The 57,671-nt window shown below is 58.7% G+C and carries 47 protein-coding genes, 1 tRNA gene and 1 riboswitch (2 of these 49 only partly in view); of the genes, 18 read left to right on the top strand and 30 right to left on the bottom strand.

Translation table 11 applies throughout. The features are described 5' to 3' along the window. On the bottom strand, nt 1-263 hold the 5' end (the start) of the coding sequence (gene aroC, locus ACR0LF_RS11980; RefSeq protein ID WP_480579639.1) for a chorismate synthase. It extends 838 nt beyond the left edge of the window; the window shows 263 of its 1,101 coding nt (coding positions 1-263); its start codon is at nt 261-263; the stop codon falls past the left edge of the window. 125 nt (nt 264-388) lie between these two features. Next, on the bottom strand, nt 389-829 hold the full coding sequence (locus ACR0LF_RS11975) for a 6,7-dimethyl-8-ribityllumazine synthase (RefSeq protein WP_480579641.1): 441 nt from the start codon (nt 827-829) through the stop codon (nt 389-391). Nucleotides 830-957: 128 nt separating this feature from the next. Then, nucleotides 958-1,108, bottom strand: a riboswitch (FMN riboswitch). Between the two features lie 54 nt (nt 1,109-1,162). On the opposite strand from ACR0LF_RS11975, the gene ACR0LF_RS11970 reads away from it, so the two are divergent. After that, complete coding sequence (locus ACR0LF_RS11970) at nt 1,163-1,774, top strand: FMN-binding negative transcriptional regulator (RefSeq protein ID WP_480579643.1); 612 nt, start codon at nt 1,163-1,165, stop codon at nt 1,772-1,774. A 19-nt stretch (nt 1,775-1,793) separates the two neighbouring features. Here the strand turns inward: ACR0LF_RS11970 and ACR0LF_RS11965 are convergent, their stop codons facing one another. Beyond that, nucleotides 1,794-2,240, bottom strand: a complete 447-nt coding sequence (locus ACR0LF_RS11965; RefSeq protein WP_480579645.1) for a c-type cytochrome — start codon at nt 2,238-2,240, stop codon at nt 1,794-1,796. Between the two features lie 462 nt (nt 2,241-2,702). Here ACR0LF_RS11965 and petA point away from each other — a divergent pair, with 462 nt between their 5' ends. The 3 genes from petA to ACR0LF_RS11950 are packed head-to-tail and all read left to right on the top strand — an operon-like array spanning nt 2,703 to nt 5,443. Beyond that, nucleotides 2,703-3,287, top strand: a complete 585-nt coding sequence (gene petA / locus ACR0LF_RS11960) for a ubiquinol-cytochrome c reductase iron-sulfur subunit (protein WP_152459513.1) — start codon at nt 2,703-2,705, stop codon at nt 3,285-3,287. Between the two features lie 15 nt (nt 3,288-3,302). Then, nucleotides 3,303-4,634, top strand: a complete 1,332-nt coding sequence (gene petB / locus ACR0LF_RS11955; RefSeq protein WP_480579647.1) for a cytochrome b — start codon at nt 3,303-3,305, stop codon at nt 4,632-4,634. Nucleotides 4,635-4,651: 17 nt separating this feature from the next. Further along, nucleotides 4,652-5,443: a cytochrome c1 gene (locus ACR0LF_RS11950; RefSeq protein WP_480579649.1), complete on the top strand. Its 792-nt coding sequence runs from the start codon at nt 4,652-4,654 to the stop codon at nt 5,441-5,443. A gap of 143 nt (nt 5,444-5,586) precedes the next feature. On the opposite strand, the gene mtaB is transcribed toward ACR0LF_RS11950, so the two are convergent. Both mtaB and dapF read right to left on the bottom strand, forming a co-directional pair. Beyond that, the gene (gene mtaB / locus ACR0LF_RS11945) at nt 5,587-6,843 is read right to left on the bottom strand and encodes a tRNA (N(6)-L-threonylcarbamoyladenosine(37)-C(2))-methylthiotransferase MtaB (RefSeq protein WP_480579651.1); all 1,257 of its coding nucleotides are present in this window, start codon (nt 6,841-6,843) and stop codon (nt 5,587-5,589) included. After that, nucleotides 6,840-7,682, bottom strand: coding sequence for a diaminopimelate epimerase (gene dapF / locus ACR0LF_RS11940; protein WP_480579653.1), 843 nt, complete (start codon nt 7,680-7,682; stop codon nt 6,840-6,842). Before dapF ends, mtaB begins: the two co-directional genes overlap by 4 nt. Nucleotides 7,683-7,893: 211 nt before the next feature. Between dapF and ACR0LF_RS11935 the strand changes: the two genes are divergently transcribed. Continuing rightward, a tRNA-Lys gene (locus ACR0LF_RS11935) sits at nt 7,894-7,969 on the top strand. Nucleotides 7,970-8,345: 376 nt separating this feature from the next. Here the strand turns inward: ACR0LF_RS11935 and ACR0LF_RS11930 are convergent. From ACR0LF_RS11930 to ACR0LF_RS11905, 6 genes are all read right to left on the bottom strand, one after another. Further along, nucleotides 8,346-9,941: an adenylate/guanylate cyclase domain-containing protein gene (locus tag ACR0LF_RS11930; RefSeq protein ID WP_480579655.1), complete on the bottom strand. Its 1,596-nt coding sequence runs from the start codon at nt 9,939-9,941 to the stop codon at nt 8,346-8,348. 395 nt (nt 9,942-10,336) lie between these two features. Further along, nucleotides 10,337-11,707: a sensor histidine kinase gene (locus ACR0LF_RS11925; RefSeq protein ID WP_480856346.1), complete on the bottom strand. Its 1,371-nt coding sequence runs from the start codon at nt 11,705-11,707 to the stop codon at nt 10,337-10,339. Nucleotides 11,708-11,878: 171 nt separating this feature from the next. After that, nucleotides 11,879-12,262 (bottom strand): response regulator, encoded by a 384-nt coding sequence (locus ACR0LF_RS11920; RefSeq protein ID WP_480579659.1) that lies wholly within the window; start codon nt 12,260-12,262, stop codon nt 11,879-11,881. Nucleotides 12,263-12,278: 16 nt separating this feature from the next. Beyond that, complete coding sequence (locus ACR0LF_RS11915) at nt 12,279-14,342, bottom strand: ATP-binding protein (RefSeq protein ID WP_480579661.1); 2,064 nt, start codon at nt 14,340-14,342, stop codon at nt 12,279-12,281. Nucleotides 14,343-14,426: 84 nt separating this feature from the next. Continuing rightward, nucleotides 14,427-14,726 carry an Hpt domain-containing protein gene (locus tag ACR0LF_RS11910; protein WP_480579663.1) on the bottom strand — a complete coding sequence of 100 codons (300 nt, stop codon included), beginning with the start codon at nt 14,724-14,726 and terminating at the stop codon, nt 14,427-14,429. 54 nt (nt 14,727-14,780) lie between these two features. After that, nucleotides 14,781-15,740: a response regulator gene (locus tag ACR0LF_RS11905; RefSeq protein WP_480579665.1), complete on the bottom strand. Its 960-nt coding sequence runs from the start codon at nt 15,738-15,740 to the stop codon at nt 14,781-14,783. A gap of 378 nt (nt 15,741-16,118) precedes the next feature. Here ACR0LF_RS11905 and ACR0LF_RS11900 point away from each other — a divergent pair, with 378 nt between their 5' ends. Then, entirely contained in the window at nt 16,119-16,292 is a 174-nt protein-coding gene (locus tag ACR0LF_RS11900) for a hypothetical protein (protein ID WP_480579667.1), read from the top strand. A gap of 29 nt (nt 16,293-16,321) precedes the next feature. Here ACR0LF_RS11900 and ACR0LF_RS11895 read toward each other — a convergent pair whose 3' ends face one another. Genes ACR0LF_RS11895 through ACR0LF_RS11875 form a run of 5 tightly spaced genes read right to left on the bottom strand, consistent with a single transcriptional unit; the run spans nt 16,322 to nt 20,528 of the window. Further along, nucleotides 16,322-16,864, bottom strand: a complete 543-nt coding sequence (locus ACR0LF_RS11895) for a DUF3833 family protein (RefSeq protein WP_480579669.1) — start codon at nt 16,862-16,864, stop codon at nt 16,322-16,324. Beyond that, the gene (locus tag ACR0LF_RS11890) at nt 16,861-17,478 is read right to left on the bottom strand and encodes a DUF3833 domain-containing protein (protein ID WP_480579671.1); all 618 of its coding nucleotides are present in this window, start codon (nt 17,476-17,478) and stop codon (nt 16,861-16,863) included. Before ACR0LF_RS11890 ends, ACR0LF_RS11895 begins: the two co-directional genes overlap by 4 nt. Next, entirely contained in the window at nt 17,475-18,698 is a 1,224-nt protein-coding gene (locus ACR0LF_RS11885) for an MFS transporter (RefSeq protein WP_480579672.1), read from the bottom strand. Before ACR0LF_RS11885 ends, ACR0LF_RS11890 begins: the two co-directional genes overlap by 4 nt. Continuing rightward, on the bottom strand, nt 18,698-19,243 hold the full coding sequence (locus ACR0LF_RS11880; RefSeq protein WP_480579674.1) for a hypothetical protein: 546 nt from the start codon (nt 19,241-19,243) through the stop codon (nt 18,698-18,700). Before ACR0LF_RS11880 ends, ACR0LF_RS11885 begins: the two co-directional genes overlap by 1 nt. Continuing rightward, nucleotides 19,197-20,528: an NAD(P)/FAD-dependent oxidoreductase gene (locus ACR0LF_RS11875; protein ID WP_480579675.1), complete on the bottom strand. Its 1,332-nt coding sequence runs from the start codon at nt 20,526-20,528 to the stop codon at nt 19,197-19,199. The genes ACR0LF_RS11880 and ACR0LF_RS11875 overlap by 47 nt, the downstream gene beginning before the upstream one ends. Nucleotides 20,529-20,721: 193 nt before the next feature. Between ACR0LF_RS11875 and ACR0LF_RS11870 the strand changes: the two genes are divergently transcribed. Beyond that, nucleotides 20,722-21,447, top strand: a complete 726-nt coding sequence (locus ACR0LF_RS11870; RefSeq protein ID WP_480579677.1) for an SDR family NAD(P)-dependent oxidoreductase — start codon at nt 20,722-20,724, stop codon at nt 21,445-21,447. A 3-nt stretch (nt 21,448-21,450) separates the two neighbouring features. On the opposite strand, the gene ACR0LF_RS11865 is transcribed toward ACR0LF_RS11870, so the two are convergent. Next, on the bottom strand, nt 21,451-23,103 hold the full coding sequence (locus tag ACR0LF_RS11865) for a DUF6504 family protein (RefSeq protein ID WP_480579679.1): 1,653 nt from the start codon (nt 23,101-23,103) through the stop codon (nt 21,451-21,453). A gap of 66 nt (nt 23,104-23,169) precedes the next feature. Beyond that, nucleotides 23,170-23,457, bottom strand: coding sequence for an I78 family peptidase inhibitor (locus ACR0LF_RS11860; protein WP_480579681.1), 288 nt, complete (start codon nt 23,455-23,457; stop codon nt 23,170-23,172). Between the two features lie 130 nt (nt 23,458-23,587). On the opposite strand from ACR0LF_RS11860, the gene ACR0LF_RS11855 reads away from it, so the two are divergent. Next, nucleotides 23,588-24,700, top strand: coding sequence for an S-(hydroxymethyl)glutathione dehydrogenase/class III alcohol dehydrogenase (locus ACR0LF_RS11855; protein WP_480579683.1), 1,113 nt, complete (start codon nt 23,588-23,590; stop codon nt 24,698-24,700). A 52-nt stretch (nt 24,701-24,752) separates the two neighbouring features. On the opposite strand, the gene ACR0LF_RS11850 is transcribed toward ACR0LF_RS11855, so the two are convergent. From ACR0LF_RS11850 to ACR0LF_RS11840, 3 genes are all read right to left on the bottom strand, one after another. After that, the gene (locus tag ACR0LF_RS11850; protein WP_480579685.1) at nt 24,753-25,691 is read right to left on the bottom strand and encodes a DMT family transporter; all 939 of its coding nucleotides are present in this window, start codon (nt 25,689-25,691) and stop codon (nt 24,753-24,755) included. Nucleotides 25,692-25,835: 144 nt separating this feature from the next. After that, entirely contained in the window at nt 25,836-26,249 is a 414-nt protein-coding gene (locus ACR0LF_RS11845; RefSeq protein ID WP_480579687.1) for a group III truncated hemoglobin, read from the bottom strand. A 48-nt stretch (nt 26,250-26,297) separates the two neighbouring features. Further along, nucleotides 26,298-29,216 carry an error-prone DNA polymerase gene (locus tag ACR0LF_RS11840; RefSeq protein ID WP_480579689.1) on the bottom strand — a complete coding sequence of 973 codons (2,919 nt, stop codon included), beginning with the start codon at nt 29,214-29,216 and terminating at the stop codon, nt 26,298-26,300. Between the two features lie 110 nt (nt 29,217-29,326). On the opposite strand from ACR0LF_RS11840, the gene ACR0LF_RS11835 reads away from it, so the two are divergent. Beyond that, nucleotides 29,327-29,791, top strand: a complete 465-nt coding sequence (locus tag ACR0LF_RS11835; RefSeq protein WP_480579691.1) for a DUF1203 domain-containing protein — start codon at nt 29,327-29,329, stop codon at nt 29,789-29,791. Here the strand turns inward: ACR0LF_RS11835 and ACR0LF_RS11830 are convergent. Beyond that, nucleotides 29,788-30,780, bottom strand: coding sequence for an ABC transporter ATP-binding protein (locus ACR0LF_RS11830; protein WP_480579952.1), 993 nt, complete (start codon nt 30,778-30,780; stop codon nt 29,788-29,790). The genes ACR0LF_RS11835 and ACR0LF_RS11830 overlap by 4 nt on opposite strands. 87 nt (nt 30,781-30,867) lie before the next feature. On the opposite strand from ACR0LF_RS11830, the gene ACR0LF_RS11825 reads away from it, so the two are divergent. Next, the gene (locus ACR0LF_RS11825) at nt 30,868-31,047 is read left to right on the top strand and encodes a zinc-finger domain-containing protein (RefSeq protein WP_480579693.1); all 180 of its coding nucleotides are present in this window, start codon (nt 30,868-30,870) and stop codon (nt 31,045-31,047) included. Nucleotides 31,048-31,174: 127 nt separating this feature from the next. After that, complete coding sequence (gene polA, locus ACR0LF_RS11820; RefSeq protein ID WP_480579695.1) at nt 31,175-33,976, top strand: DNA polymerase I; 2,802 nt, start codon at nt 31,175-31,177, stop codon at nt 33,974-33,976. 41 nt (nt 33,977-34,017) lie between these two features. Here polA and ACR0LF_RS11815 read toward each other — a convergent pair whose 3' ends face one another. Next, a complete protein-coding gene (locus tag ACR0LF_RS11815) occupies nt 34,018-34,248 on the bottom strand; it encodes a DUF2798 domain-containing protein (protein WP_480579697.1) in 231 nt (76 codons plus the stop codon). Nucleotides 34,249-34,310: 62 nt separating this feature from the next. Then, nucleotides 34,311-35,066, bottom strand: coding sequence for a hydroxypyruvate isomerase family protein (locus ACR0LF_RS11810; RefSeq protein WP_480579699.1), 756 nt, complete (start codon nt 35,064-35,066; stop codon nt 34,311-34,313). A gap of 177 nt (nt 35,067-35,243) precedes the next feature. On the opposite strand from ACR0LF_RS11810, the gene ACR0LF_RS11805 reads away from it, so the two are divergent. Beyond that, a complete protein-coding gene (locus tag ACR0LF_RS11805; RefSeq protein ID WP_480627504.1) occupies nt 35,244-36,188 on the top strand; it encodes a DMT family transporter in 945 nt (314 codons plus the stop codon). Here the strand turns inward: ACR0LF_RS11805 and ACR0LF_RS11800 are convergent. Then, entirely contained in the window at nt 36,185-36,763 is a 579-nt protein-coding gene (locus tag ACR0LF_RS11800) for a DUF1285 domain-containing protein (protein WP_480579703.1), read from the bottom strand. The genes ACR0LF_RS11805 and ACR0LF_RS11800 overlap by 4 nt on opposite strands. A 64-nt stretch (nt 36,764-36,827) precedes the next feature. Here ACR0LF_RS11800 and ACR0LF_RS11795 point away from each other — a divergent pair, with 64 nt between their 5' ends. The 4 genes from ACR0LF_RS11795 to ACR0LF_RS11780 are packed head-to-tail and all read left to right on the top strand — an operon-like array spanning nt 36,828 to nt 43,505. Then, on the top strand, nt 36,828-37,835 hold the full coding sequence (locus ACR0LF_RS11795; RefSeq protein WP_480579705.1) for an AAA family ATPase: 1,008 nt from the start codon (nt 36,828-36,830) through the stop codon (nt 37,833-37,835). Further along, a complete protein-coding gene (locus ACR0LF_RS11790) occupies nt 37,832-38,707 on the top strand; it encodes a DUF58 domain-containing protein (RefSeq protein ID WP_480579707.1) in 876 nt (291 codons plus the stop codon). Before ACR0LF_RS11795 ends, ACR0LF_RS11790 begins: the two co-directional genes overlap by 4 nt. Further along, nucleotides 38,704-41,466 carry a DUF4159 domain-containing protein gene (locus ACR0LF_RS11785; protein WP_480579709.1) on the top strand — a complete coding sequence of 921 codons (2,763 nt, stop codon included), beginning with the start codon at nt 38,704-38,706 and terminating at the stop codon, nt 41,464-41,466. Before ACR0LF_RS11790 ends, ACR0LF_RS11785 begins: the two co-directional genes overlap by 4 nt. Continuing rightward, nucleotides 41,463-43,505: a hypothetical protein gene (locus ACR0LF_RS11780; protein ID WP_480579711.1), complete on the top strand. Its 2,043-nt coding sequence runs from the start codon at nt 41,463-41,465 to the stop codon at nt 43,503-43,505. Before ACR0LF_RS11785 ends, ACR0LF_RS11780 begins: the two co-directional genes overlap by 4 nt. Here ACR0LF_RS11780 and pbpC read toward each other — a convergent pair. Both pbpC and ACR0LF_RS11770 read right to left on the bottom strand, forming a co-directional pair. Beyond that, nucleotides 43,502-45,538: a penicillin-binding protein 1C gene (gene pbpC, locus ACR0LF_RS11775; RefSeq protein WP_480579712.1), complete on the bottom strand. Its 2,037-nt coding sequence runs from the start codon at nt 45,536-45,538 to the stop codon at nt 43,502-43,504. The two genes, ACR0LF_RS11780 and pbpC, sit on opposite strands and share 4 nt — an antisense overlap. A 36-nt stretch (nt 45,539-45,574) precedes the next feature. After that, nucleotides 45,575-51,001, bottom strand: coding sequence for an alpha-2-macroglobulin family protein (locus ACR0LF_RS11770; protein ID WP_480579714.1), 5,427 nt, complete (start codon nt 50,999-51,001; stop codon nt 45,575-45,577). Between the two features lie 116 nt (nt 51,002-51,117). Here ACR0LF_RS11770 and ACR0LF_RS11765 point away from each other — a divergent pair, with 116 nt between their 5' ends. Beyond that, entirely contained in the window at nt 51,118-53,346 is a 2,229-nt protein-coding gene (locus tag ACR0LF_RS11765) for a response regulator (RefSeq protein WP_480579716.1), read from the top strand. Nucleotides 53,347-53,439: 93 nt separating this feature from the next. Here ACR0LF_RS11765 and yaaA read toward each other — a convergent pair whose 3' ends face one another. From yaaA to ACR0LF_RS11750, 3 genes are all read right to left on the bottom strand, one after another. Then, nucleotides 53,440-54,210 carry a peroxide stress protein YaaA gene (yaaA, locus tag ACR0LF_RS11760; protein WP_480579718.1) on the bottom strand — a complete coding sequence of 257 codons (771 nt, stop codon included), beginning with the start codon at nt 54,208-54,210 and terminating at the stop codon, nt 53,440-53,442. A 133-nt stretch (nt 54,211-54,343) separates the two neighbouring features. Beyond that, complete coding sequence (gene recQ / locus ACR0LF_RS11755; protein WP_480579720.1) at nt 54,344-56,383, bottom strand: DNA helicase RecQ; 2,040 nt, start codon at nt 56,381-56,383, stop codon at nt 54,344-54,346. A 78-nt stretch (nt 56,384-56,461) separates the two neighbouring features. Continuing rightward, entirely contained in the window at nt 56,462-56,749 is a 288-nt protein-coding gene (locus ACR0LF_RS11750; RefSeq protein ID WP_480471526.1) for a YggT family protein, read from the bottom strand. 128 nt (nt 56,750-56,877) lie between these two features. Between ACR0LF_RS11750 and ACR0LF_RS11745 the strand changes: the two genes are divergently transcribed. Next, nucleotides 56,878-57,671: the 5' portion of an MFS transporter gene (locus tag ACR0LF_RS11745; protein ID WP_480579722.1), read on the top strand. It continues 574 nt past the right edge of the window; only the first 794 of its 1,368 coding nucleotides appear in the window; the start codon lies at nt 56,878-56,880; the stop codon falls past the right edge of the window.

Below are 57,671 nucleotides of genomic sequence, written 5' to 3'. Positions count from 1 at the left end.
GTGTTTTCGATCATCAGCTGGACCGGGGTGCCGGTGGTCTGGCCCTCGAACACGCCCGAGAGTATTTTCACCTGATCCGGCTCTCGACGCTGGGTGGTGAACTTGTTCTGCCCCGGTTTGCGTTTGTCCAGCCAGTGCTGGATCATCGCCTCGTCGATTGCAACACCCGGCGGGCAGCCATCGACCGTAGCACCCAAGGCGGGACCGTGGCTTTCACCCCAGGTGGTGACGCGGAAAAGGTGTCCAAAGCTGTTCATCGACATGGGGTATGCTCCTTTGCCGGTTGTGATTAGCGGGCAAGGCCCCCGGCCTCAAGCGGATTTGGATGTTGATGGCGCGAACGCCGCCCGGTGGGCGGCGCATTTGAGTATTTTTGAAAAGATGAAGTTCAGGCAGCCTGCGCGACTTTCGCGCGGGTGTCCGTGATCATCAGCGCGGCTTGAGCCGCTTCGCGGCCTTTTTGAACGAAGTGATCGCGATAGATGGCGTTGTGGTGGTCGGTCTCCTGATATTGATGCGGCGTCAGCGAGACGGACAGGACCGGTACGCCTGTGTCCATTCCGGCGCGCATCAGGCCATCGACAACGGCTTGGGCGACAAAGTCGTGCCGGTAAATGCCGCCATCGACGACAAAAGCGGCACAGGCGACGGCGGCGTATTTGCTGGTTTGGGCCAGATCGCGGGCCAGCAGGGGCATTTCGAACGCGCCGGGGACGTTGAAGACATCGACTTGCTCGGTGGGGATGAGCTCCAAGAACCCATCCAACGCGCGGTCAACGATATCGGAATGCCAGTTGGCCTTGATAAAAGCATAGCGGGTGTGTGTCATCGTGATCTCCTTTCAGTTTGGTGGCCTGCTGGCGGTTGCGAAAACCGATTTCCACTTTTCGCTGCCAGCACGGCATGACACGTCACCCAAGGCGATCACGGGCAGGCACGCCGTATCACCGACGCGCTGCACGTTCTCTTTCATCCGGACTGTAACCGTCGGCCCTGGCCTCTCACCAGATCTGCTTGTCACCCCAATAGGCTTGGGGCCGCTCGCGGGCTTACGGGTCATAGCCCGCATACCGCCGGTGGGGAATTCCACCCCGCCCTGAGAACGAGGCGGACCTTGCCAAGAACCGGTTCCCACTGCAAGAGATTCGAAAGGAGGATCGCCATGCACCCGAATCCCGCTTTTCGTGCCGAGGACCGCGCGCGCCATGTTGAATTCGCCCGCGATCGGGCTTTCGGGGTCTTGGCGGTTTCTGCTGACGGTGCCCCGTTACTGAGCCATGTGCCGTTTCTAGTGTCTGAAGACGGATCCATGGCTGAACTGCATCTGGTGCGCTCGAACCCCATAGCGCGGGTGCTTCGCGAACCACAGCAGGCAAAGATCGCGGTACAGGGGCCGGACGCATATGTCTCACCAGATTGGTATGGCGTTGAAGATCAGGTGCCGACCTGGAATTACGTTGCTGTACATCTGATCGGACAGTTGGAACTGCGCCCTCAGGACGAGTTGCTGGACTTACTCCAACGTCAATCGGCCTTCTACGAGCAACGTTTGTTGCCCAAACCCCCTTGGGTCACTGACAAAATGTCCGATGAAGCCCTGAGCAAGATGATGCGGATGATCGTGCCGTGCCGCATTTATGTGGACGATATTCAAGGCACATGGAAACTGGGGCAGAACAAGTCCGAAGACGTTCGACGCGCTGCTGCAGATCAAGTTTCCAATGGCTTAGGAAATGAAGCCGGACTGCTGGCCGCCTTGATGCACAAAGCGTAACCAGCACCGGTAAACAGGATTATTCGGGACCGAAGGTCGCCAGATAGGCGGCGATGTCTTCTGCGCCTTTCTTGAGCTTGACGCTCATGTTCGGGCGGGCGGTGTCGTCATCCAGATACTCTTTGATGAATTTGATCGGGTCCTTGGAATAGGCGGCGATGTTTTCTTCGGTCCAGACCAGCCCCACTTCGCCGGCGCGGATCATGTCATCTGTGAACATGCCGAGAGGCAGGCGTTCACTGCCATAGCGATAATCGTTTTCCGATCCGGCGACACGCCCAACGACGCCATAGAGATTCGGGCCGGTGATTCCGCCTTTGACCAGAACCTCACCGTCTCTGATGATCGCATGGCACGAGGAACAGCGGTTATACATTGCTTCACCCTTGGCAGGATCGCCTGCGGCAAGGGTTTGCGTTGACAGGGCCAAGGTGAACAGCGCAGTGGCCGGGGTGATTTTTGACATAGGGGGTCTCCTTGCAGGAGTTCGCGCGTTTCCTGCGCTGTCAGGTATTCGCGTGAAAAGTGCAATGGTGTATTGGCGTGCAATTTACGATTTAAATCATCTATTTGGCGAATATGATTTAGGTGAAAACAATCGCTGTTTTGTTGTGCAGATTATGTTGGATCAACGCGCAAATCAGATGCCAAATTGCTGACTCGAATCCGGCGGGTTGAGCCTCGTGCAGAAAAGTTCGGTGTTCGAATCAATGCCGCTTGCTTCGATGTCACCGGAAAATCTGTAGACTGGAATCACCAAAAAAGGCCCCTCGGCAGGTGCAGGAAGCGCACATGCGGCGTATTGCGCGTTTATGAACGCTGGACGAACACTATTCTCCCCGATAGTAAGCGCGTTTAAGACACCGCATTCGTGCGGTGCGCGAGCTATTTGCCCGTCCGCGGGCGCCAGACAATCGGAGATAACCTCGTGTCCCACGCAGAAGACCACGAAGGCACCCGCAGAGATTTCCTGTACTACGTCGCTGGCGGCGCAGGTGTCGTTGCAACAGGTGCAGCCGTATGGCCCCTGATCAACCAAATGAATCCATCGGCAGACGTTCAGGCGCTGTCCTCGATCCGTGTGGATGTGAGCGGTGTCGAGCCAGGTACGCAGCTGACGGTAAAATGGCTGGGCAAGCCCGTTTTCGTCCGTCACCGCACCGGGGCCGAGATTCAGGAAGCCCAGGAGCAGGACGCCGAAGGTGTTGATGCGCTGCCCGATCCGCTGGCTCGCAACTTTAACCTGAGCGCCGACGCGCCCGCGACCGACGCAAACCGCGTGATGCCGTCACCGGAAGGTGAGGCACCGGGTGCCTGGATCGTTCAGATGGGCGTTTGTACCCACCTTGGCTGTGTGCCTCTGGGTGACGCTGGCGACTTTGGCGGCTGGTTCTGCCCCTGCCACGGCTCGCACTACGATCTTGCCGGTCGTATTCGTAAAGGCCCCGCGCCTGAGAACCTGCCTGTCCCGCCCGCAGAATGGGTAGACAACAGCACTATCAAACTCGGCTAAGGGAGACCCAAACTTATGTCCGGAATTCCCCACGATCATTACGAGCCGAAGACAAACGGCGAAAAGTGGCTGAACAGCCGTCTGCCGATTGTCGGCCTGCTGTACGATACCCTGATGATTCCCACCCCCAAGAACCTGAACTGGTGGTGGATCTGGGGCATCGTTCTGGCGTTCTGCCTGGCGCTGCAAATCGTCACCGGTATCATACTGGTGATGCACTATACCCCGCATGTCGATCTGGCCTTTGCCAGCGTCGAGCACATCATGCGCAACGTGAACGGCGGTTACTTTATCCGCTATCTGCATATGAACGGCGCGTCGCTGTTCTTTGTTGCGGTTTACATCCACATGTTCCGCGGCCTGTTCTACGGTTCGTACAAAGCCCCGCGTGAGATCACGTGGATCATCGGAATGCTGATCTACCTGATGATGATGGGCACCGCATTCATGGGCTATGTTCTGCCCTGGGGTCAGATGTCCTTCTGGGGCGCGACCGTGATCACCGGCCTGTTTGGTGCGATCCCGTTTGTGGGTGATGCGCTGCAGACCTGGCTGCTGGGCGGACCTGCGGTGGATAACGCCACGCTGAACCGCTTCTTCTCGCTGCATTATCTGCTGCCATTCATCATTGCGGCACTGGTGATCGTGCATATCTGGGCCTTCCACACCACCGGCAACAACAACCCGACAGGTGTTGAAGTGCGTCGCGGGTCGAAGGACGAGGCGAAGAAAGACACGCTGCCGTTCTGGCCGTATTTCGTGATCAAGGACCTTTTCGCACTGGCCGTGATTCTGGTCGTGTTCTGGGCGGTTGTCGGCTTCATGCCGAACTATCTTGGTCACCCGGATAACTACATCGAAGCCAACCCGCTGGTTACGCCTGCACACATCGTTCCTGAATGGTACTTCCTGCCGTTCTACGCGATCCTGCGCGCCTTCACCGGTGAGGTCTGGGTTGTTCAGTTCGCCAGCTTCATCACCGGCGGCATCATCGACGCCAAGTTCTTTGGTGTTCTGGCGATGTTCGGCGCGATCCTGGCCATGGCGCTGGCGCCCTGGCTGGACACATCGACCGTGCGTTCGGGCAAGTATCGCCCGATGTTCAAATGGTGGTTCTACCTGCTGATCATCGACTTCTTTGCCCTGATGTGGCTGGGTGCGATGCCTGCGGAAGAGCCTTATGCGACCTTCTCGCTGATCGCGTCCGCCTACTGGTTCGCATATTTCTTCGTGATCCTGCCGATCCTGGGTGTCATCGAAAAACCGCTGACCCCGCCGGAAACCATCGAAGAAGACTTCAACGCGCATTATGGCAAGGCTGACGCCGACGCCACGCCGGCCGAGTAAGAAGAGGGACCGGAATCATGTTCAAGAAACTTGCAATCGGCGCTGCGTTTGCCCTGGCCCTGACCCCTGCTGCATCTTTTGCGGCAGGCGGTGGCGAACAGCATATCGAAGATTTCGCCTTTTCGTTCGAAGGACCGTTTGGCACCTGGGACCAACACCAGCTGCAACGCGGCCTGCAGATCTATACCGAGGTCTGCGCAGCCTGCCACGGCCTGAGATATGTACCCCTGCGTGATCTGGAAGCGCTGGGTTACTCGGAAGAGCAGGTCATCACCTATGCGGCGGACAATTTTGAAGTGTTCGATCCCGAGCTGGACGATTTCCGCCCTGCGATCCCGACCGATCACTTCCCGGCCAACGACGCTGTTGGCGCACCTGACCTGAGCCTGATGGCCAAGGCGCGTGCGGGCTTCCACGGGCCGTACGGTCTGGGCATCAATCAGTTGGTCAAAGGCATGGGCGGTGCCGAATACATCGCCTCGCTGCTGGACGGCTATACCGGTGAGGAAAAGGAAGAAGCAGGCACCATCCTGTACGAAAACAAAGCCTTCCCCGGTGGCTGGATTTCGATGGCCCCGCCGCTGGCGGATGAGCAGGTCGAATTCGCTGACGGACACTCGAACACTGTTGAGCACATGTCAGAGGACGTTTCGGCCTTTCTGATGTGGGCGGCCGAGCCCAAGATGATGGACCGGAAGAACGCGGGCTTTGTCGGCGTGATCTTCCTGACCGTGCTGTCTGTGCTGCTCTACCTGGTCAACAAGCGCCTCTGGGCACCGCATAAGGGCAAACTTCGTAACGAGGATTGATCCGTTATCGGCATCGAGAAATCGAACCCCCCGCGCCATAAGGTTGCGGGGGTTTCTTTTTGAAGCCGGGCTGAAGGGGCCAGCCCCTTCTTGGCCTTCAGCCAATTCAACCCCGGGATATTTTTAGCCAGATGAAGAGCGGATCAGGCGGTGAGTTGGGTATCCGTCTGCCCGGTGATCGCAGCGGTCACGATTTGACCTTCGGGTTGGGGTGTTTTGAAGGACACCTCGGTGAATTGTTCGGTTCGGCCCATCTGCGGGTTTTCCATCAGAATATGATGGGTTTTGCCGATCTGTGTCGACAGGTGTTTTGTGACCTGAGTGTCGCCGGCTGCACGTAAACGGGCGGCGCGATCTTTGATGACCGTTCCATTCACTTGCTGCGGAATGCGGGCGGCCGGTGTGCCTTCTCGTTTGGAATAAGGGAAGACATGAAGCCAGGTCAGATTGCAGTCGGAGACCAGCTTGAGCGAGTTTTCGAAATGGGCCTCGGTCTCGGTCGGGAAGCCCGCGATGATGTCCGCACCGAATGTCATATCGGGGCGCAGCTTCCGCGCCTCTTCGGTAAATCGTATGGCGTCGTCTCGCAGGTGTCGGCGTTTCATACGCTTCAGGATCAGATCGTCGCCATGCTGGAGTGATAAGTGCAGGTGCGGCATCAGACGCGGCTCGGTCGCGATGGCCTGCATCAGGTTCTCATCGACCTCAATCGAGTCAATCGAGCTGATCCGCAGGCGCGGTAGGTCAGGCGCCAGCTTGAGGATACGCATCACCAAATCGCCCAACTTGGGCTGAGCCGGCAAGTCGGCCCCCCAGGAAGTCAGATCGACCCCAGTCAGAACAACTTCGTTATAGCCCTTGTCCACGAGCCTTTTGATCTGGTCCACCACAACACCCGCAGGCACACTGCGCGAGTTGCCCCGGCCATAGGGGATGATGCAGAAGGTGCAGCGGTGGTCGCAACCGTTCTGGACCTGCACATAGGCGCGCGAGCGGGTGCCGAAACCGTCAATCAGGTGTCCGGCCGTCTCGGTAACGGACATGATGTCATCGACCTGAACGGCCTCGGTCTCGCCGATGAAATCGGCTGCCATGCCTTTCCAGGTCTCGGGCTGCATCTTTTCAGAGTTGCCGATGACCGCATCGACCTCATCCATTTGGGCAAAGGTCTCGGGCTCGGTCTGGGCGGCGCAGCCTGTCACGATCAAACGAGCATTTGGGTTCTCGCGTCGCAACTTGCGAATCTCTTGTCGGGCCTTGCGTACCGCCTCGGCAGTCACCGCGCATGTGTTCACCACGACAGCGTCTGACAGGCCTGCCTGTTGTGACAACTCTTTCATCGCCTCGGTTTCATAGGCGTTCAGGCGACAGCCCAATGTGGTGAACTTGGGCGGGTTCATCCCAGCGTCCTCAGGAATTCAGGCGTCAGCGTGCCTGAGAAGACATGACATGTCGGGCCGGTCATCCACACGCCATCGTCGCGCCAGTTGATCCAAAGCGTGCCACCATCGAGATCAATCTGTACTTTGCGCCCGGTCAGCCCGCGCCGCGCGGCGGCGACGGCTGTCGCACAGGACGAAGACCCAGAGGCCAGAGTGATGCCCACGCCGCGTTCCCATACGCGCATACAGATGTGATCCGTGCCAATGATCTGCGCCACCTGAACATTTGTCCGTTCCGGGTAGAGCGGGTGGTATTCATAGCGTGCACCAAACTCTGCCAACGGGATCGCCTCGGCATTTTCAACAAAGAAGGTGCAATGCGGGTTCCCCATTCCTGTTGCCGTTGGGGTGCCTTCAATTGGCAGTTCCAGCGTCTCCATCTCTTCGGCCAGTGGGACTTCGTGCCACTTCAACTGTGGAGGACCCATGTTAACCGAGGTGAGCCCGTCACCCGCATCCCGCGCGTAAAGAGTCCCACGTTCAGTGGTGAGTGTCAGCGCGGAACTGTCCGTCTCGTCCATTAGCAGCCGCGCAATGCAGCGGGTGGCATTGCCACAGGCGGCTGAAGTCGATCCATCAGAGTTGTAGAACACCAGATGCGCATCAGCCTCTCCGTTTTCGATAACGGCCAGCTGATCGAATCCCACGCCAAAGTGTCGATGCCCGATTCCCTTCGCAAGCGCCGGGGTGATCGGAGCATCGTGCGCACGTGCATCAACGATGACAAAGTCATTTCCCAGTCCATGCATCTTCAAAAAGGGCAATCCGGTATCGAGTCTCTGTTGCATGGCGGGCATATAACGCTGGTCAGAACATGAATCCACCCTGTCGCGAAGATTCCTGAAAAAAGGGGTTGACCCTCATGCGTCACCTGCCTAATTAGGCCGCCTATCGGGTCGCCGGAAACACTTGATGTAACGGCGAAACGAGGCGCAAATTAGGGGCTTGAACCTTGTCAGGGAATTGCCGTAAAGAGCGCCACGGATCATCAGGATCCAGCAAAAGAGTGGGCCGTTAGCTCAGTTGGTAGAGCAACTGACTTTTAATCAGTGGGTCGCAGGTTCGAATCCTGCACGGCTCACCACTTTTTTCGAAGAAAACCATGTATTTACACGGATGCGCATAGTACGCACTTCATGGCGTTCGGCTGGCCGGAAGCAATACGGAAGCACTGTGACAAAGACTGAAGTGTGCCTGTTGGATTACTATAGTGTGGCGCGGTTATTAGCTGACTGCGGCACGGTTAATGGCAGTGGCCAGATCCGGACGCGAACTTTGGGATGTAGAGGCACAACATCCGGGGCAGGTCATATGGCCACCAAGCGGACGTTCGCCGCGCTTGCAGCACCGAGCACCGAAGACGGCAGCAGTTGCTTAAAAGCGGACATTGTAAAGACCTTCCGGTTCTCTGATAAAAGAATTCCAAGAGATTCTTGGAAACGCCCTATCTAGCTCGTTCTTTATCGATTTATTAGTTCGAACGTCGCTATACTTGAGCCAATCCCCTTAAGATCAAATGGACCCGCCGGGACCATATCGCTGTCCACCTGCCATGCAGTGGCGTGAGAGATAAGAGTCTGGCCATCTTTGGCGATTTCACAAAGTCTTGAGGCGAGATTGGGTGCCGGACCGATGGCAGAGTAGTCCAGGCGGCTTTCAAACCCAATCTGGCCCATCGTGGCAGCGCCAGTTGCGATCCCAATCCCGAGGCCAAGATTTCGATCGTCTGCCCCGGCTTTGAACGGGGTCAAAGCGCCCCGTACTTTTCGTTGCATGTCCTGAGCCAAGTCTACAGCGCTTTGCGCCGCATTATCCATAGGAACCGGAGCTCCAAACAGAACCATCAACCCATCGCCCAGAAAACGTTCCACTGTTCCTCCATGTTCCTCGACAAGTGGCCCGCAGGTGCCATGAAATGTGTTGAGCATCTTGATTACCTGATCGGGAGTTGCGGCAGTCGCGAATGCCGTAAACCCGCGCAGATCGGCGAAAAGAACCGTAATCTCCGCTCGGCGTGTTCGAAGCACGTCTTCTTCATCCGAAGCGCCAACAATCATTGTCGCAACCTGAGCAGGCAGGAAACGCTTCAGACGGTTGGTGCGCTCGATCTCTTCGACCTGTTCAGCTACACGCGTTTCCAGTACAGCGTTCCATTCGGTCAGTTGCGCTTTTTGTGCCTCGACCTGCTCGTAGAGATTTCCGAGTTTTTCACTTGTCTGATTAATATGGTGCGCCAGTTCGCCAAGCTCATCGCGATTTGGCACATTAACCCTTTCATCAAACCCCCCTTTGGACAGTTTCCCAAGGGCCATGCGAATGCGTTGAATTGGCCATAGAAGAGAGGAAGAAATCGAATATCCAAGTAAAAGCGCGACCCCAACTGCAATGAGTGCCGCTGCCACGATGTTTTGACGCGAGGTCAGATAGGCCTGTGTCGTCGTACGTGCCCGGTTCCGCATCTCGTTCTCGATACGTTGCGCGGCGGTGTAAACATCACGCTGCATCGCCTGAAGACGCTCAAAGCCGTTTTCGATGCCGTACACAGCGGCGGTCCGCAACTCACCTTCGCGGTCCAAACGTCTCATTTCCAGTGTGACGGGTATGATTGGCGCCAGGTCTGTGCGCAGCTGTGCAATGAAACCTTGGTCAGGCATGCCTGGTTGTCCAAAACGGCGGGCACCGACGCCCAGATCGCGTTCCAGCGCCGATGCGATGTTGTAGGCGCTGGCAGCAGCGGTCACGAAAAGACCTCCATCGCCATCCGCGTTTATGGTCTTTGGCGGCAAAAATGTTGCCAAAAGGTAAGCCTGCAAGTTGGAAATGGTTGCGTAGGTGTCGGTCAAAAAAGCAATACGCTCCTGATCGCGGATCATGGCTTCGGTTCTGATGTTGGCGTGATGCAGAGAATAGAGGCCAAAAAGCGCCAATCCGACGAGCAGACAGGTAATGCCCAAAAACGCGACAAGCAGCTTGACCCGAACCGAAAGAGCGATTCTGGCGACGCTGCGCGCAACGAAGTTTGGCCGGGTGGAGTCATTGCTACGGTCTCGTTCCATACACTATGTCTAGCATTATTATGCATCGTTGCGTTTGATCTGGTGTTATTGTGCGGCAACTGGTCGAAAACGCCAATGTCCGGTGTGGGCTGTGACCAACTGAGAGCCACCTTAGCAGCCAGTTTGAACCGCAACGGCGGCTCTGGGTTCTTATCTCCAGCCTGTGCTCACCGCAAAGAATAGCAGCAGTGAGCCCAAAATGCATAATGCTGCCGCTTCTCTGAATGTCAGCACAGCTTAAATCAATGGGTCCTGAGCCTAGCGTCTGTGCGCTATGTGATAATATTGTTTTATATCAATAAATTAAGCGGTGTACAAAGAACACATAGCATCCATGTGTGCCGATTTATTCGCGTGGATCAAGGTTCGAGGCTTTTGCCCCAGACAAAGTCACTTCAAGCACTTAGAACGGTGCGCTCCAGTTCGATGAAAAACGTGGTTCCTGGACCGTCGTTTTTTCGGTAACTGATGCGGCCGCCATGCGCTTTCATGATTTGACGGGAAATGTTCATACCCAAGCCGGTGCCTCCGATTTTCCGGGTGTCTGAGGAATCGATCTGTGTGAAACGGTCAAACACCTTTTCATGGTCATCTTCGGAAAGTCCGATCCCTTCGTCCCGGAACAGAATCTTTATCTGTGAATCTTCAACAACCATTGAAATCAGAACTTCGCTGTTGGCCGAAGAGAACTTTATGGCGTTGGAGAGTATGTTAGCACAAACTTGTTGAAGCCTTAGTTTGTCGCCACGCACAACAATCTCTTGATCGGGCAAATCAAGCCTGATGGACACCGCATGGTCAGACGCGAAAATGCCAATGTCCGTGACAGCATCAGAAACGACCTGACGTATATCCAGAAGCTCATGTGTGAATTTCATGCGACCGGATTCAACACTTTGAAGATCCAGAATCTCATCAACAAGTTTCAGAAGCCTTGTGCAGTTTCGCTGAGCGACTTTCAGAACGTCTGATACCTTATCCGGTAACTCACCCAACTTACCTGACTGGGCGAGGTCGACCGATCCCCGCAAAGACGTCAGTGGTGTCCTGAGTTCATGGCTCATTGTTGAGATGAATTCCGATTTCGCCTTATACGCGATTTTCGATTTCTCATGTTCTTCCTGAAGCAAGTCGTACTGAGCGACGCGCTCTCGATAGATTCTGAAATAGCCTAGTGAGCTGTCGACAATAAAGGTCAGCACGAAGAGGCTTGTGAACAGATGTGCCCAGAGCTCGGATTCAATGGGCGCATCGGTGATCACGATATCCCTGATTGGTATGAACAGGAATGCGGCTCCGAAACACAAAAGGCGCATTACCAGAACGGGCAGGACGTAATGGCTGTGCATTGCGGCGAAAAGGGCTGCCGCAAAAAGAAAGAATGAAGCCATGAAATGGGTTGTCGGCCCTTGGATCAAGGCAATGCCAACAGAATAGGCGATGATCAGAGATGTGCTGAAAAATGTGCTCAGAAACAACAAGGGCAGGAAGCGCCTGGCTGCGTCGTGATTTGTGTCTTCGCAGGCGGTTACTTTTCTAAAAAGCCAATGATCATAAAGCTCTGATGCGACAAGCAGCACCAAAAGGATTCCGGCAAATTTGCCGTCATAATAATAGGCCGCAAGTGCAAGTGCAGCTGCAAATATGAGCAAACGCTGCGCGGTCAGATCCAGTCCGACCTGGCAGTAGTCTTTCATTTGCCGCATAATAGGCGACATTTCAAAACCTGTTGCTCCACCCGTTGGAAATTCAGGCGGACTGCTCAAGTCCAAACCCCCTTCACCTTCAATTGACTGCTCTTTCTAGGTGCTAACCTTCTTTGGAATACTCTTTATGGTAGAGAAACCCTGCTTGGAAACAACAAAAAACAGAGCTCTGTGCTATGGTCGGCAATTTAAATGTGAGAAACTTTGGCACCTTTACCAGGCACGTGAATGTCAAACCTCATTCTCAATCAATGATTTCAGTTGTTCGGGTAGGGCAAAAGGGTCGAAAGGCTTGGTCACATAAGCCGCAGCACTTTCGCTGAGTGGTGAATCCTGAAGGGCGGCTTCTGCTTTTGCCGTCATGAAAACAACCGGCGTATTCCGAAACTCGGGGCGCTTGCGCAGCTCAACCAGAAGTTCAGGCCCGTCCATGTCAGGCATCATTACATCCAGCAGGAACAGATCAGGTTGAAGACCTGCCAGATTGTTCAGCGCTTCTTTGGCAGAACTGAATTGGGTGACTTCAAACTCACCGACAAGTTCCAGCGACATTCGGGTGATCGTCAGAATGTCTTCGTCGTCGTCTACATGCACCACTTTTTTCAAGAGAGCCATTGCAATCGCCTTTCACTCAATCAGGTTGGGTGCCAACGTGGGCAGTTTGAGGTGTCTCGGAGCGTTCACATTCCGTATCTCCGGAAGCAGGCGCATCCTTCGCAAAGGTTACCCGGAAAACTGTGCCTTTCCCGTAAGAGCTGGAAACCGAAATCTGTCCGCCATGGAGCTGGACGAGATTTTTTGTAATCGCGAGGCCAAGTCCCGTTCCTATCTGTCCTTTCTGATTTGCGCTGACCTGGATGAACCGATCAAAGATCAGGTTCAGCTGATCGTCCGGAATACCGCGCCCGCTGTCTTCGACCGAGACCTGCACCGAGTTTTCATTCTGAATGACAGACACCCTGACAAAACCTTTGTCGGTGAATTTAATGCTGTTGTTGATCAGGTTTACGAAAATCTGCCTCAGGCGCAGCGGGTCTCCCTCAATCGAGGTCGGCTCTGCCTGAACCTCCAGTCTGAGCCCTTTTTCCTCAGCTGCGGGGCCAAGCTCTTCTCCCAGTTCGGTCAGGATTGTGTCGAGTTGCACGGTTTCCATATTCAATTCAACATTGCCCGAGCCGAGCTTGGCCCAATCCAGCACTGAGTTGATCAGAGCAAGCAGATGTTTGCCGGACGCTTCCGACTTTGTCGCCTGATGGACGACCACGTTCGTGAATTCGTTCAGCAACCGTTCCAGCTTGGTATCCGTACCGATCGCTGCGCGCAAAGCCTGGTATTGTGGGAACAATTCAACCTTACGAAGAAAGGCGATATATCCCAAAATGACGGTCAGAGGGGCCCGCAACTCGTGGTTCATGTTGTTGATGAACTCGGTTTTTGTACCCACCGCCTCTTCGGCCGTTTGCAGCGCCTTCTTCAGTTCCGTGACGTCGGTTCGAATTCCAACCGTACTGCCGTTGCTGGTTTGAGATTCCGAAACCTTGAGCCAGCTTCCATCCGCCAGTTCGATTTCGGATTGGGCATTGGGATTGGCATGAAGCTCAAGACGTTTTGCTATCCATTCCTCCTCACGCCCTATTGCATCGGGGTACTGGCCCTGCCTGACCTCATCGCGGAGGATGGTTTCGAAGGTCGTTCCGGGCACAATAAGGTTGCTGGAGGCTTTGAAAAAATCACGGTATTTCTGGTTGCACAGCACCAATTGATCCTGCCGGTCAAAAATGACGAACCCGTCATGGATCGACTCGATGGCATCCATCAGCTGTCGTCTGGCTTCGGCCCGTTCCATGATCAGCCGCCGCGCATAGTTGACGCCATACAGGGCAATCATGACCAGCACGGCAGTTGTGAGCATCAGAACCGGACGGTGTGCCGTATCAGGATGCCAACCAGCCGCCGGCGTTTTGGCCAGTTCCAGCCTGACATCACCCAGCTCGAATTCAGCCAAAACCGGTGCGTCCAACCAAACGGTCTCCGCCCCGAACACAACTTGCGGACCCAAGTCTTGGTCCTTGATCCGCGCCGATGAGGCAAACACGCCTGGTTCGGCCTCCATACCGGCCTCGGTCAGAAGCCGGTTGAAATCGAGCACAATGTTACCGACCACATTGTCCGCCCCGGGTTGGGCATTGCGCAACAAAAGGCCCCGCCCGCCCTGAAGCAGTGTCATCGGGCCGACGATCACGGTCTCCTGACTGTCCAGCGCGCGCTGCACAGAAGCCATATGCTGGGGGTTGTCCCGGTAATCGTATCCAAGAAGCTGGCGGTTAGGCTCGACAGGATGAACGTCCGTGATGATGAAGTTCTGCGAGCGCGCTATGTTGATGATGCCTGGATTGTTGCCCCGAAGCATCTGGGCCAATGTCTGAAATCCCGCCTGAGTCTCGGACAGCTGCGCCACGGCAAGGCTGCGTGCCATGTGGCTGTAGCTTTCAATAAGCCGTTCCAATCGAAACGTGGTCAAATTGAGCGATCTCTGAACGGCGGCGCGCTCTGCTTCCAGTTTTTGCCCGACAATCGCACGGTCCATAAGCATGACGCTCAGACAGCCAAGCAGGATGATCGCAGCGTAAATCAGCGATACGGTGCGCTTGTGCCTTCGCCTTCGTTGTCTCAGCGTTTCTTGTCGTCTGCTCAAACCGGCTTCCCAACACTTACTAGCAATCTTCAATCTTTCACGTGTGCGACACGCCCGAAACGGTGTGTTTCAAAGGCGCTTTGCCTAATTTTCAATGTCTCTCATGCAAGCCATCAGCTCTTGAACTTTTGGCTCGACTCCAGCCCAGGCCACCTGCTTCTGCTTGAGCTTGATGTCTATGTCCTCGGCCAGATCACCGATTGCGGTGAGCCCGATGGAGCCGGCCAGACCTGCAATCTTGTGGCATTCCCGCCGGATCTGCGCCAATGCGCCGGGGTTTTCAGAATCTGCCTTCAGGTCTTCAGTCGCGTTTGAGAGTGTTATCAGCCGCTCCTGGAACGATGAGATAAATTTGGCGCGCAATTGCCTGAGGACCTCGTTCATTTGTCCGGCACCTGATGTATTTTCAGAACTAACGCCCATCACATGTCACCAAGCTCAACTGCGCCTCAAATTTACTATTGAGTTTTCGTCAGAATACCCGCCCAGCACGGCTGTGGATTCATTTACATTCTGCAATGCGGTGTCGAGTATTTCAGTCGCCGACGACAGGTTAACAATGCCTCTGGTGCTGGGGGACCCAATCTTCATCAGAACGGGCATCTGGTCCAGTTTGGAGTACCAGTCATTCATGGTTTGCAGCTTCATTTCGATCTGATCGGCGATGTTCTCAGCAGAGATTTCAGGAATACGTTTGACCAAAGCGACAAAAAAACCTGAACCAACGTAGGAAACAATTGCATCATTGGTCACCAAAGCCTCTGCGATCACTTCGGCGACGTCAGACATTGTGTCCTGAAATTCCGAGTTGTCGAGGGTCTGAAACAGTTGCCGCGCATTCATGACCTGAAACGCGATGGCGACGTGGCTGAACAACGTCATGTTGCCAAGCTTCAGAACGTAGTTCTGCAAAGCCAGGTAATCCATGCAGGACTGATCTGTCTGCAGCCTGAACGGCTCTTCGAAGCTCAGCGTCTCAGTCGGTTTGTTTTGCGCCAATACGGCTTTGCGGGCGGCGCGTTCTCGCGCCATGCCCGATGCCATGGTCATACGTCCTTGCAACTCTCGCCGGTCGAGCGGCTTGGTCAGATAATCGGTCGCACCAGCAGCAAAGGCTTTGTCCACGCTTTCTACTTCGGACCGCGCAGTGACCATAACAATCGGCAGGTCAGTTGTGCTGGGCTCGGTGCGCAGCAGGCGACACAGCTCAATGCCATTCATTCCCGGCATATCAATATCCAACAGGATGCAGTCGAATTGGTCCGAACTATCTCTGACCAGCGCAATTGCGGCTGCTCCTGAGTTTACTGCCTGAACCTCACCAAATCCGCACGCAGCAAGTTCGGCGGCAATCAGTTCGCAAAAAATAGGTTCGTCATCAACAACCAAAATCTTCATAGGGCCCACATACCAAAAGGTGATTAGGAGAAGCAATATTCCCGCTATGATAGAAATCTTATCTGGTGGTCCGGTCAAGTGAATTGTCTGTGCAAGGGGATCAATTCCACTTGAATATTGCTGAAGTGAGGGCGCGCCGTTTTTAAACGATCCACTCTAAATCACAGGTGGCCGATATCGTGTAGCCAGTTCCTTGCGAGAGTTGCGAGCGCCTCTTGTCAACGAGTGGTTGAAAATCTGACTTTGCCCATAAAAAATTGTCTTTTTCAGGCAAAACCGATAGGTTTTCGGAAAGGGTGTAAAACACCGGGGGCAGTAACAGAGCAGATGCCACAGGCAAAAACACGTGTTTTGCGAACAAGGGTGCCTTCACGCCTCATGGGGAAGCGGGATGGTCTGTTTTTTCTGTGGGGCCAGATTGAGCGCGCGCGCCTGAAAGCGGAGGGCGGCGATCAGCCCGAGACGTCAGCTTTGGATGGCGCGAGCGCGCGCAAGTCGGGCGAGGCCAAGGGATCAGCACCGATACCTGTGGATGAGTTTATCTTCTTCTGACGGGCGCTTAGAAGTTGGACCTCTAGGGTCTATTTCTTTTCGAAAAACAGGATCACTTCACCAAGTCGTACACCATAGCGTGAGACATAGGCGCGGTTCAGCAATCGGTCGTCATCCAGCAGCCACATCCAGTCGTCAAACTTGACGCGCATCGTGCCTTCCTTGATCGGCAGGTCGATCCTGTATTTCCAGTTGAACGTATCGCCGCGTTCGATCCCGCTGGCGGTGCCCAGAACGCCCGGGGCGGTGCCGGTCCATGTGTCTTCACCGGTCTTGGTCAATGTCCAGATGCGTTGCTCGGTCGCACCATCATCATAGAGGAAGTCCTCGACAAGTGTCAGAGTTTCTCCGTCCCATGTCCCATCGATATCGACCGTGAATCTGCGGGGGATGTTTCCCAGTACATCCTGAAACTGACCGTAGGCTACTGTTTTACCTTCGAAAAATTCTTCAAGGTTCAACTGACGGTCGGACAGGAAAGTCTTGGGCACCTTTGGTTTGCTGGAACACGCCGCCAGTAGCGCGAGGCTTGCGATGGCAAAGAAGGTGATCAGGGACCGAACGGAAATCATTGCAACGGTTTCCCTTCCGATGTGGCGTCGTACCCGTTTGCGCCGTTTACGTGAATGGGCCTTGTCCTCGGGTTTGGGCGCATCGTGGCGACAAGTTCAGCGACCTTGATGCCGAATTTGCGCATCTCGGACCGGTTCATGATCACGCCATGTTCGGTGAGATACATCCAGTCGGTGACATCCAAAGTGTGCCCCCCGGCGTCTTCAGGCAGGATGATCCGATAGGTCAGTTTGACGGTTGATCCTGACATGATCCCCTGACCCTCACCGACGATATCATCCGCAGTTGCCGTGAACGTATTGCCGGTTCCCAGCGTCAGATACCACTTGCGCCTCATCTGTTTGCCGTTGGAATAGGTGAAGTCTTCGGACAGCGTGCCAGAGTTGCCGTTCCATTCGCCGACCATGCGCGCAACAAAGCTGTTCGACATCTTGCCATTGGGGCCATAGATCAGGCCCTCGGACATGATTTCCCCATTCAAGTGCTCTTTCAGCGAAAAGGCAGGTCCGGTTCCGGTGTAATCGGACGGAGATTGCGCGCGAAAGCTCAGCAATCGGGCGCGGATGAAAACTGCGATCAGAAAGACCAGCAGGATGATGGCGATGGCGTTCATTTGCTTGTGACCTCGGTGGGCAGGGTCAAGACCATTCCAAATGCGCCGAGCTTCAGGATGCAGGGCAGCACCGCATAGGCCAGATTGAGTGTATCCAGCGCTTGTGCGGAATTGGTTTGACCAGGGGTGAAACCGCTGCGTTCCAACAGCGGAAGAGTGAAAAAGGCAGCCAGGGCGAGGCCCAACTTGCCTGCGAAGGACCAGATTCCAAACGCAGCAGACGCGTTCAGCCCGGCCCGGGTCAGGACGACGGAAAACATGGCCGGCAACACGACCATATCAGCGCCCAAAGCCGCGCCCGAAGCGAAGCAGATGACAGCAAACCCGGCAAGGTTTCCTGCACTCAATGTGGCAGCGCCGATGAAGCCCGCGATCGAGAGGGGCATGGCAATCATCAGAGTCTGTTTCGGGCCAATCCTGTTGCTGAGCTTTGCCCAGAGCGGCACGCTTGTACCTGCGCTCAGGAAGAAAAGGATCAACAAAGGACCCGCTTTGCCCGGCAATTGCAGTCGGTCTTCCACAAAGAACAGAAACAGGGTTGAGGTGATGGCCACAGGCAGGCTGTTGACCAAGGCCAAAGCCAGAAGGCGCAAGCCTCCGGACTGGCCGAGGCCGGAAAAAGACAAACCCGTGCCAGTAATCGGTGTGCGTCGCCAGATCGGGACGGTCAGCACCAGGGTCAGAACGGATAGTAGCCCCAAGAAAACCCCAAACGCGGGATAGCCTTGGGCCTGCGCTCCGAAGGCCACCAAAAGGGCCGGGGCGCTGGCCGCGATAACGACTCCGGTCAGTTGCCCACCCTCACGATAGGCGGCCAGTGTCATCAGCTCATTCGGGTCGGTGCGTTTCGCCAAAGTTGCGCTGCGGCCATACAAAAGGATGGTCCCGAGGCTGTAGGCCGAGAACAACAGGATCAAAACACCGGCCAGCGTCGGAATACTGGCGCCCTGCGGTAAGCTGAAGAGCACAGGAAACCCAATGACAAGACCCAGTGCGGCCATGGCTGCAAAAGCAAGCTGGCCGCTGGGCCATTTGTCAATCGCCCAGCCGATCAGCGGATCCTGCACAAGATCCACCAGCCGGATCACCAGCAGCACAGTACCAATAACCCCAAGGCCGATGCCCAGATTCACCGCCGCAAAGCGCGGCAAGTGGATATACAGCGGAATACCCGCCGCAGCGAGCATCAGCGCATAGAGGCTGACCCGGGGATAGAGCATCACCGACCCTGTAGTTTTTGAGTAAAAGACGCGGACCGCGTATTGTCCCCCAGAAATACGGACATGAAACTGCGTTTGATGCCCGGATAGGACATGGTGCAGGTCTTTCGCCCGTTCAGCCAGAAACTGACCTTGTCGGGGCCGTCAGAAACCGCCAGATAACTGTCGCCTTTGGTGACGGCTTTGAAGCATACGTCCAACTGGTTGCGAACGGGCGCTGGGCGCCCGATGCGATCCATCTCATCAAGGGTCGAGTTCACTAGCGCCTTCTTCTTGATGTTTTTGCGGTAGGTCAGTTGCAGGCCGATATCTTCGTTCCAGTTGAATGGCGCGCCTTTGGGCGTATAGAGTTTGGCGTCATAGATCGGCAGGCCCAGATACCGGAAAGTTGCCGCTCCGCGCAGCTGCGCGTCGTTCAGCTCTTCGGTCACCGGCGAAGCCGCCAGCCCCGTGGGGGCCAGCAAAGACAGTGTCATCAACGCCGCGCGCCAGATCTTGTTACTCGGCCGCAACCGGGATGGCCGGGTCTTTTCCAAGAATGCCATTGTCAGCTCCGATGGTTTGAGGGGCACCATTGATCTGCGCGACGACATGCATCGCGCTGGCTATCCCGTCTTCGTGAAAACCGTGCCGGTTATACGCACCGGCAAACCAGGTTCGGTTCTGTCCTTGCATCTCACGGATTTGTCCTTGTGCTTTCAGGGCAGCTTTGTCGAAGACCGGATGGGCAAACTCGACCTGATCATAGATTTTGTCCGCGGGAATTTCTGAGGAGGCGTTCAGCGTCACAAACAATGGGTCGTTGTCCGGAATGTTCTGAAGCCTGTTCATCCAATAGGTCACCCCCACATCTCCGGCTTGCGAGCGATACGTCCAACTGGACCAGCACGCGCGCCGCTTTGGCATCTGGCGTGGGTCACAGTGCAGAATGGCCGTGTTCGGCTGATAACGGATTGCCCCCAGTGCGGCGGTTTCCGCAGAGGTTGCACCTTCACCCAGAATGGCTAGGGATTGATCCGAGTGGGTGGCCAAAATGATTTCGTCAAATTGATCTACCATACCTTCGCTGTGAATGGTCACGCCCATCTCGTCCCGGGCTACGTTCTGTACGGGGCTGGCCAATCGGATTTCAGCACCGCGTGCGCGCAGGGCGGCGTCGATCCGGCGGACATACTCGATGCTGCCGCCTTTGACCGTATACCACTGATGCTGATTTGCGCGGCCACTGGCCAACAGGGCATGGTTGCGGAAAAACTGCACCAGAGACCGAGCCGGAAACTGATCTACAAACTCGACCGGAGTGGACCAGATCGCGCCGCACATCGGCATCAGATAGTTGTGCCGGAACCAGTGACCCAGACGTAGCTGGTCTACCAGCTCACCAATCGTTGTGTCGTCGTCCTTGGCCGCTTCGGGCGCTTCTTTGCCAAAGCGCAGGATGTCGGCAATCATCTTGTAATACGCGGGGCGCGCCAGATTGCGTTTCTGTGCGGTCAGCGTGCGCAGGTTGTTCAGCCCGTACTCGATACGGCCATTGTCGATGGTCGCGCCAAAGCTCATCTCGCTTTTGATGACGGGTACATTCAGTTCATCGAACAGCTTTGTTAGATAGGGGTAGGTCGCATAATTGAATACAATGAAACCGGTATCGACCGGCTGATCGCCGTTCTTTCCAGCCATCACCGTGCGGGCGTGACCACCAAGTCGTGGCTCCGCTTCGTATACCGTCACGTCGTTGTTTTCAGAAAGATAGTAAGCGGCGGAAAGACCCGAAATGCCTGCACCTACAATCGCGATTTTTTTCCGTACACCCCGGGTTTCGTCGAACATTCCAGCCTCGTTATGTGACATTTTACAAAGGGATACGCAGGGTAGGCACAGGTGGATCAATCGGATTAGATATTTTTAACAGATGCACTATCTTGTGACTTCGGGTTACGGATTTCGTGAATTGCCGTACCGATTTGATCCGACGCGGATGCGGGGCCGTATTATTGTGAGAAACAAGAGAAACGACCCACATATGAGCAGCTTTGACGGAAAGACCATCTGGATCATCGGCGCAAGCGAAGGTTTGGGCCGCGCTTTGGCCGAAGTTCTCAGCCGTAAGGGGGCTCGTCTGATCCTGTCCGCGCGCAATGCTGAACGCTTGTCCGAGGTCTGTTCGAACCTTCCGAATGCCCGGGCGATTCCATGTGATGTGACCAATTTAGACTCTGTTCGCAACGCCGTGGCCGAGGCGGGATCGATAGACGGGCTGGTGTATAACGCGGGCGCTTATGATCCCATGCGCGCGGCTGAGTGGGATACCGAAGCGTCGATCTGCATGAGTGATGTGAATTATCTGGGCGCGTTGCGGGTACTGGGTGAAACCGTTCCGGGTTTCGTTCAGGCGGGTCAGGGAGATGTAACGTTGATCGGGTCGCTCGCCGGGTATCACGGGTTACCAGCGGCCATAGGGTACGGAGCCAGCAAGGCCGCGTTGATTTCGCTGGCCGAGACGATGCGGCATGATCTGGCGGGCACCGGCGTTACGGTGCGGATCGTCAATCCGGGCTTCATCAAGACCCGATTGACCGAGAAGAACAGCTTCAAAATGCCAATGCTGATGAGCCCCGAAGATGCAGCGGATCGCGTGGTCAAGGCGATGTCACGCCGTCGGTTCCGTACGGATTTCCCCGCACCGTTTTCCTGGGTGATCCGGCTGATCGACTATCTTCCGGATTGGCTGGTGTATCGCGGAAAATAGACTCTAACAAAACTGTCCATGACAGAACCAGCCTGCCGACATGGTGCCGCCATGACCGTAGAACAGCCACAGCCGTTCCCCTTGTTCGGTCACCACCACCCAGTAATCGCGCACGCCGCTGCGCCAGTTGGGGTCGTCCAGCCACCATTCCGGCGCGATCCGCTCCGGGCCGGTGGCCTGCGCCAGTTGCCAATTGCGCCCGCGCCAGCGAAAGGCGCTGGGCATGTCGGGGGTTTCCGGGGCCATCACCGGTTCGGGTTGCCACATCTGCAACGGGCGGGGGCGCGGCGGGGCAGGCCAGTCGCGCGCAGGCTCCGACCATGCCGCCGCCAATGTCTGCGCCGTTTTCTCGGGAATATGCGACGCTGCCGGATGTCGCCGCGTGATTGCCTCCAGCCCGATCCGCGCGCCCAGTTTGCCGATCAGATCGTCTACCGCCCTATTGCCCTTCAGCCTGTCCTGCACGGCGCGGCGCGCCTCGGCGTGGCCGGTCATGGTGCGGGCGTGGATGGGTTCGGTCTGCACCGCCTCAAGCCGCAGCATGTCGATGCCATATCCTGCATCGATCTTATCGATTTTCATCTCTAACAAAGGGCGAATGCGGTGTTTGTCATAGGTCGGACGAGCAAGACCGACCTCGATGATCTCGGCCGCCTGATCGGCGCGATGGGCTTCCAGACGCAGGGTGCGGACCCCGCGCCCTTTCCCTTCCAGCTTGGTGCAGAGCGTCGGCAGCACCCGATCAACAGCGGCCATCACATCCTCGACCAGACCGATCGGATTGGGCAGGGTCATCTTCACCGCAAAATGATGTGGTGGACGGGCGGGCGAGACCGGCTCGGGCGCGCTGCCCATGGCCTGATCCAGCCGCAGGACCAGCCCGCGCCCGAAACGCCGCGCCAAACTTGCGCGCGGCTGGCCCAGCAGATCGCCGATCCGGCGCAGGCCCAGACGGTTCAGCTGCGCCACGACCTGATCTTCCAGCCGCAGCGCGGCGATGGGCAGGGGGCTGAGCGCGCCATAAGACTGCCCCGGTGCCGCAATGCGCGCGCCACCGCCCAGAGCCATCACCTGCGGCGCGGCCCCGCCCTTGGTCCAGTGCCGCCGCTTGGTGGCGCGGGCACGGGTGGCGCGCGCCTCTTGGCTGATGGCGTCGCCGTTGCGATCCGAAGTAGCCTCTTGCCCGGCATAGCGCGCCAAAGCCCAGGCCGCGCCCAGCGTGTCGGCGATGCCCATCTGCACACTCAGCCCCATATCGGCACAGTCGGTTTCCAGCACGTTCAGCAACGCTTCTTCGCCACCAAACAGATGCGCGCAGCCCGACAGGTCAACGATCAGCCCGTCCGGAGCCTCTTCGGCCACCCATGGGCTGAACTTGCCTGCCCAGCGGCGCAACGCGGTCAGGAACGCAGCCTCGGCCGGGGCGTTGCGGGGGCGGGTGATCAGGCTGGCGCACATGGCATGGGCGTCGCGCACCGGCTGACCGACGCGCAGACCGGCGGCCTGAGCCTCAGTGTTCAGAGAGGTGACGACCTGCATGTTCGCCTGCTCGGCCACCACGGCCAAAGGCCCATCCTGCAGCCCCCGCGCAGCGCGGACCAGCCGTTCAGCCCCCAGACGGGGGAACCACAGGGAAAGTATTCGGCGTTTGGGCATTGGCAGACATCAAGATGTTCTCATTTTGTTCTTAAATGAGAATCATGTCCTGAGTCGAGTCCGCCCTTACCCGCAGGTCAGGCGCTGAATGACGCCGGCACCGTTCACATAAACATTCAACCGATCAATGCGGTAATCCTGTGTGGCAATGTCGTCGGGGCCCAAGACGCGCGACCGCTCGGGCAGGTTCGCCTGAATGGTTGATACCGGCTGGCCAACGGAATCCGCAAAGGGCTCGCCTTTACAAAACGCCAGATCGACGGGCGCGTCTTCGGCCACAAGCGCGGCGTCCTCGGGCACAGTGGTTTCGGTACAGGCAACCACAAGGATCAGGATCGGTAAAAATCGGTGCATTGGCGCTCTTCACAATGTCGATGTCGTTTCTGCAATATCAATTATTTAGCCATCCTGCCATGAAAGCGTGGTTGAAAACACCCTGTATTTGACGCAGGGTCGGGTCAAATAAGACAGGGAGAAGTGCACCATGCGTACCCGTGCCGCCGTCGCCGTTCAGGCGGGCAAACCTTTGGAAGTAATGGAAGTGAACCTCGAAGGCCCAAAAGCGGGCGAGGTTCTGGTCGAAATCAAGGCCACCGGCATCTGCCACACTGATGAATTTACCCTGTCGGGTGCCGATCCCGAAGGCCTGTTCCCTGCCATTCTGGGCCACGAAGGTGCTGGTGTGGTGGTTGAGGTCGGGCCGGGCGTGACCAGTCTGAAGCCGGGCGATCACGTGATCCCGCTTTACACTCCGGAATGCCGCGAATGTGAGTACTGTCTGCACCCCAAAACCAACCTGTGTCAGGCGATCCGTTCCACTCAAGGCCAGGGTCTGATGCCCGATGGCACATCGCGCTTCTCGACGTTGGATGGTGACCCGATCCTGCACTACATGGGCTGCTCGACCTTCTCGAACCACACGGTTCTGCCCGAGATTGCGCTGGCCAAAGTGCGTGAAGACGCGCCGTTCGACAAGATCTGCTACATCGGTTGCGGTGTAACCACCGGTATTGGCGCGGTAATCAACACCGCCAAGGTGGAAATCGGCAGCCGTGCCATCGTCTTTGGTCTGGGCGGTATCGGTCTGAACGTGATCCAGGGCCTGCGTCTGGCCGGGGCCGATCAGATCGTCGGCGTTGACCTGAACCCTGCCAAGGTTGAAATGGCCACCAAGTTCGGCATGACCGATTTCGTCAACCCGTCCGAAGTCGAAGGCGACCTGGTACCCTATCTGGTCGATCTGACCAAAGGCGGCGGCGACTATACCTTTGATGCCACCGGCAATGTCGGCGTGATGCGCGCGGCGCTGGAATCGGCGCATAAAGGCTGGGGTGAATCGATCATCATCGGCGTGGCACCTGCTGGAGCTGAAATCTCGACCCGTCCGTTCCAACTGGTCACCGGCCGTTCGTGGCGCGGCACCGCCTTCGGTGGTGCGCGGGGCCGGACCGATGTGCCCAAGATCGTCGACTGGTACATGGAAGGCAAGATCGAGATCGACCCGATGATCACCCACACCATGGGTCTGGACGACATCAACCACGGCTTCGACCTGATGCACAAAGGCGAAAGTATCCGGTCTGTCGTAGTCTACTAAGGCTCTAGCCCAGGCAAATTTAAGAACGGCGCACTGATTGGTGCGCCGTTTTTCATTCTCCGGGGCGGGTTGCCCCCGTATCCGATCGTGGTGAGCGTACCCGCAGAACCGGGGTGTTGACCGACGACGTGTTCGCCCGGCTTTCACGCCAGACCACGAACACACCCGAAGCGATGATGATGCTGGCGCCGACCGCGACCCAACCGTCTGGCCGTTCGCCAAAGAAGATCATACCAAACAAAGTCGCCCAGATGATCTGGCTGTACTGGCTGGGGGCCACGACCCCCGCGGGCGCGGCGCGGTAGGCCAGAATGATCAGATGTTGGGCAATGACCGAGAACACGCCGACCAGCGCCATCATTGCCAGATGCAGCAGTGAGGGCGGCAGGTAGACGGCGGGTTGGGCAAGGCTCATGACCAATATCGCCAGCAGCATCGGATAGAGGATCAGCACGGCCGAACGTTCCTCATTCCCGATCTTGCGCACCAGCACGGATGCAAAGGCGCTGCAAAATGCTGCCGTTAATGCCGCGAGGTGGCCAAGTGTGATGTCTGTCGCGCCGGGGCGCAGGACGATCAGCACTCCGATCAAGCCGACGCCAACGGCGGCCCAGCGTTGAGCGCGCACGACTTCTCCCAGAATGGGGATCGACAGGACGGTAACGATCAGGGGGAAAGAAAACAGCAGTGAATAGACCTCGGTCAGCGGCAGCACCGAGAAAGCGTAGAAGGCGCAGACCATGGCCGTCACCATCAAGGCCGAGCGCAGCAGCACCAGCCAAGGGTGGTGTGGCAGGAAGTTCCCGGTGGTCCGGTCGGTCAGGATCGTGACCGCCATCGGCACAAAAGAAAACAACGTGGCGAAAAAGATGATCTGCATCACAGAATAGGTGCCACCCAGCACCTTGATCAGCGCGTCATGGCTGGCAAAGACCGCGAATCCCAGAAACGCGAAACCAAGTCCACGAAGGGTGGTGTTTTGAGTGCTCATCGATATGGCCTCGGGTGATTTTGGTGTGGTGGCACTGTGCCGTCGCAGCGCAAAGGGGCTGTCTTGCCCCTGAGTAATCCCATTTTGACCGGCCGCATAGCCCCTATTTTATCGCTAACATCGCAATGCCGCTATGACCCGGGATCAACGCAGGATCGGTGGGGCGTCCTTGGGTTGGCGCGCCGATTGCACACCGGCTTTCATCCCCACGCCAATGCGGCGCGCCAGCGCGACCCACGGGGTGGCGGTTTCCGGGGGCAGGGTTTGGGTAGCGACCTCTTCGAACAGGTCCAGCCAATGGGCGAAGAATTCAGGCTTTATGTCAGGTCTTTCGATATGGACCCGTTGCGGATTACCGTCATAGCTGCGCTCGAACAGGATTGCGTTCCGCCAGAATGCGGCGATCTTGTCCTCATGTGCGGGCCAGTCGGCGACATGGTTGGCAAAGACCGGACCCAGCACCGCGTCTTCGCGTACGCGGGCGTAAAAGGCGCGGACCTGCGCGTTGATCTGCTCGGGCGTTGCCGGAAAGCGCGGCGGCAGGGTGGGTCTGGTCATGAAGGCACCGAATTCGACTCTGTTTTGGGCCAATATCCCGTCCAGCCGTCAGGCAACAGGCGTGGTTTTGTCGCGCTGCTCGGGCGTCAGCAGGTGCCGCAGCAAGGCCACCGGATGCGCCCGCAGGCTGAGGCGGGTGGCGACGTAATCCTCGACCACCTGCTCGCCCAGCGTCATTTGCGGCAGATAGGCTTCGGGTTCCTCCAGCGCCTCGCCTTCCAAATCCTGCGAAAACAGAGGCAGCGGCTTGGCAGTGGCAATCGCCTTGGCCTGCCACAACGCCTCGCGCCGGGTCAGGTCGCAGGCGGCGAAGGCATCGGCCTCGGCCAGCCGTTCGATCACCGAAGGGCCAAGCCCCGCGCGGCGCCAGACATCGTCAACTTGATGGTAGCCATTGCCCCGCGCAGCGGTGAGCCAACTGGCGTCTTCCTCGCTGAGCCCCTTGATCTGACGGAAGCCCAGCCGCAGGGCCAGCCCGCCCTGGCCATCCGGCTCCATCACATTGTCCCAGAAGCTGGCATTGATGCAGACCGGGCGCACCTGCACCCCATGCTCGCGCGCGTCGCGCACGATCTGGGCGGGCGCATAGAACCCCATCGGCTGAGAATTCAGCAGCGCGCAGGCGAAGATGCCGGGGTGGTGGCATTTGATCCAGGCCGAGGCATAGACCAGCAGCGCAAAGCTGGCCGCGTGGCTTTCCGGGAAGCCATAGGAGCCGAAGCCTTCGATCTGAGAAAAGCAACGCTCGGCAAAGTCATCTTCATATCCGTTGCGCTTCATGCCGCGCAGGAACAGCGCGCGGAATTCGCTGACATTGCCATGTTTCTTGAAGGTTGCCAGAGACCGCCGCAGCCGGTCCGCCTGTTCCGGAGTAAACCCTGCGCCGACAATGGCGATCTGCATGGCCTGTTCCTGAAACAGCGGCACACCCAGCGTTTTGCCCAGAACCTCGCCCAGTTCGTCCGAGGGAAAGCTGACCTCCTCCTCACCATTCCGGCGGCGGATGTAAGGGTGGACCATATCGCCCTGAATCGGGCCGGGGCGGATGATGGCGACCTCGATCACCAGGTCATAGAAATTGCGCGGCCGCATCCGCGGCAGAAAGTTCATCTGTGCACGTGATTCCACCTGAAACACCCCAATAGAGTCTGCTTTACACAGCATGTCATAGACCGTCGGATCCTCGGGCGGCAGGGTGGCGAGGGTGTAGCTGGTCTGGTGGTGTTGTCCAATCAGGTCGAACGCCTTGCGGATGCAGGTCAGCATGCCAAGGCTGAGGACATCGACCTTGAGAATGCCAAGCGAGTCGATGTCATCCTTGTCCCAGCAAATGACCGTGCGGTCCTCCATCGTGGCGTTTTCGATTGGAACCAGTTCGTCCAGCCGCCCCTCGGTGATGATGAAACCGCCGACATGTTGCGAGAGGTGACGGGGGAAGCCGTCGATCTCATACACCAAGGTTAGAGTCTGTTTCAGGCGACGATCTTCGGGGTCGAGGCCAATCTCGCGCATCCGCTGCGCTTCCAGCCCTTTGGCTGAGAAAAAACCCCAGAGCTGGGATGATAAGGCCGAGATCGTGTCCTCGGTCAGGCCCATGGCGCGGCCGACCTCACGGATGGCGCGTTTGCCGCGATAATGCACGACCGTGGCGCAGAGGCCCGCCCGTTCGCGGCCATAGCGGTCATAGATGTGCTGGATCACCTCTTCGCGCCGTTCATGTTCGAAATCGACGTCGATATCGGGTGGTTCGTCACGGGCTGCCGAGACGAAGCGTTCGAAGACCATGGTGCCCATCTCGGGGCTGACCTCGGTGATGCCGAGGCAGAAACAGACCACCGAATTGGCCGCCGAACCGCGTCCCTGGCAGAGGATGCCGCGGGATCTGGCGAATTTGACGATGTCGCGGACGGTCAGGAAATAGGGTTCGTATTTCAGCGTGCCGATCAGGGTAAGCTCATGCGCCAGCATCTTCTTGGCCTTTTCCGACGCGCCCGCCGGATAGCGCCATTTCAGCCCCTCATGCGCCAGACGGTGCAGGCGTTCGGTCGGGGTTTCCTGCTCGCTGCCCTCGCTAGGGTATTCATAGCGCAGTTCATCGAGCGAGAAGGTGAGTTGTTCGCTGAGCTCATGGGCACGGGCAACGGCCCCTTCATGGCCTTTGAAGATGCGCAGCATTTCGGCCTCGGACCGCAGGCGCCGTTCGCCGTTGGCCAGCGCATTGCGGCCCAGCTCATCGACTTTGCGGCGCAGGCGGATGGCGGTTAGCACGTCCGCCAATTTGCGGCGGCCCCCGTGATGCATCATCGGCGTAGCGCTGGCGAGGGTGGGGAGGCCGAGTTGCTTTGATTTAGTCTCTAATTCGTCGAAGTATGCGCTATCCGCGCCATCATACCGGGGATGCATCAGCAGATGCATCCGCCCGGCAAAGCGGCGCGCCAGCTGTTGAGCCTGTGTCCGCCATGCGCTCGCGCCGCCCGGAGATTGGGCCGCCTGTGGCCAGAGCAGCAGATGGAGACCGTCGGAGAATTCAAGTAGGTCCGACAGGTGCAGGATACAGTTACCTTTCTCGGTACGCAGGCGGCCCGCTGACAGGATGCGGCACAGGTTACCCCAGCCCTGCCGGTTCAGGGGCAGGGCGGTGACGGTGGGCGCGTCGGTGAAGATCAGCCGCGCCGCCGGGATCAGGCGGGGTACCGCGTGGATCGGGTACGAGGGCGGTTTGGGGATGTGATCGGGGTAGGGTGGGCCGATGGAGGTGTTCTGCGCCTCCCACTCCAACCGCTCACGCACCTTGCGGGCGATCTCGCGCGCTTGGGTGTGGGCGCGAACGATCCCGGCGACCGAATTGTCATCGGCGATGGCAATGGCGGGCAGGCCCAGGGTGACTGCACGCTCCATATACTCCTCGGGGTGAGAGGCCCCGGTGAGGAAAGTGAAGTTCGACGTGATCGACAGTTCGGCATACATGGCGATTCCATATTATATTCACGTTTTGTTCTTTTTCGAGTCCTTTGCGCAGGAAACGGGTCGATTGGGTTCGGTCAGCTGGGCATGGTCGGAGAAAAAGGAGACCTGACATGTTCAAGATAACCGCATTGTCCACCGAAGACGTCCGTGCCCTTCAGGCCGGTCAACCAGACGCTTACGGTGCCGTACCAGAGCGTGCCGTTTCAAAGGGCGCAGGCAATCCCTGCCGCCATTGCCTGCGCAGCATCCCCGAAGGCGAAGAGATGCTGATATTGGCGCACAGACCCTTTTTAGAGCCACATCCTTATGCCGAAACAGGTCCTATCTTTCTGTGTGCTGCGCCCTGTGACCGATACGAGGGCGACGAGATGCCCGAAGTGCTGACCAGTTCGCCCGACTATCTGATCAAGGGGTATGGCATGGATGACCGGATCGTCTACGGCACCGGAGCGATCACACCCACGGATCAGATCGGCGCAAAGGTCGGCGAAATCTTTGCTCGCCCGGATGTGGCCTATATCCACGTCCGGTCTGCGCGGAACAACTGCTATCAGGCGCGGATCGACCGGGTCTAAAGCTTGACCCGGTGCATTCCCCGGCGCGGCTGATCCTGATCGTCCGCCGGAGCGTCGTCCGCGCGGGAGGAGGTGAGGGCCAGGAACACATCCTCAAGATCGGCTTCCTCGGTGCGCACGTCGCGGATGCGGATATTGGCGGTGCGCACCGATTCCAGAACCTGCTCGGCGCTGGTTTGGGTGCTGCGGTATTGCAGCACGAGGCTGCCATCGTCGCGCAGGGCGGTCTCGACACCCTCGGTCTCAGGCAAACCGACGATCGGGCCGTCGGGCACGATCACCATGGTGCGGCTGTCCATGCGGCCCAACAGATTGGCGGTGCTGTCCTGTGCGATCTTTTCACCATGGTTGATAATGGCGATCTCGTCGCACATCTCCTGCGCTTCTTCCAGGTAGTGGGTCGTCAGGATGATCGTCATACCCTGTTCGTTCAGCTTGCGCACATTGGTCCAGAGCATCTGGCGCAGTTCGATATCCACACCTGCAGTGGGCTCGTCCAACACCAGAATCTTGGGATGGTGCACCAGCGCCTTGGCCAGCAGCAACCGCCGCCGCATGCCGCCGGACAGGGTGCGGGCATAGGCTTCGGCCTTGTCGCTGAGACCGACCAGTTCCAGGATGTCGTCGCTGCGACGCTGCGCTTTGGGCACGCCATAAAGGCCCGCCTGCACCTCCAGCGCGCCGCGCGGAGTGAAGAACGGATCGAGGTTCAACTCCTGCGGCATCACGCCGATGGCGGCGCGGGACTGGCGCAGGTGCTGATCCTGATCGTAGCCCCAAATCGACACGCGGCCCGAGGTTTTCACCACCAACCCGGCAAGGATGTTGATCAGGGTCGATTTTCCGGCCCCGTTCGGACCCAGCAGCCCAAAGACCGACCCGCGCGGGACAGTCAGGTCAATGCCCTTCAGGGCGTGTTTCTCGGGCTGGCCCTTGCCGCCACGATAGGTCTTGCGCAGCCCTTCGATCCTGATTGCCGCATCGCTCATGTGGCTCTTGCCCCCGGTTTGCTCATCGCTCATAAACGCACCTAATGCATGCCCGCGAGGCCGACAACCGAAGAAGGATCGCCAGCCGTGACCATCGAAGCGCCGGAAACCAGAACCGTCGAAACCGCCCGTATCGCCTGTGACGGGGGCGAAGGTGCTTTGGGCCATCCGCGCGTATGGTTGCAGATCCCCGAGGATACCGGCTGGGTCGAATGCCCCTATTGCGACTGCAAGTATGTGCTTGCGGGGCGCGAAGCCGAGGCCTGATTGCGAGTACCATCCTTTGGGGTTTGAGTATTTTTGAAAAGATGAAGTTTGTAGCCCTGGAGCGGGTGGTTCTGCAGCTCTGCCCGTGGCATTAGTGTTTTCGGAACAGACCGGGAAAGGGCGCGCAATGACCACGAATTTCGGAAAAGGGTGTCACCTGCATCTGATCGACGGATCGGCCTTTATTTTTCGGGCTTATCACGCGCTGCCTCCGTTGACGCGGAAATCCGATGGTCTGCCGATTGGCGCGGTTTCGGGCTTTTGCAACATGCTGCAGAAATATGTCGAAGGGAATGCCGGGCCGGATGCACCGACCCATGTGGCGGTGATCTTCGACAAGGGCTCGCACACGTTCCGCAACGATCTTTATGACCTGTACAAAGCCAACCGCGAGGCGATGCCCGAGGATCTGCGCCCGCAAATGCCGTTGACGCGCGAAGCGACAAAGGCGTTCAACATCGCCTGTAAAGAGCTGGAAGGGTACGAGGCGGATGACATCATCGCCACGCTGGCCGTTCAGGCGCGAGAGGCTGGCGGTCGTGTGACCATTGTCAGCTCCGATAAAGACCTGATGCAGTTGGTCGGCGGCGGCGTGGAAATGCTGGATGCGATGAAGAACAAGCGCATCGACCGGGATGGGGTGTTCGAGAAGTTCGGTGTTGGCCCCGAGCGTGTGGTCGATGTGCAGGCGCTGGCCGGGGATTCGGTCGACAACGTGCCGGGGGCTCCGGGGATCGGCGTCAAGACGGCGGCGCTGTTGATCAACGAATATGGTGATCTGGAGGCGTTGCTTGATCGAGCCGAAGAGATCAAACAGCCCAAGCGCCGCCAGACCCTGATCGAGAAACGCGACCAGATCGAGTTGTCGAAGAAGCTGGTGCAGCTTGACGAGAATACACCACTGGATTTCTCCCTCGACGATCTTGAGGTGAAAGACCCTGATCCCGAAACCCTGCTGGGTTTTCTGGCGGATATGGAATTCCGCACCCTGACCAAGCGGATCGCGGATAAACTGGGGGCCGAAGCCCCGGTGATCGCTGACGCGCCTGCTCCGGTCGTTGAAGAGAAAGAGGCGGAAGCGATCCCGTTCAACGCGTCGAAGTACGAATGTGTCCGGGACGCGGGTGCGTTGCAGAAATGGATCGATCAGGCGTATGAGCGTGGCTGGGTCGCAGTGGACACCGAAACCACCGGCCTGAACGAGATGATCGCCGATCTGGTGGGCATTTCCCTGTGCGTCGAGCCGGGTGAAGCCTGCTATATCCCGCTGACTCACCGCGATGGCGCAAGCGACGATCTGTTTGGCTCGGACGCGCTGGCCGAAGGGCAGATGCCGCTGGAAGAGGCTCTAAACCTGATGAAGCCGATGTTCGAGGATCCGTCGATCCTGAAGATCGGGCAGAACATGAAATATGACGCCAAGATATTTGCGCGCTATGGCGTGAATGTTGCGCCGATCGACGACACCATGCTGATGTCTTACGCGATGCATGGGGGTGAGCATGGGCATGGTATGGATACGCTGTCCGAACGGTATCTGAGTCATACCCCGATCCCGATCAAACCGCTGCTGGGTTCGGGCAAGTCGGCGATCACCTTTGACAAGGTGGCCATTGACGAAGCCACGGCTTACGCCGCCGAAGACGCCGATATCACCCTGCGTCTGTGGAAACTGTTCAAGCCGCAACTGCATCAGGTGCAGGTGACGTCTGTCTATGAAACGCTGGAACGCCCGCTTGTGCCGGTTCTCAAAGAAATGGAGATGCATGGCATCAAGGTCGACCGCGATGTACTGAGCCGGATGTCCAACGCCTTCGCACAGAAAATGGCCGGGTTAGAGGCTGAAATCCACGAATTGGCCGGTGAAAACTTCAACGTTGGTTCCCCTGCGCAGCTTGGAGAAATCCTGTTCGACAAGATGGGGCTGGAAGGCGGCAAGAAGGGTAAGACCGGGAAGTATTCGACCGGGGCCGATATTTTGGAAGACCTTGCGACAGAGCATGAACTGCCCCGCCGGGTGTTGGACTGGCGGCAGCTGTCCAAGCTGAAATCGACCTATACGGACGCGTTGCAGACCCATATCAACCCCGATACGGGCCGGGTGCACACGTCTTATTCGATCACCGGAGCCAATACGGGGCGTCTGGCCTCAACCGATCCGAACCTGCAGAACATTCCGGTGCGCACCGAAGAGGGGCGGCGCATTCGCGAGGCCTTCATCGCCGAGCCGGGCAATGTGATGGTCAGCCTCGACTACAGCCAGATCGAGTTGCGGATTCTGGCGCATATTGCCGATATCCCCGCCTTGAAACAGGCGTTCGCCGATGGGCTGGACATTCACGCCATGACCGCGTCCGAGATGTTTGATGTACCGCTGGACGAAATGACGCCGGATATCCGCCGTCAGGCCAAGGCGATCAACTTTGGTGTGATCTATGGCATCTCGGGCTTTGGTCTGGCGCGCAACCTGCGCATTCCGCGCGCCGAGGCACAGGGGTTCATTGACCGCTATTTCGAACGTTTCCCGGGTATCAGAGCCTATATGGACGACACCGTCGCCTTCGCGAAAGAGCATGGTTACGTCCAAACTCTGTTCGGGCGAAAAATCCACACACCCGAGATCAATGCAAAGGGGCCTCATGCCGGCTTCTCACGCCGGGCGGCGATCAATGCTCCTATTCAGGGTACGGCGGCGGATGTGATCCGGCGCGCGATGGTTCGGATGCCGGATGCGATCAACGGGTTGCCTGCCAAGATGCTGTTGCAGGTCCATGACGAGTTGCTGTTCGAAGTGGCCGAGGAGGCGGTGGATAAGGTGGTCGACGTGGCGCGCGACGTGATGGAGGGGGCTTCGGACCCTGCGGTGAAGCTGGATGTGAAGCTGAGCGTCGATGCCGGGCAGGGCGCCAACTGGGCCGAGGCGCACTAAATCGCTGCTCATCAGGCCCGGCGGGCCCTCTTCGCAGCGGGTCAGTCCTGTGGACTGACCAGGCGATTGACCAGACGTTGCACGGACGGGCCCAGCACCAGGATAACCGTGAAGGCGATGGGCCAGCAAAAGGCCCAGGACGCCATCCAGTCGCCCGCCGTGCCGGGGCCGAAGCCAATCGCCTTGACCGTTGCGATACCGGTTACGATGCAGGACATCAGGCCGGACATGATCAGGCTGAACAAGGCACGGGCGTAACGGGCAGGGATCATGGTGGGCATCCTGATTATCGCGATACCCCTCATGTGCTGTATTTTCCTTTGAAATGCCAGAGCTAGAGCCGCATCCAGCCCAGACTGTCGGTGGTTCGGGGCGTTGACGGGGTATATTCGGCGCTGACCCAGCCGGAATAGCCTGTGGTGTCCATCGTCGCGAACAGACGCGAGAAATCGGTTGGCCCGCGCCCCGGCTCGGACCGGTCGGGCGCGGCACCGATCTGGGCGTGCACGACCTTGGGGTGAAACTGTTCCCAGACCTCCAGCGCGTCGCCGTGGATCATGTGGGCGTGGAAACTGTCGTATTGCAGGCCGACGTTCGGGCGGTTCACAAGGTCCAGAACCTCAGTGGCCAATTCATAATCGTTGAGGAAATAGCCAGGCTGAGAAACCGGGTTGAGCGGTTCGATGGTGAAGTTCTGCTGCGGCGCGAAATCCGCGGCCCATTGCAGGTTGTGCACGAAACTGCTCCGCGCGTCCGACCCCGAGGTATAGCCCGACATGATATGGATCAGCTTGGGACGCAGAACCTCGGCATAACGCAGGACACGGCGGATGTCGGACTGAAACCGGGCTTCTCCTCCGGGGATGGCGGCATAGCCGGGTTCGCCTCCGGTGTAGTTGGGCGGGGGCGCGTTGATCAGTACCAGATCCAGCCCGCTGGCCAGCAAGGCGCGGCGCGTTTCTTTCGCGGCGATTTCATAGGGGAACAGAATCTCGACCGCTTCGAAACCGGCATTCGCCGCTGCCTGAAACCTGTCGAGGTAGGGGAGTTCGGTGAACAGAAGCGAGATATTCGCGGCAAATTTCGGCATGGGGGTCTCTGAACCAATTGCTGGCCGGACCTTAGCCGCAGGGTGAATTCGGCGAAAGGGACTGAAAACGACAGATTGTCGAAAATCGACCAGATCGCGCAACTTGAATCAGAGACCTTCGGATCAACGCGGCGAATCATTTCAGTTCCCGCCGTGCCAACAGAAGGTCTGAACACGATGGCATTGAGTCCTGATCCCGCACGCGGGCACGCATTTTCTGTGCCTGCCGGGCAGAGTTCCGCCCTGTCGGGCAACGGTTTAGCGGTCGCGTCCATGATGGTCTGGGCAGCGGGATTTCCTGCAGCCGAGGTGCTGTTGCAGACATGGCCGCCTGTCGCATTGCTGACTGCGCGGCTGGCATTGGCGGTAATGGTCATGGTTCCGATATGGCTGCTGATCGACGGGCCGCGACGGGTGCTATCGGCCCGCTGGGGGCACGCGATGCTGGTTGGCGGGTTGGGCCTGGGAACGGGAATGTTCCTGCTGATTGTAGCGCAAAAGCTGACCGATCCGGTGACAGTGGCGATCATCGCCTCTTGTGCCCCCATAACGGCGACCTTGCTGGAGCTTGCCGCTGGTACCCGCCAGTTGCGATGGAACTTCGCGCTGGGTGTGCTGGTGTCGATCATCGGCGGGCTGATCGCCACCAGTGCTGCCGCCCCGGCGCAGTTGGGGCTGGGCGCGCTTTGCGCCGTTGTGTCGACGGCCTTGTTCTGCTGGGCCAGCATGGCCACCGCCCGGGATTTTCCCGAACTCAGCCACACGGGACGAACCACCATCACATTTATCGGCGGGCTGGGCATGGCCACCCTGTTAATACTCGGATCAACGCAGATGGGTATGGATGTCATGCCCGCGACCGCGTTCGATCTGCAGCAGGCCGGGATGCTGGCGATCTACGCCCTGTTTTCGATGGGTCTGAGCCAGGTTCTGTTCATTGCCTCAATCAGCCGGATTGGCGTCGCCTTGTCGTCTTTCCACATCAATATCGCGCCGTTTTACGTGATGCTGATCATGCTGATGCTGGGCGAAGACTGGAGCTGGACCCGCGCGCTGGGCGCGGGGATCGTCGCAATGGCGGTTGTTCTGGCACAGGACCGGAGGCTCGCCCAGCCGGCCTAATCCGGCAGGTCGTCCGACCGGATCAGCGGAAAGAACTGTCCGCCGGACCAGACGCCGAACCATCCGTCCTTGTGCACAGCGATGTCGACAAGGCGGTAAAAGCTCTTACGATCGATGCGCGCCTCAAGGTTTGCACGAACCAGTATGTAGGGCGACGGTTCTTCTGTTTCGGGGGCGATGACAATCCGGATCGGGTGGTCCGGCCCGGCAATCGCGGTGTCGCCGACATGGGTTGAAAAGGTCAGGGCCTGCACCTCGCCCTCGCCTGCCGCATCGAAATCGACGGCCACGAAGGGCGCGTCGTCGACGATGATTCCCACCTTCTCAACCGGGGTCACCAGGTAATATTTGCCTTCTTCTTTCTTAAGAATTGAAGAAAATAGCTTCACAAGCTCGAACCGGTTGATGGGTGACCCTAAGTAACTCCATGTGCCATCTTTTGCGATCCGGATGTCCAGATCGCCGCAAAACGGAGGATTCCACAGGTGAACAGGGGGCAAGCCCCTGGTTTTGGCTGCTTTGACTGATGCAGCCAGGCCATCGGGCGAAGGTGTCACAGGTTTTTGTCCGCTCATTGCTTTTGCCATTTTCTATTCGCGCGATACACTTCAATCATATCAGTCCACGGAAGGGAAAGTCATGACCGAACCCGCCGACCTCGTAGCCGAGATCGAAGCGCTGGAAAACAAGCTGCAAGAGGCGAAATCCTCGATCACCCGCCGCTTTATCGGACAGGAACGGGTCGTGGACCTGACCCTGACCGCGCTGTTGTGTGGCGGTCACGCTTTGCTGATCGGTCTGCCCGGCCTGGGCAAGACCCGGCTGGTCGAGACGCTTTCGACCGTGATGGGCCTGCACGGCAACCGCATTCAGTTCACGCCCGACCTGATGCCCGCCGATATTCTCGGCTCCGAGGTTTTGGACACCGCCGAAGATGGCAGCCGCCATTTCCGCTTTATCCCAGGGCCGATTTTCTGCGAGCTGCTGATGGCGGACGAGATCAACCGTGCCAGCCCGCGCACCCAGTCGGCGCTGTTGCAGGCGATGCAGGAACGCACCGTGACCGTGGCGGGCGAAGACCGTGCGCTGGATGAGCCGTTTCACGTTCTGGCGACCCAAAACCCGATTGAACAGGAAGGCACCTATCCGCTGCCCGAGGCGCAGCTGGACCGTTTTCTTGTGCAGATCGACGTGGACTATCCGGACCGCCAGACCGAACGCGACATTCTGCTGGCGACGACAGGTGTCGAAGAAGAAGCCGCGCATCAGATTTTCACCAAAGAGGAATTGCTGGCTGCGCAGGTTCTGTTGCGCCGGATGCCGGTGGGCGAGTCAGTGGTCGAGTTGATCCTCGATCTGGTCCGTGCCTTCCGCCCGGAAGAGGCGGGCGTGTCCGAGCGGGTTGCCGAAACCGTTGCCTGGGGTCCCGGTCCACGCGCGGCGCAGGCGCTGATGATGACCGTACGGGCGCGGGCGATGTTGCAGGGGCGTCTGGCGCCCAATGCCGAGGATGTGCTGGACATGGCGCGCCCGGTGCTCAGCCACCGGATGGCGCTGAACTTTGCAGCGCGGGCACGGGGTGACAGCCTTGCAGAACTGATCGAAACCACTGCTACCGGGATGGTCCGTACCGAGGCCGCGGCGTGAATGCGGCACTGACCCTTCGCGAAAGATCCGAGGCCGAGGCGTCCCGGCTGCCGCCCCTCTTGGCGCGTGCTGAGCATCTGGCCGGGACTGTGTTATTGGGCGATCATGGACGCAGGCGGTCCGGGATGGGCGATGATTTCTGGCAATACCGTCCTGCGCAAATCGGTGACAGCCGCCGGATGATTGACCATCGCCGGTCGGCGCGGGGGGATCAGCAATTCGTGCGCGAACGCGAATGGCAGATCGCGCAATCTGTGATTCTCTGGGTCGATCAGGGGGCGTCGATGCGATTTGCGTCAGACAAATCCCTGCCCACAAAAGCAGATCGCGCCCGGCTTCTGGGGTTGGCTGCGTCGATCCTGCTGGTGCGCGGCGGTGAGCGCGTGGGCCTGACCGGAACAACCCTGCCGCCCCGGCGCGGCAACGCGCAGATCATCCGGCTGGCGCAAGCCTGGTCCGAAGATGATCAAGCGGATTATGCCCCGCCCGAACACCGCGCCATGATCCCTCATGCCCGGGCTGTGTTCATCTCGGATTTCCTCGGCCCAATGGACGAAGTTGAACTTGCCCTGACCAAAGCCGCTGACCGTGGCGTGCGTGGTGTGGTTCTGCAGGTTCTGGATCCGGGCGAAGAGACATTTCCTTATCGCGGGCGCACCATTTTCGAAAGCGTCGGAGGGTCCGTCCGGCATGAAACGCTCAAAGCCGCCGAGCTGCGGGATCGCTATCTGGAACGTCTGGCGCGGCGCAAGGATGCCCTGACTCAGCTTTGCCGTGCGACCGGCTGGCAACTGGGCCTGCATCATACGAGTGACAGCGCACAAGCGGCTCTATTGTGGCTCTATCGGGCTTTGGACGGGGGCACGCGATGACGGTTCTGGCGGGCATCGGCTTTACCGCGCCATGGGTTTTGCTGGGTCTTCTGACCCTGCCGATCCTGTGGTTGATCTTGCGCGCGGTGCCGCCCGCACCGATCCGCCGGATGTTCCCGGCGGTCACGCTTCTGTTGGGATTGAAGGACGACGAAAGCGTCTCGGACCGCACACCGTGGTGGCTGTTGCTGCTGCGAATGCTGGCAGCTGCGGCGATTATCATCGGGCTGGCTGGTCCGGTTCTGAACCCGTCACGTGATGAGACCGGAACCGGCCCGCTTCTGTTGGTTCTGGATGCCAGTTGGGCCGGTGCCACGCGCTGGTCGGGCACGCTCGATCAGATTGACACTCAACTGTCCGAGGCCGGGCGCGCGGGCCGAACCGTTGCCATTCTGCGCCTGACCGATCCGGAAACGCCTGTTTTTCAGGCCGCAGAAGCGTGGCGGGGGCGTTTACCGGGGTTAAGCCCGAACCCCTGGCAGCCGACCGAAGATCAAATCTCACAAACCATCGCGGCGCTGGATGCGGTTGACGGGGGCTTTGACACGCATTGGTTTAGCGACCGGTTGGATTATGCAGACCACGCAGATTTGGTGTCTAACTTGCAGGCGCGCGGCGATGTGACGGTCTATCAGGCGGCGTCTCGGCCCGTTGCGATCCTGCCTGCGGCCTATCAGGACGGGCTGATCCAACTGACCGTGCAACGTGCAGGCCCCGGACCGGAAGAGCGCGTGACAGTTTTGGCGCAGGGGCGCGACCCGGCAGGGACAGCACGGGTGCTGCATTCGGTAGAACTGACCCTCGAAGCCGGGGAAACCACGGGGCAGGTTGATCTGGCGCTGCCGTCGGAATTGCGGGCGCGTATCACGCGGTTCGAAATTCAGGGCCAAAGGTCCGCCGGGGCCGTGACCCTGACCGATGACAGCCTACGCCGGCGCGAGGTTGCGCTGATTGCCGGAACCCTCAACCGTGAAGGGCTGGAGCTGTTGTCGCCCTTGCATTACCTGACGCAGGTTCTGATCCCGACGGCAGATTTTGTGGACGGTGGTCTGCTTGAGGTTCTGCCTGCCAATCCGGATGTGATCGTCCTGTCGGATGTGGCGCAGATGTCGGGCACGGAAGAGAATGCCCTGGTCGAATGGGTCGAACAGGGCGGGCTGCTGCTGCGGTTTGCCGGTCCGCGCATGGCGGCGAGCGATCTGGGGCGAGATACCGAAGACACCCTGTTGCCCGCGCGGCTGCGCAGTGGCGGGCGATCTGTTGGAGGTGCGATGAGCTGGGGCGAGGCTAAGACGCTGGCCCCGTTCCCCGAGAACTCACCGTTCTACGGTTTGGACATCCCGGACGATGTGGTTGTGTCGACACAAGTCATGGCCCAACCAGACCCTAACCTTGCGGATCGAGTGATTGCCTCGCTGTCTGACGGCACACCGTTGGTGACGCGAAAGGCGCTGGGATTGGGGCAGGTGGTACTGTTCCACGTGACTGCGGATGCGGAATGGTCCAGCCTGCCGCTGTCGGGTTTGTTCGTTGAGATGCTGGATCGCCTCGCGGTGGCCTCTGCCGCGAAATCCCGGCAGGAAGCACAGTTGCAGGGCACCACTTGGGAACCTGTGCAGATCATGGACGGATTCGGTACCCTGTCGGATGCTGGCACTTTGGCTGGTGTAGACGGGGTGCAGTTGATTTCGGGCCAGATCGGGCCAGAGCTGCGCCCGGGTCTTTATGAAAGCGGCAAGCAGAAGCTGGCGCTGAATGTTGTGCCCGAGGATACCGAACTGCGTCCGGTGGTCTGGCCCGCCGATGTGCCGATCAAAGGGCAGGAGGTTAGCACCGAAACCCCGCTGGGTGGTTTGCTCCTCAGCCTCGCTTTGATCTTGCTTACGATCGACGTTGTCGCGTCTTTGGCTTTGTCAGGCAGGTTGGGTCTGGCACGCACTGCGGCTGCCGCTCTGGCGGCTTTTCTGTCGGTGCCCGAGGTTCAGGCGCAGACACCTGAAGATACCGAGTTCGCCTTGGCGGCAACACAGGAACTTGTACTGGCGCATGTGCTAACCGGCGATGCGCAGGTGGACGATATTGCGCAGGCCGGGTTGCGGGGACTGGCACAAACCCTGTTCTATCGCACTTCTGTTGAACCGGCCGAACCCATCGGAGTTGATGTGGAGCGCGATGAGCTGGCGTTCTTCCCGCTGCTCTACTGGCCCATTGCACCAAACCAGCCGCAACCGTCGGCTGAGGCTTATGTCAAGCTGAATGCCTATTTGCGCTCGGGCGGGATGATCTTATTTGACACGCGCGACGCAGATATCGCCGGATTCGGTGCCTCCAGCCCGAATGGTCGCAAGCTGCAACAACTGGCCGCACCGCTGAACATTCCCGCATTAGAGCCGATTCCGCGTGATCACGTCCTGACCAGAACTTTCTATCTGCTGCAGGATTTCCCAGGGCGTTATTCAGGCACCGAGGTTTGGGTTGAGGCCGCTCCGTTGGATGCAGAACAGATCGAGGGGATGCCTTTCCGCAACCTCAATGACAATGTGACACCTGTGGTCATTGGTGGAAATGACTGGGCCGGGGCCTGGGCCGTGGATCGCAACGGGCAGGCCTTGCTGCCTGTCGGGCGCGGTTATGCCGGGGAACGGCAACGCGAGTTGGCCAATCGTTTTGGCGTAAATCTGGTGATGCATGTGCTGACAGGGAACTACAAATCCGATCAGGTCCACGTGCCCGCCCTTCTGGACAGGTTGGGACAATGACCGGAACCGTTATATTCGACCCGCTGATCCCATGGCCCCTTCTGGCCGCCGTGGGCGTAATTGCAGTGGTCGGAATCGCGCTGGCCTTATGGCGCGGCCTGTCGGGCTGGGCCCTGCGGGGATTGGCGGCCCTGGTGATCATCACGGCATTGTCTGGCCCGGTCTATCAGATCGAAGACCGTGCGCCACTGACAGATATCGTTCTGATGATCGAGGATGAAAGCGCCAGCCAGACGCTCTCGGACCGTGCCGAGCAAACCGCCCAAGCGGCTGAGGATCTGGCTGCCGAGATTGAAGCGCGTGATAATACCGAACTGCGTCGCATCCGGGTTGGCGACGGTGACGGGGATGAGGGCACGCAGGTCATGGCGGCCCTGAATGAGGCGCTGGCCGAAGAACCCCGCGCGCGGATCGCCGGTATCCTGGTGGTATCGGACGGGCTTGTGCACGATGTTGATCAGGTCCCGGATCTGCCCGCACCGATGCATCTGCTGCAAACCGGGCGCGAAAGCGACTGGGACCGCAGGCTTATCGTTCGAAACGCGCCTGCCTTTGCAATTATTGGTGAGCCTGTCACCCTGACCCTGCGTGTCGAAGACAGCGGTGCGGCCCCTGCGGGCGCAGCGACGGCACCGCTGGAGATTTCTGTGGATGGTGGCGAGCCCCAACAGCTGAGTATTCCAATTGGTCGGGATGTTGAGCTGCCCATCACTCTGCCTCATGGCGGGCGCAACGTGATCCAGTTTTCTGTGCCTCAGGCCGAGGGCGAGTTGACCGATCGGAACAACACGGCCCTGATCCAGATGAACGGCGTTCGGGATCGCCTGCGCGTGTTGCTGGTATCGGGTGAACCGCATCCGGGCGGGCGCACGTGGCGCAATCTGTTGAAATCCGACAGCTCGGTCGATCTGGTGCATTTCACGATCCTGCGTCCGCCCGAGAAACAGGATGGTGTTCCCGTCGATGAACTGTCGCTGATCGCTTTCCCGACGCGAGAACTGTTTCTGGAAAAGATCAATGATTTCGATCTGATCATCTTCGACCGCTATAAGCGGCGCGGCATTCTGCCTGCGATCTATCTGGATAACGTTACCAATTATATCAATGACGGCGGTGCGGTTCTGATAGCGGCGGGTCCTGATTTCGCCAGTGCTGACAGCATCTTCCGATCTCCGCTGGCGCCGATTCTGCCGGCGCAGCCCTCGGCACGGGTGTTCGAAGAGCGATACGTGCCGATGGTCAGCGATTTGGGAGAGCGGCACCCCGTCACAACCAACCTTGGCGATTCCGAGGATTGGGGGGCTTGGTTGCGTCAGATCGACGTGAATCACCGCTCGGGCGAGGTTCTGATGACGGGTATCGATGACCGGCCTCTGTTGGTTCTGGATCGCGTTGGCGAGGGGCGCGTTGCGATGCTGGCCTCGGACCATGCCTGGTTGTGGAGCCGCGGCTTTGAAGGTGGTGGCCCACAGTTGGAGCTGCTGCGGAGGCTGGCCCATTGGATGATGAAAGAACCCGAACTTGAGGAAGAGGCGCTGTGGGCCGAGGCCAACGGACAATCCATGCGCATCATTCGTCAGACGCTGGAAGATGACGTCGGGCCGGTGACGGTGACGCGTCCGAATGGCGAGACATTGGAGATCACCTTGGAAGAGGTCTCTCCGGGTCGGTTCGAAGCGCAATATTACGGGCCGGAGATCGGTCTTTACCGTTTGCAGGAAGGCGACCACATGGCCGTGATTGGCCTTGGCCCCGCCGCACCGAAGGAGTTTGAACGCACCATCGCAACCGGCGATGTTCTTGAACCGGTTCTGGCAGGTATGCGGGGTGGTGTAATCCGCTTGGAGGACGGTTTACCGTCGATCCGCAACGTGCGCACCGGGCGTCCGGCAGCAGGCCGGGGCTGGATCGGTCTGACGCCGCGAAATGCCTATGAGACACGAGACGTTACGCAAGCGGGTCTGCTTCCGCCTTGGCTGGTTTTGATGTTGGCCGGTGGGTTCCTTCTGGGCGGTTGGCTGCGCGAGGGGCGACGTTAGTCGATCCGGATGGATGCGTGGTCGGATTGACCTTGCGCATCCACAACTACAAGCGAAGTGAAACCCGTCCCGGGATTGGGGATTTCGAACTCTCGGTGTCGCTGTCCGGTCAGTACGGGTACACCATCCGCCAGCACTGAAAACGGCCCGACACCCCCGCGCAGTTTGACTGTCAGAGGTGCCCCAAACGTCTCTAACACGGAATTATCGGGCGGAAACAGCAAGTCTGGTGCGGACGGGTCATTGTCGAATACAGCCGTGCGGGGGCGGAAACGCTGCAAGGGTTGGGGCAATTGAGCGGCACCCACCAGAAGGGTCGACGGCGGCGGTGGACGCAAGGGTGCAAGTTCCGGTTTTAGAAGGCTGAAGGCTTCGGCCAGAAGCGGCGCTGCGAGGTCGCCCCCGAACGCGCCGGGTACGGGCGTTCCGTCTGCGCGGCCCAGCCAAACCCCGATGACATGCTGCCCGTCAAAGCCGATGGCCCATGCATCGCGGTGGCCATAAGATGTGCCGGTTTTGTAAGCAAGCGCCCCGGTTGCGCCACCTGAAGGCGGTGAAAGCCCGGCCAGAATGTCCGCTACCTGCCAGGCAGACGTCTCTGACAGAACACGCTGGGTCTGCCGTGTATCCGCCAAGGTGTCATGATGCAGGGTCGGGCCTTGCCCACCGGCGGCCAAAGTGGCGTAGATCTGTACCAGATCGCGCAGGCTCAGGCCTACACCGCCCAATGAGATCGCCAATCCGGGCGTACCACCGTTGAGGCGCGGTTCCGATCCGGCGGCCCGCATTGCCGTCATAACGCGGGCAGGCCCCAGTGCATTAGTCAGACGAACAACGGGGATGTTCAGCGACAATTGCAGAGCGTCCCGAATCCTTACATCACCACGAAAAGCGCCATCGAAATTGCGTGGGGCGTAACGACCGAACATCACCGGGCTGTCGCTGATCAGGGTCTCGGGGTGCGCCAGCCCTTGATCGAAGGCCAGCCCATAGATCAGAGGTTTCAGCGTCGATCCAGGCGACCGCAAGGCCTGAGTCATATCCACAAAACCCTGCCGTGCATCTTGATACCCAGCGGATCCGACCGAGGCCAGTATCTCACCGTTGCGATGATCGGCCACGATCAGCGCCCCGGATACACGTGGCCCGACACGAGCGGCGGATTGGGCCACTAAGCCCTCTAACCGGGCTTGCAGCCCTGTGTCCAAAGTCAGATCAACCGCACGGGTAGCCGAGGTTTGACGTATCACACGATCCGTCAAATGCGCGGCAAGGCGTGGGAAGGGTCTCATTCGGGCAGGAATGCTTTCCGTCATGGCCGCGCGGGATTCTGCCGCAGTCAGGACGCCATACCGCTCTAGCCTGTGCAGAACCCGGTCACGGGCTTCTCGGGCCGCCTCTGGTCTACGATCTGGACGCCGGGCTTCGGGAGATTGCGGCAATGCGACCAACAGGGCCGCTTGTGAGGCGGTCAGCCGGTTTGCGTCTTTTCCGAACCATGCACGTGTTCCGGCACGGATCCCTTCCAGATTGCCTCCGTAAGGCGCGTGGGTCAGGTAAAGGGTCAGGATTTGCTGTTTGCTCAGCTGCCGTTCCAACGCCAATGCGACCCTAACCTGGCGAATTTTACCGCTCCAGCGCCCGGTTGAGCCATCTTCTATCAGCCGAGCAACCTGCATGGTCAGGGTGGACCCACCAGACACGGTACGCCCGTTCCACAGGCTTTGTCCAACGGCTCGCAGCATCGCAATCGGGTCCACTCCGGTGTGCGTCCAGAACCGTTTGTCCTCGTACCGGATCAGCATGGCGGTAAAATCTGGATCGACCGCGCCGGGCTGCATCCTCCAGATGCCATCCTCGACCGGAAACGCACGCAGGAGGTCTCCGTTCCGGTCTCGCATCTCAACCGATGTTTCGGCCAGAACCGGTGGGAGCACAGTGGCGTCAACCCAACGGACAACGCCATCCCGCGCCAGCGCCGTCAGGTAGAGGGCACCCGCCAGCGCAAACAGCAGTCGAGACGGCCTAGACATGGCCACCACCTACACAGCGATATGGCGCAAGGGCGATCACTGAACTTCAACCCGACCGGTCGCCGTGCGCGCACGGTTCTGCGGGCGGTACATATCCTCGACCGAGGCCGCCGGGTGATGGAATACACCCGGTGTGACGGCACGCGCGACATAGGCCAGCGTCACGGTTTCACGCCCGGACAGATCGACAGCGGCAAGGAACCGGTCTGATCGAAACTCGGTATGCGTGGCGTCGGAAAGCTTCAGCCAGTCCAGCGACCGCACATCGCCCGAACGCAGCAGGTTCGGGTTGTCGATCTCGATGCCGGCGGCCAGCGGATCGTCCACCATCAACCGTGCTCCACCGCTTTCGAACGGCGTTACCATCAGAACCGTGACGAACCGTTCGCCGACGGCGAATCTGCTTTCGTTGATCAGATCGCCGTCCATTGTGTAATATCGCCGCTCAATCGCATAGCCGAGGCCACCCGCCTCGGGCGGAATTTCCGGGATTCCGGTGACCGTCAGGGTGATATCTGTTGCCTGACCGTTGCTGGCGATGATGTTGACCTCATCCGACTGTCCGGATTGGAGAACCTGCACGAACGGACCAGAAACCGGCGCTCCGTTGACCGTCAAACCCGATCCAGACGGGTCAGAAACCAGCGCGTGGGCCGCCAGCAGGGACCACGTGGCTTCCTGAGTGGACAGCGGTGTGCGGCCAGCGCTCACCCGTTGGATCAAAGCGTCGCGGTCGACTGCATCGCTGCCCGCGTCCACGGCGAGGGTCAACAGACCCGCCGCATCCCGCAGGCGGGTGCCGTAATCCGCGCGCCAATAGGTCTGTTGTTCGTCCTGTTGCCGGTCCAGCATCCGAGCGGCGCGGTTGAACATCGCGTCTGCCCGCGTCTGATCTCCGTAAGACGCCAATGCCGCGCCCAGCTGCGCCGCCGCCAGAGGGGTGTCGAACGCGTCCCCTTTGACATCGGCGTAGTAGCGCAGATCGCCCATCGAGGCTGCGCCTTCCCGCGCCAGAACCATCAGCGCATAGGCAATATCCTGACCGCCTGCATCGAAATCCGGCGCGTAATTGACCCTGTTTCGAAGGTTATCCATGGCCTGAGCGAAGGCCCGGTCCGGTACGGGATGCCCTTGTGCACGGGCGCGGGACAGAAAATCGGTCACATAGGCATCCAGCCAGAAATCCCCGCTGCCGGCGCGCCATAGGCCAAAGGCCCCATTTGCGGCCTGACGGGTCAGGATGCTGCGGATCGCTTCCGTAATGCGCAGATCCACCAAAGGACCGTCGCCCAGCCCCGAGGCTTGCGCGACGGATGACAGGTAAAGCAACGGCAACGCTTTGCTGGTGATCTGTTCAGTGCAGCCATAGGGGTATCGGTTCAACTGATCCAACAGACCGGGCGTGTCGAACTTTGCCAATGCTCCGGCAGACAGAATCGCCTTGGCCGAGCCGGGCTGAAACCCGTCAAACACGTCCTGCGAAAACAGGAAGCTGTCGCCTGCACCCAAGGCAAAACGCCGTGTCTGGGCAATCACCGGATCGTTGGCCCGAACCGGCATCCGCAAGGTTTGCGACAGGTCGCGCCCATCTGGTGTGGTGATCGAGACACTGATCTCGGGGTCGCCAACAACATTGGCCGTGATCGGGACGTCAAAGACCGCCTTGCCGCCGTCTTCAAGGACAAAGTTGGTCGGAGCTGTGCCCAACTCCAACCCGCTGGATGCTGTCAGGCCAAGCGCCATTTCTCCGGGCGTGCCGTCGGCATGGACGATCTCAAGCCGCATCCTGCTTTGATCGCCGGGGGCAAGGAATCGCGGTAGGCTGGCGGTGATAACCACCGGGTCGCGGACGATCATCTCGGCCTCGGCCTGCCCAACGGCTTTGGGCGACCACGCTACGGCCATCAATCGGACAGTTCCGTTAAAGGCGGGTAGGGGAACATCGATCTCGACCTCTCCATCTATGCCGACTTCAATCGGGCCACTGAACACTGCCATCAGGTCTTGTGTCGGCGGTGGAGACTGGCGGCGCATCCCGTTATCCGCGTCACCGCCGGATCGAACTGTGCCCATGGCCCCGTTCATGCCGTCGATCAAACGCCCATAGACGTCGCGCAGATCAACGCCCAAACGTCGCTGCCCAAAATAATATCCCTGAGGGTCCGGGCTTTCGAAACTCGTCAGATTCAGAATGCCGGCATCCACAGCCGCCACGGTCAGCCATACAGGATCACTGTTCGAAATATTTTCGACCCTAATGCGGGCTTTTTCTGTCTGACGTGGCGACGTCACCTCGGGCACATCGATGGTCACGGACAGTTTGCGATCCGCCGGATCGATGGCGGCGTAGGACACGCCCATGGCACGCGCCGGGTTTTGACCGGCCGCGACATCCATCGGGCGGATCACGGTTGCGGTGACATAGGCACCTGCACCCCAATCACGCGTAACCTCAAGGGGTATCACTGTCTCACCCTGTGGCACTTCAACCGTCTGGCGATGGATCAACCGGTTCGAAAGAACTTCGATCTGGGCGACACCGGCCATGCGCGGCACGATCCGCAACCGCGCCGTTTCCCCCGCGCGATAGCTGTCACGGTCCAGCGACATTTCGAGCCGGTCAGGCGTGGTCGAGGCATCGGCGGCCTGATACCAACCCGCATGGAACTCGACAGCGGTTTCGGCATATGGACCGTCGATACGCTGCACCACCAGTTCATAACGGCCCCAATCCACAGGCTGCGTCAGCGTCAGAGGGTTCGTGGTGGCGTCGACTTCTCCGGTCGCGATGCGGTTGCGGCGGGTTGTTGGTTCCCAATTCCAATCCCCATAGAGCTGATACCATTGATACCGCGTTTCAACCTTGTTCAGCGTCCAGCGCAGGCGCATCGGGTTGGGGGTCAGATCAGGGGCAAGGCCGACGATCTGGAACGCGGCCTCGGTGCCTTCGGGAACAACCTCGTCGAACAGGGGTTTGACACCGATCACAGGTTGTGGCGGCAGAACCGGAGCCGTCAGGCGGCGTTCCACCGGACGGCCCGAGCCATCGGCCAGACGCGCGATGATCTCGGCCTCGAACGGCTTACCTTCAGTCTCTAATACAGGGATTTCGACAGAGATGGTGGCTTGACCTGCTGCGTCCGTGCGCATGTCACCGAAATACGTGCTCTTGATTGAGGTCTCTGCATCGTAACGACCAAAACGATACCCTTCGTAGCCAGGAACCGTGTCGACAGGGCGGGCAACGATCTGACCGTCAATGCTCAGGTCAGACCCCGGCGCACCAAACAGGTAGCGTGCATTTATGGAAAGCGGCGGACTGTCACCGGGTCGCAAAGGCGCGCTGGGCAGGGACAGGTCGAAATCGATACGTTCCGGCAGGAAATCCTCGACCAATACCGTCTTACGCGCCAGCGCATCACCTTTGGGATCGGATTTGATCTCAATCTTCCATGTTCCACGCGGAACATCTGCGGCAACAGGCAGGGCAAACACATGACCCCCGGCAACGCCACCATCCGAAACAGAACGTCGATATTCCACACCGTCCGGACGATACAGGATTGCGGTCAGCGGCAGCCCTTCGATGGCTTGAGCCTCACTGTCGCGAGACAGGGCGGTGACGTGGATGACTTCCCCGGCCCGGTAAGCACCCCGATCTGTGGTCAGAAACACATCAATCGGCCCCGCCGGCGCGCGCCCTTCGACGCCGCGATCCGACAGGTCAAAGGCGGGGTCGGTCAGGGACAAAAAGCTGAAATCGTTGTTCCCGTCCGAAACTGTCACCAGCGCAGGCGCACTGGCCCCTTTGCCGCGCGTCAGGCCGGGATCGAAGCTGACATAGCCGGTTTCGTCGGTTTCCGCAGTTGCAATGACCGCGTTTGCATTCGTGACCAACGAGACCCTCACACCCGCACGCGGTGCCGTATCGCTTAGCCCACGCACGGTCAGGTGCAGACCATCCGTGCCAAGCACGGTGCTGATTCCCAGATCAGACAGCACAAACCACTGCGTTGCGCCCGGATCGTCATAGGGGTCAGCCCCGGGAACGCGAGCGGTCAGCGTATAGATACCTGCGGGTTGATCAGCGATGGCCTCTGCCATGGGCAAACGGGCCGTCATGGTCTGGTTCAACTGGTTGGAAACCTCGGCAGTGCCGGTCCAGATATCTTCGGCAATCTCATTCGAGAATTCTCTTTCCTGCCAATCGCTGAGCGGACGGCCAAAAAAGTCCTGTTGCACCGCTCGCAACAGATTCCGGTCACTGACCCGACGCAGGGTCAGATCCAGTTCGGTGACATTGACCGTCTCTACCGGCAAAGCGGCGTCAGCGGATTTCGGAAGCACATAACTGCGCCCGGGAAAGCGAACCGAAGGCGACCGGTCGCGCACATAATGGGTGAGTTCGATATTGCGGTTCAGTGTTTCACCCGAGGCGGCAGGCAAACCCTGGCGCAGCGTCAGGCGATAGCGCTGCCCGTGGGCCACCCCATCGACGCAAAGCTGCTTGCCGTCAATTTGCACAACCAACCCGTCCTCGCGGCGCTGAACATAGGGATCGTAATCGACCCCGGCCTTGACCAGCGGCTCAGAGAACTCGACACAAATCCGCGGCGCAGCGGCATCGCTCTCGACCGAACTATCGACAACGCGAAAACCGTATTTCCCGATGGCATCGTCCAGTGCGGCCAGCACGTCTTCGCGCGGTTGCACCTGTTCGGCCAGGCGAAGAACGGTGATCATATCGCGCCCGCGCTCAACCTGTTCCAGAGCGTCTGCAAGTGTCATCAGGGCGGCGATCTCGGAGCCGGGGGCCTCGGCGCGCAGGTAGCCATTGATAGCGGCATTCAGCGCGCGCTTGCGCAGATTTCGCCGCTCGCCTCGGTTCGAGGGGTTTATAGCCAGCAGCAGGCGCGCGTATTCCACCCAAAGATCCGAAGCATCGCTGAGGGACACGGCAACGCCGGTCCATTGCATCGCTTGTGTGACACTGCCAGCGCTGCGCGCCGCGTCCAGAACAGCCTGCACATCGTATCCCGCTGCCGAATGCAGAAACCCCAAATCGCGGGCTTGTTTTGCAGCGCGATCCAGATCGGCAGAGCCTATGACATTCAAGACCTCAGCGCGCGATTGTCCCAGCGTTAGGGTCTGTTCTGCGGTTGGAACCTTTTGTGCAGAAATGGCGCCTTGATACGCCTCCTGCCGATTTACACCGCTTTTGGGAAAGCACGCATCAGACCGGGTGTTGTATGTGAACGCCGTACATTGGTCATTGGCGGAACAGGCCTGAATGCAGGATTTCAGATCGGTATCGAACAGAGCATCCAGATCCGAGCCGTAGAAATCCGTGTCCCGCGAAGTGATATAGCGGAATTCAGGCACCGCATCCTGCGCCAGAACGGCAGCGGGTAGGATCAAAAATGAAAAGATGTAAGTTATTGAAATAAAAACAAAGTGGCGCATGATGCCCTCCTCTTTGAACACAGCCTTGCATGGTGCGCGCCTCAAGCGCAACGGCTTAAACAGTTTTTCACTCTCTGTCGCGATGCTGGGATTTGAACGTCCCGGAATCGATCACCATGAGTCTTGCAAACAAACTGGCACAGGAACGGCGCGCACGTCTGGCGGCCGAACGTATGCTGGCCCTGAAACAGGCCGAACTTTCGGCGGCCAATCGCAAACTGGGCCAGCACGCCATGGCCCTGACCAAACGTATCGGCGAAACGCAGGCCGAGGTTGAAACCGTTCGCGGCGAAAACGAAAAGGTCAAGTCCGATCTGACCGTTGCTCATGCCAAGATCGAGGTCGCTGAACGCCGCCTTTGGCATTCGATTCAGACCATTCAGGACGGATTTGCCTTTTTTGACGGCGACAGCCGACTGATCAGCGCAAACGCCGCATATCTGAGCGTTTTTGAGGGTTTGGATGAAGTTGCGCCGGGGATTTCCTATCAGCGTATTCTGCAGTTGCTGACTTCGGAAGGCATTGTGGATATCGGTGACGAAGCCGTCGAGGACTGGCAGGCCAGTATGCAGACGCGTTGGGATCGCGCCAATCCACCTCCGATCGTTGTGCAACTGTGGAATGGTCATTACATCCGCCTGATTGATCAACGGGGCAACGGCGGTGATGTGGTCAGCCTTGCCCTGAATATCACCGCATCGGTCCGGCATGAAACCGAACTGAAAGTTGCGCGTGAACGGGCAGAAGCGGCTAACCGGGCCAAATCAGCCTTTCTGGCCAATATGAGCCATGAAATCCGCACGCCGATGAACGGTATCGTGGGAATGACCGAATTGCTGGACGAATCTCCGCTGGACGAAGAGCAGCGGCTTTACGTCAACACGATCCGCAATTCGGGCGAGGCGTTGCTGGTCATCATAAACGACGTGCTCGATTACTCCAAGATCGAGGCTGACAAGCTGGTTCTGCACCCCGAGCCATTCGATCTGGAGCGCTGTATCCTTGAGGTCGCGATGTTGCTGCAACCCAGCGTGCGCGACAAAGGGCTTACCTTGCTGGTGGATTATGACCTCTTCCTGCCTACGCTTTTTGTGGGTGATCCTGGCCGAATACGGCAGGTTCTGACCAATCTGGTTGGCAACGCGGTCAAATTCACTGCGGATGGTCATGTGCTGGTCCGGGTGACTGGCGTTCCACATTCCCAAACTCAGACCTGCGATGTCCATATAGCCATCGAGGATACCGGTATCGGTATCGACGCCGAGAAAATCAGTCACATTTTCGGAGAGTTCAATCAGGTCGAAGACGAACGCAATCGCCAGTTTGAGGGTACCGGCCTTGGTCTTGCCATTACGCAGCGCCTGATCACCATGATGGGTGGCTCGGTCTGGGTGGAAAGCGAGCAGGGGCAGGGGTCCTGTTTTGGCTTTCGTGTGTCGCTGCCCACGGCAGAAGGCCCACAGCCCGAACCTCCGAAACTGGCAGATTGCGTGAAGCACGTCATGGTGGTCGAAGATATGGCCGTAAACCGGGCCATTCTGGCGAAACAGCTCGGTCGGCTGGGCGCAGACGTTACGGTTTGCGCCTCTGGGGCTGAAGCGTTGGCAGAAATGAAGGAATCGATTGAACTTGTACTATGCGATCATGATCTTCCAGACATGGACGGATTGGACCTGGCGACTTCACTCAAGGATCGCGGTTGGGGGGACGTTCCGGTCATCGTGATGTCCGCGAACCCTGCGCTGATCCACACTCACCCCGCGCGCGACCTGATTGATGGCGTCTTGCAGAAACCAATTCCCAGGGCGGAATTGTATTGCAGACTGATGGCTCTCAAATGCCCAACACCGTCCGAGGGTCGGTCATTACCGCATAATTCAGACTCTAATATTGACGAAATCGCGGCTTTGGAAACAAGGCGCATGAAGGTTCTTGCGGCAGAGGACAATCGTACCAACCAGTTGATCCTGAAAAAAATGGTCAAGGACCTGGATATCGACCTGCGCTTCGCGACCAATGGGGTCGAAGCCGTTGCGATCTTTCAGGAGTTCGATCCGGATTTGATCTTCATGGATATTTCCATGCCGAAAATGGACGGCAAACAGGCCACTGCCGAAATTCGCAGGCTTGAGATCGAAACAGGCCGTCATGTGCCGATTGTCGCCCTGACCGCCCATGCCATGGCAGGCGACGATCTGGGCATCCTGTCAGCCGGGTTGGATCATTACCTGACGAAACCGCTGCACAAAAACCTCATTCATCAGATGATCCTGGAACATCAACCCGATGGGGTAAGCAGTGTCGCCAATAATCATCCTGTGCAGGATACCACTTCATCTGGCTGAAAATATCCCGGGGAGCGCGAGGGGCTGGCCCCTCGCTCTGACTCGAAATCTCAAACCGTAGTTGAAAGTCCCGTCGACCAAGTTGCCAGGAGCTCAGGCCGCATAAGGTCTGACAAAGGCCGGTTTACCCTCTTCCGACAGGTCGGCACGATATTCATACCCACCCGTATCGAACTCCAGCAATGCCTGGGGGTCAGTCAGGCGGCGTTGAATGATATAGCGCGCCATAGCACCGCGTGCCTTTTTGGCAAAAAAGCTGACGATCTTCGGGGTGCCATTCTTGTCTTCCATGAACACCGGTGTGATGACGCGCAGCTTCAGGGCTTTCGCGTCTACGGCACCGAAGTATTCCTGACTGGCGCAGTTCACCAGAACGCCCGATCCAATTACCTCACCTTGAGCGTTCAGCGCCTTACTGAGTTGATCGCGCCAATATTCGTACAGGTTTTTACCCCGACGGGTTTTCAGCTTGCTGCCCATTTCCAACCGATAGGCCTGAATCGCATCCAGGGGGCGCAACACGCCATAAAGTCCCGACAGAATACGCAGATGTTCCTGCGCCCAGGCCAGTTCTTCCGCGTCCAATGAGGCTGCTTCCAGTCCCTGATAGGTGTCGCCCGCAAACGCCAGCGCCGCCGGGCGCGTCGCCTCGGCACCAGGGGTGTCTGAAAAGGCGCGATAGCGGTCGCGATTCAGACGCGCCAGATCGTCACTCAGATCCATCAGTTTTTTCAGATCGCCCAAGGTCAGGTTACGGGCGGTTTTGGACAGTCGGATCGCGTCGTCCTGAAAATCGGGTTGCGTAGCCTCAACATTGCGCTCAGCCCAGTCCAGCCGTTTGGCCGGGGAAATCACTACCAGCATATCCGCCCTCTTTCCTTGCCTGTTCAGGCGTATCTAGGTCGTTTTGTGTTTCATAAAAAGCGTTTTTGTCGAAAGGCGCGTTCGACCGCAGAGAGAGGCAGTGACTTTTGACGCCTTTCAAACGCGAAACGAACTAGCCCACATCCCGCAGCACGTCCAGAAAGGCGGTGCCAAACCTTTCGTGACGACGCTCGCCCAACACCTGCTCAATCCCGCGTGCATCGCCCGGCCGCAACTGGGCCACCTTCGCCAGTTGCGAGGCCGAGCAGGTCAGGGGTTTATCTATCCCCTCGGGTCCGCGCGACAACTGAGATTGTACTTCCAGCAAACGGTCATAGGTTTCACCCTGATCCCGACCGGCCAGTTTGCGGCGTGCCGGATGAACCGTCTCGACCGAACCGGCGATCACTTCGAGGAAGATATCGCCGTAGCGCTCCAGCTTTTTCGCGCCGACCCCGCCAATCCGAGCCATGTCGTCCAAAGTCATCGGGCGAGTTTCAGCCATTTCGATCAGGGTGCGGTCAGGGAAGATGACATAGGCAGGCACCCGCGCGGATTCTGCCAGCGCGCGGCGTTTTGCCTTGAGGGCCGAGAGCAATGGCGCGTCCTCTTCAGCGACCATGGCTTTGACGGCCGGGCGGCGCGTGGCCTTGCGGATCGTATCTTTGCGCAGGCTGATCTGCGCTTCGCCTTTCAGAATGGGCTTGGCCGCTTCGGTCATGCGCAATGCGCCGTGGCGTTCAGGGTCGGGGCGCACCAGATCGTGACCCATCATCTGGCGGAAGATGGCTTGCCATTGCGGGCGGGACCAGTCCTTGCCGATGCCCCAGGTGGATAGCACATCGTGGCGACGCGCGCGGATTTTGTCGGTTTCATTGGCCAGAAGAATGTCGATCAGATGACCACTGCCGAACCATTCCTCGGTGCGCAGGATCGCGGACAGGGCCATGCGGACAGGGGTTGTCCCGTCAAACACTTCGGGTGGCGTATCGCACAGGTCGCATTTGCCACAGGGCGCGGCCTGCTCGCCAAAATAGCCCAAGAGGGTTTGACGGCGGCATTCCAGCGCTTCGGCCAATCCCAGCAAGGCGTTCAGACGCGCGTGATCGGCCATACGACGCTCGGGAGGCGCAAGACCTTCATCGATTTGTGACCGCCGCAGGCGGATGTCGTCAGGGCCGAACAGGGTTAGCGTCTCAGCCGGGCCACCATCACGCCCGGCGCGCCCGATCTCCTGATAATAGGCCTCGATCGATTTGGGCAGGTCCGCGTGGGCAACCCAGCGAATGTCGGGCTTGTCGATCCCCATGCCGAACGCCACGGTGGCGACGACGATCAGGCCGTCCTCACGCGCGAAACGGGTTTCGACGATACGGCGATCCTCGGGGTCCATTCCACCGTGATAATGGCAGGCGCTGTGACCTTCGGCGCGCAGGGCCTGGGCCAGCACTTCGGTTTTGTTACGCGTCCCGCAATAAACGATGCCGGATTGCCCTTTGCGGGCGGCGGCGAAGTCGAGGATTTGTTTGCGGGGCCCATCCTTGGCGGCAAAGGCCAGATGGATATTGGGCCGGTCAAAGCCGCGCAGAAACTTACGCGGCGCAGTACCGTCGAACAGTTTCTCGACAATCTCATCCTGCGTTTCCGCATCCGCAGTCGCTGTGAAAGCCGCCAGCGGTACGTTCAGGGCGCGCCGCAGCTCTCCGATCCGCAGGTAGTCTGGGCGGAAATCATGGCCCCATTGGCTGACGCAATGGGCCTCGTCCACAGCGATCAGGCTGACATTGATCCGCCGCAGCATGCCCAGGGCCGACCCGGCGGCCAGACGTTCGGGGGCCATGTAAAGCAACTTGAGCCGTCCAGCCTCCAGCGCCTCCCACACCGCATCGGTTTCTTCAGGTGTATTGCCCGAAGTAAGCGCACCGGCCTCAACACCGGCTTCCTGCAGCCCGCGCACCTGATCGCGCATCAAAGCGATCAGGGGGGAAATCACTACGGTCACGCCGTCCCGCAACAGGGCAGGCAGTTGAAAACATAACGACTTTCCACCGCCTGTCGGCATGATCGCCAGCACGTTTTCACCTGCGGTCACGGCATCGACGATCTCTTCCTGCCCGGGGCGGAAGGCGTCGAATCCAAAGACGTCTCGCAACAAGGGTGCGGAGTCGAACATGTGCGGGGTGGCCCTGTTTTAAGGTTTATCTGCTCTTAAGACAGGACAATCACATACTAAGATTCGGTGAACAAGAGGTCAGTAGAAATAGACCGCATTGTTGATCAGGATGATCCGCAGCGCATAGACCGCGATCAGAACCACAAGAGGCGTCAGATCAAGCCCGCCCATATTGGGAAGGAAGCGGCGGATCGGGCCATAAATAGGCTCTAATATCCGGTTCAGCCCGTACCAGATTTGCGCGACCAGCTGTTGGTGCAGGTTTAGGACCTGAAAGTTGATCAGCCAGCTCATAATCACATGGGCCAGGATGATGAACCAGACAATGTCCAGGATCAGCAGTAGAATTTGGATCAGCGACAGCATGGGGTCTCCGTTATCTTGTTGGCCGAGACCTAAGCACCATGGCGACAAAGAGCAAGTGTCTGACACTCAGCGCTTGCGGATTGAACCAAAGCCCCGTTTTATGAATGCAACGATAAACAGGGGCAGAGATGGCAGAGATTTCCAAGCGCAAGCGCATCTGGGGCTGGTGGTTCTTTGACTGGGCCAGTCAGCCCTATCACACCCTTCTCGTCACCTTTGTTTTTGGTCCGTACTTCGCCGGGGTCGCCGCCGGGTATTTCACCAATGAAGGGCTGGATGCGCAGGCGGCTGCGGCGCGCGCTCAGACTGTCTGGGCGAACTGTCTGACGATAACCGGGCTGATCATCGCCTTTGGTGCGCCACTTCTGGGGGCGATGGCGGATGTGTCGGGGCGGCGCATCCCGTGGATATTTGCCTTTTCGGTCATGTATGCGGTTGGGTCTGCGGCGCTTTGGTACACGATGCCCGATGGTTCGAACATGTGGCTGATGTTGTCGGCTTTTGGTTTCGGCTTCGTAGGTGCGGAATATGCGCTGATCTTCATCAACTCGCAGCTGCCCGATCTGGGCGATGATAGCGAAGTGGGCGAGATCTCGGGCTCGGGCTTTGCCTTTGGCTATTTTGGCGGGCTGATATCGCTGGCGATCATGCTGGCGCTGTTTGTTGAACAACCCAACGGCAAGACGTTGATCGGGATGGAGCCCGCCTTTGGTTTGGATGCGGCGACGCGGGAAGGCACGCGTTTTGTCGGCCCCTTTACGGCGGCGTGGTTCGTTTTGTTCATGGTGCCGTATTTCCTGTGGGTCCGCGACGATGCGGCGACGGACAAAAAGGGAAGTGTGGGCGAGGCGCTCCGGCTGCTGGCGAAATCAGTGTCTAACCTGCGCTATCGCGTCAGTCTGGCCACTTACCTCGGCTCGTC

Source organism: Ruegeria sp. E8, from assembly GCF_056533985.1.
This window is presented reverse-complemented; position numbering and strand designations above follow the sequence as displayed.

Bases quoted from the DNA above. Each gene is read 5' to 3' on its own strand.
- ACR0LF_RS11815 (WP_480579697.1), bottom strand. From the start codon at position 34,248: ATGATCCCTGCCCGTTACGCCCGTGCCTTGTTCAGCCTGATCATGTCC.
- ACR0LF_RS11805 (WP_480627504.1), top strand. From the start codon at position 35,244: ATGGCATTGAGTCCTGATCCCGCACGCGGGCACGCATTTTCTGTGCCT.
- ACR0LF_RS11970 (WP_480579643.1), top strand. From the start codon at position 1,163: ATGCACCCGAATCCCGCTTTTCGTGCCGAGGACCGCGCGCGCCATGTT.
- ACR0LF_RS11800 (WP_480579703.1), bottom strand. From the start codon at position 36,763: ATGAGCGGACAAAAACCTGTGACACCTTCGCCCGATGGCCTGGCTGCA.
- ACR0LF_RS11785 (WP_480579709.1), top strand. From the start codon at position 38,704: ATGACGGTTCTGGCGGGCATCGGCTTTACCGCGCCATGGGTTTTGCTG.
- ACR0LF_RS11855 (WP_480579683.1), top strand. From the start codon at position 23,588: ATGCGTACCCGTGCCGCCGTCGCCGTTCAGGCGGGCAAACCTTTGGAA.
- ACR0LF_RS11905 (WP_480579665.1), bottom strand. From the start codon at position 15,740: ATGAAGATTTTGGTTGTTGATGACGAACCTATTTTTTGCGAACTGATT.
- ACR0LF_RS11890 (WP_480579671.1), bottom strand. From the start codon at position 17,478: ATGAACGCCATCGCCATCATCCTGCTGGTCTTTCTGATCGCAGTTTTC.
- ACR0LF_RS11860 (WP_480579681.1), bottom strand. From the start codon at position 23,457: ATGCACCGATTTTTACCGATCCTGATCCTTGTGGTTGCCTGTACCGAA.
- pbpC (WP_480579712.1), bottom strand. From the start codon at position 45,538: ATGTCTAGGCCGTCTCGACTGCTGTTTGCGCTGGCGGGTGCCCTCTAC.
- ACR0LF_RS11845 (WP_480579687.1), bottom strand. From the start codon at position 26,249: ATGACCAGACCCACCCTGCCGCCGCGCTTTCCGGCAACGCCCGAGCAG.
- dapF (WP_480579653.1), bottom strand. From the start codon at position 7,682: ATGCCCGCCATGCAACAGAGACTCGATACCGGATTGCCCTTTTTGAAG.
- petB (WP_480579647.1), top strand. From the start codon at position 3,303: ATGTCCGGAATTCCCCACGATCATTACGAGCCGAAGACAAACGGCGAA.
- ACR0LF_RS11780 (WP_480579711.1), top strand. From the start codon at position 41,463: ATGACCGGAACCGTTATATTCGACCCGCTGATCCCATGGCCCCTTCTG.
- ACR0LF_RS11870 (WP_480579677.1), top strand. From the start codon at position 20,722: ATGAGCAGCTTTGACGGAAAGACCATCTGGATCATCGGCGCAAGCGAA.
- ACR0LF_RS11920 (WP_480579659.1), bottom strand. From the start codon at position 12,262: ATGGCTCTCTTGAAAAAAGTGGTGCATGTAGACGACGACGAAGACATT.
- ACR0LF_RS11930 (WP_480579655.1), bottom strand. From the start codon at position 9,941: ATGGAACGAGACCGTAGCAATGACTCCACCCGGCCAAACTTCGTTGCG.
- recQ (WP_480579720.1), bottom strand. From the start codon at position 56,383: ATGTTCGACTCCGCACCCTTGTTGCGAGACGTCTTTGGATTCGACGCC.
- yaaA (WP_480579718.1), bottom strand. From the start codon at position 54,210: ATGCTGGTAGTGATTTCCCCGGCCAAACGGCTGGACTGGGCTGAGCGC.
- polA (WP_480579695.1), top strand. From the start codon at position 31,175: ATGACCACGAATTTCGGAAAAGGGTGTCACCTGCATCTGATCGACGGA.
- ACR0LF_RS11795 (WP_480579705.1), top strand. From the start codon at position 36,828: ATGACCGAACCCGCCGACCTCGTAGCCGAGATCGAAGCGCTGGAAAAC.
- ACR0LF_RS11880 (WP_480579674.1), bottom strand. From the start codon at position 19,243: ATGGCATTCTTGGAAAAGACCCGGCCATCCCGGTTGCGGCCGAGTAAC.
- ACR0LF_RS11810 (WP_480579699.1), bottom strand. From the start codon at position 35,066: ATGCCGAAATTTGCCGCGAATATCTCGCTTCTGTTCACCGAACTCCCC.
- ACR0LF_RS11835 (WP_480579691.1), top strand. From the start codon at position 29,327: ATGTTCAAGATAACCGCATTGTCCACCGAAGACGTCCGTGCCCTTCAG.
- ACR0LF_RS11765 (WP_480579716.1), top strand. From the start codon at position 51,118: ATGAGTCTTGCAAACAAACTGGCACAGGAACGGCGCGCACGTCTGGCG.
- ACR0LF_RS11900 (WP_480579667.1), top strand. From the start codon at position 16,119: ATGGGGAAGCGGGATGGTCTGTTTTTTCTGTGGGGCCAGATTGAGCGC.
- ACR0LF_RS11865 (WP_480579679.1), bottom strand. From the start codon at position 23,103: ATGCCCAAACGCCGAATACTTTCCCTGTGGTTCCCCCGTCTGGGGGCT.
- mtaB (WP_480579651.1), bottom strand. From the start codon at position 6,843: ATGAACCCGCCCAAGTTCACCACATTGGGCTGTCGCCTGAACGCCTAT.
- ACR0LF_RS11910 (WP_480579663.1), bottom strand. From the start codon at position 14,726: ATGAACGAGGTCCTCAGGCAATTGCGCGCCAAATTTATCTCATCGTTC.
- ACR0LF_RS11830 (WP_480579952.1), bottom strand. From the start codon at position 30,780: ATGAGCGATGCGGCAATCAGGATCGAAGGGCTGCGCAAGACCTATCGT.
- ACR0LF_RS11875 (WP_480579675.1), bottom strand. From the start codon at position 20,528: ATGTTCGACGAAACCCGGGGTGTACGGAAAAAAATCGCGATTGTAGGT.
- ACR0LF_RS11840 (WP_480579689.1), bottom strand. From the start codon at position 29,216: ATGTATGCCGAACTGTCGATCACGTCGAACTTCACTTTCCTCACCGGG.
- ACR0LF_RS11895 (WP_480579669.1), bottom strand. From the start codon at position 16,864: ATGATTTCCGTTCGGTCCCTGATCACCTTCTTTGCCATCGCAAGCCTC.
- ACR0LF_RS11885 (WP_480579672.1), bottom strand. From the start codon at position 18,698: ATGCTCTATCCCCGGGTCAGCCTCTATGCGCTGATGCTCGCTGCGGCG.
- ACR0LF_RS11975 (WP_480579641.1), bottom strand. From the start codon at position 829: ATGACACACACCCGCTATGCTTTTATCAAGGCCAACTGGCATTCCGAT.
- ACR0LF_RS11950 (WP_480579649.1), top strand. From the start codon at position 4,652: ATGTTCAAGAAACTTGCAATCGGCGCTGCGTTTGCCCTGGCCCTGACC.
- ACR0LF_RS11770 (WP_480579714.1), bottom strand. From the start codon at position 51,001: ATGCGCCACTTTGTTTTTATTTCAATAACTTACATCTTTTCATTTTTG.
- ACR0LF_RS11965 (WP_480579645.1), bottom strand. From the start codon at position 2,240: ATGTCAAAAATCACCCCGGCCACTGCGCTGTTCACCTTGGCCCTGTCA.
- ACR0LF_RS11850 (WP_480579685.1), bottom strand. From the start codon at position 25,691: ATGAGCACTCAAAACACCACCCTTCGTGGACTTGGTTTCGCGTTTCTG.
- ACR0LF_RS11750 (WP_480471526.1), bottom strand. From the start codon at position 56,749: ATGCTGTCGCTGATCCAAATTCTACTGCTGATCCTGGACATTGTCTGG.